The sequence below is a fragment of the Microcella sp. genome (assembly GCF_019739195.1).
Taxonomy (GTDB): domain Bacteria; phylum Actinomycetota; class Actinomycetes; order Actinomycetales; family Microbacteriaceae; genus Microcella.
On the sequence record NZ_JAHHDS010000001.1, the window covers coordinates 1 to 53497 of the forward strand.

A 53497-nucleotide genomic window follows, 5' to 3' on the forward strand; every position below is an offset into this window, starting at 1 on the left:
CCAACTTGCCACTCGCCACCCGGCGCCGAGCTTCGCTCGGCGCCGAGAGCAGTGCCCAAGAACCTCAGTCCTCGATTTGCTTCCGTCGAGCCTTGTCCGCCTTGCGTTGAGCTCTCATCGCTCGCTTCTGTTCCAAGAACGGCTTGATCCGATCTCTCCAAAGAGGCTTGGCAACGAAGAACGCGATCGCACCAACCACCAGCACTACCGCTACGACGATGAGGGCAATCACGGTTGACTTCTCAAGTCCCGAACCTTGCGATTCAGACGAGGCATCGCTCTCGTAGTAGTCGTCTCCACCGTCGTCAGACTTCACCGATCCGCCCTGCGGGGCCAGAACCGGCACCGACCCTGAGGGCCGCGTGGTGCGCTGAACGACCGATTCGTCGACATCGTCCTTGTTGAGCTTGTAGAGATTGTTCCGAAGGTATCGGTGAGTCTGTTCCTCGTCGGCGACGAATTCATTCTTGTATCGACTATCAGCCCAGGAGGTTTTGCCGCTGGCCTGAACATGCAGTGCGCCATCCTTGATCGTGTACGTGCGATCTTCGGAAGAGTTCTTGCCCTCATAGCTGGTCTTCGTCGAAAAGCCGTCGTTCTGCTCGAGCAGTTGCCTGCGTACATCCTTGGTCAGGCGCACTGGTACTCGACTCTCAATAGGGTGCATGTCTCACTTCTTCGTCATGCTACGGGAGAACGACGCTTGCGACTGGTGCGCACCCGCGCGGAGATCCGCGCGGCGACCGCCACGTGTTGCGTGCCGCTGCCGAAGGATCAAGCTCTTTTCGGCTGACTTCTCGCAATCCTGTCCTCCCGCTAGACCCATCTTCGTCGCCCTGGTGTAATCACCCTCAAGAGAAAGCAGGGCCACCGTGCGCTACATGATCACCATCTACTCGAACCCCACCGCCGACGCGGCCTGGGCGACCACCGAACGCGAAACCCTCGACGCCACCCACGGCGCGGTCATCGCAGAACTGGCGGCCAGCAAAGAGCTCGTCGACACCAACGAGCTCGACACCGAGAACGTCACGGTCATCGGCCACCACAACGGCACCCCCGTCACCACCCGCGGCCCGTTCACCGAGGGCACCGAGTACATCGGCGGCTATTACCTCGTCGACGTCGCCAGCCACGAGCGCGCGGTCGAGATCGCCGGCAAGTTCGCCGAGGTCAAGTACTCGCCCATCGAGGTCCGCCGCCTGCTCCACACGGAAGAAGCGAGCTGAGCCATGGAATACCTCCTGCTGATCATCTCCGACCCCGCCGCCCCCACCTACATCCCTGAAGAAGACAACATCGAAGAGTGGGTCGCCGACCTCGAGCGCCGCGGAGCCGCCCGCGCCGGCAACCGCCTGCGCCCACCCTCCGACGCCACGACGGTGACGGTGCGCGACGGCAAGACGATCCTCACCGACGGCCCGTTCACCGAGTCGAAAGAGTCCATCGCCGGCTTCGACCTCATCGACGTCGACAACCTAGACGAGGCCCTCGAGATCGCTGCCGCCCACCCGATGGCCCGCTTCGGCCGCGTCGAGGTGCGCCCGGTCTGGCCGTTCGAATAACAAGGCACCGGATGCCCGCACCCCGCAGCGCGGCGACCAAGGCGAGCACAACCCTCGCCGAGGTCGCCGCCTCCGAGCGCCTCCGCATCGTCGCAACCCTGATCCGCACCACCGGCGACTGGGATCTCGCCGAAGACTGCTTCCACGACGCCGTCACCCGTGCCCTGACGACGTGGCCCGAGCGCGGCATCCCCGACAACCCCGGCGCCTGGCTCACGACGGTCGCGAAAAACGCAGCCATCGACGCGATCCGCAAGGCGAAGGCCGAGCACCGCGCCACCGAGCGCGCCGCCCGCGAACCCACACCCGAGGCAGACGAGGAGGCGACCGTGCACGACAACATCGACGACGACCGCCTCCGCCTCATCTTCACCTGCTGCCACCCCGCACTGGCACTCGAAAATCGCGTCGCCTTCACCCTCCGCACCGTCCTCGGCCTGACCGTCGCCGAGACCGCGCACGTCTTCCTGGTGAGCGAGCAGACCATGCAGAAGCGCCTGGTGCGCACGCGCGCGAAGATCCGCGCGGCCGGCATCCCGTACCGCGTGCCCCCGCCGCACCTGCTGCCCGAGCGCACCGCGGGGGTTCTCGCCGTGCTCTACCTCCTCTTCACCGAAGGCTATTCATCCGGTAGCGGATCCGACCTCGTGCGCCCCGCCCTCGCCGACGAGGCGATCCGCCTCACGCGTCTGGTGGCCCAGCTCCTGCCGCAGCAGCCCGAGGTGCTGGCCCTGCTCGCCCTCGAGCTCTTCCAGCACTCGCGCGCCGCGTCGCGCCTCGACGCCGCCGGTGACCTCGTGCTGCTCGAAGACCAAGACCGCTCCCGCTGGAACACCGACGCGATCATCGAGGCCTCCCGGATGCTCGCCGAAGCCGAGCACACCCTCCACATCCTCGGCGCCACCCCAGGCCCCTACCTGCTGCAGGCCCAGATCGCCGCCGAGCACGCGACCGCCCCGACGGCCGCGTCGACGAACTTCGCCCGTATCGCCACCCTCTACGCCCACCTCAGCCAGGTGGCTCCGTCGCCCATCGTCGACCTCAACCGAGCGATCGCCGTGGCCTTTTCCGACGGCCCGGATGCTGGCCTCGCCCTCCTCGACACCCTCAACCTCGACGCGCACCTGGGGGAGTACCACCTCCTGCACGCGACCCGAGCCGACCTGCTCCGCCGCCTCGGCCGGCCGGCGGATGCTCTGCCGCACTACCGCCGAGCCCTCGAGCTCGCCCCCTCCGACCCCGAGCGCCGCTTCCTCCAGCGCCGCCTCGACAAGCTTCCTTAGAGGCTCCCGACTACCCGTGAACTGGATAGTTCCGCACAGCGACGATTCGCAATGCGATTGCGGGGGCGCTCACGAGGACCAGATCGGGAGATTCGAGGATCTGCTTGTAGACGTCATTCAATTCCCGCTTCGCATCGGGATCTTCGCCCGCCGCGATTCGTCCAAGAGCGACCCGCATCGCGAGAGACACGACCCGATCAGCAGTCGGATCGCCCGTTAGCGACGTGTCACCGAAACCGGACACGGACTTCCCTTGGTCCCTAAGGAAATTTAGCTCCGCGCTCGCACATCGAAATCCGAGGGCGATTGTCGTCTTTGCTGCTAGCACCGGCGCACGCGCGAGGATCGAGGTGAGCTCAGTCAGATATTCAGTAGCTTGCTTTCTTGATCTACGTCCGCGTGCCATCATCACTGCTTCCGCAGCCAAGAACAGATGCCCGCCCGCCTCTTCGTGATCCGCATCATCAAATTCGCTCGAAGTCTCGTCCACCATTATGTGCCTTCAGTTTTGGCAGAGTTGACTTCACGCGATTCTTCGCCGAGCGCACTCTCATCCTCGACTGCCTGAAGACGCGGCTTCGTCATCTCCAAGCTCGCGAGATGCTTCTGAAGTCGCTTCGACATTGGCAGGAACGTGGCAAGCGTCAGGCCTCCCGAGAGTACTGCGCCAAGAACAGGCACAATTTTCGCTACCGAGACCGCGAAGAGTTGCTTGGTCAGACGAATACCAAGGTAAGCAGCCACCTTCTTCACGACTGGGAAGATGGCTCCTTTCGTAAGAGCTTGCTGCGGCAGCTTCTTGAGCACCTGGCCAGCGATCATGGTCGATACCTTCGCGACCCCCGCTTGAGCGAGCTGGACTCCGAACATCACGCCGACGAAGAGGGTCAAAATCCCCTCAGTCGCGTCGTCGAGGCTATCTCCGTCTTCTGCGAACAGATCGGGCCAGCTGTAGATGTATGCGAGTTTCTGAGCGATCCGAAGTACGTGTCCGAAGTATTGAACTATGTCCGCGGGAATCGTGCCGATGATCGCGAAACCGCCTGGTATCCCGGCAGCTGTAGAAAGCGTTGTAACTTTGGCGGTTTCGTACTTTATCGAGTCGTTGGCAACTGCCCGAATGACAGCAACCGGGATGCCAGCCGCGGCGGGATTACTGGCTACAGCCGACTCGATCTGCTCCTCGGTGCAATGCCGCTTGAGAGCCGCCCGCAAATAATTGTCCCGATCGATTCGGACGCCTGGAAGCTTGGCTGCTGCGTTCAAGGTCTGAGTGAACCTGGACCCAGGGTCCTGCGTTTCGACGGTTTTCGACATGAAGGCAATCGTAAGCGCAGCCACCGACGCTCTGGTGACGATTACCCAGCAAAGTGCACTCACCGGCACCTCGCAACGTGTCCCGTCCTGCTGTAAGTCCAGATCGCCGCCGAGCACGCGACCGCGCCGACCCCCGAGTCGACCGACTTCGCCCGCATCGCCACCCTCTACGCACACCTCAGCCGAGTCGCCCCGTCGCCCATCGTCGACCTCAACCGAGCGATCGCCGTGGCCTTTTCCGAGAGCCCGGATGCTGGCCTCGCCCTCCTCGACACTCTCCAACTCGACGCGCAGCTGGGGGAGTACCACCTTCTGCACGCCACCCGCGCCGATCTGCTCCGCCGCCTCGGCCGCCCGACGGATGCTCTCCCGCACTATCGCCGAGCCCTCGAGCTCGCCCCCTCCGACCCCGAGCGCCGCTTCCTCCAGCGCCGCATCGACGATCGAAAGGCTTCTGAATCGGTGGTCCTCCACGCTGCTAGTTCGATGCACGGGCAGACCTGATGATCAGTGTGGTCGACGTGCATCGCTACTGCCGCCGGCTGATCAACCTCTTTTCTGCTTGCCAATGTTCTTAAGCTGAGCATCCAACCAGAATCATGACAGGATGTCGACGGGCGCGAATAGGTTTCGAACTTCGTGGTCTCGCTCCACCCGAACGGATTGGGGATCTCTTGTCGATCGAGCCCATCAAGACTGTTGCTGCCGCCATTCAGAGGCTTACGTCGTCTTTTTCGGATTTCGCGTCGGCTTTCAATGGTGGCGAGTACGTGTTTTGGCTCGGGTCGGGAATCTCGCGAGACAGGGTGCCTCCTTTGGCGGCGCTTGTCGAACGTGTTTTGGAGTACCTCCGTTCGAACGCCGCTGAAGAACCTGAGGTTGGCGAGCACAGAACCGCCTTGAAGGAGGTTCTCCAGCTAGCGGGCCTGACGGCGGAGGAGTTCGAGGGCATCGACTACTCAGTTCCCGTGAAGGACTGGCCGCACCGCGAACGAATCCTCATGGCCTTGTCATCCAAGTACTCTCAAGTCCTCGATGTGCCCGTCGGAGGTGCTCGACCTGAGGACTACCTGGTCTGGTCGGTCCTGGACGTCGCGACTACTTATGGGTCACCAGATCTTGAGCCAGATGTCGAGCATCATTGCATCGCGATCCTTATGCTCGAGGGGCTAGTGGAGTCGTCGGTGACCGCGAACTGGGACGGTCTTGTAGAGCGCGCGTTAGGTGAGCTTTCACCTGCTATCGATTCGCTTGCGAGAGTGATCGTCAAGCCTGACGACTTCCGAATCAGTGGTACTCGTATCGACTTAATCAAGTTCCACGGTTGCGCAGTGCGCGCCCGGAACTCCGAGGATGAGTATCGGAACTTGATCGTAGCGCGGGAATCTCAGATTTCACGTTGGACTCAGCAGCCTGAAAACCAATCAATACGCAAGCACCTAGAGTCGCTCTACACTGATCGCCCAGCCGTGATTCTCGGTTTATCCGCGCAGGATGCGAATCTGCACACGGTATTTGCTCAAGCTATTCAGGATCTTGCGCGGCCATGGCCCTCATCTCCTCCGGCGGTGGTCCTGGCGGAGGAGGAACTGCACCCCTATCACCGCAATCTTCTCAGGATCACTTACGGGCCCAATCACCAAGAGAACTTAGAAGGTATTCGGCAATCCGCGCTTCTTGGCGTGTATGCCAAACCGACTTTGCTGGCCTTGGTCCTTCTGGCACTCCGCCACAAGCTGAGCTTCCTAATGGAGCGTGAGATTGTGAGTGTCTGGGGAGCGCCCGATGCAGAGCACCTGCACGATGGATTGTTGGCGCTCCAGGACCGCGTCGCCAGCTACGCCGATCTTGAGAGCAGTGGAGAGTTTGATCCCTCTGCGACAACGGATCTTCAGAGAAAGTTCGTTGTCCGCCTTGAAGATGTCGCCAACTTGGCCCTAACAGTGTTCCGGACCGGCCGCGCGCCATCCAGCGGCGGGCCTCTCTACGAACCCCTTTCCGATCGCCCAATCAGTCGAGCAGTCTTGAACGCCGATTTTCCCGCTCGACAGTTTGCACGGCTTGGCGTAGCACTCGCCCTCATCGGTCGCGGACTCGAATTGGGGCATTGGTCCGCGGTGCCGGGGACCAGCGGTTTGCCCGCCGATGGCGTGCTTCGCCTGATCACATCAGACCGAAGTGTCCGCGTAAATATCGTGAAGGACGCCTCGACTCTTACAGAGTTGGAGTTGTCGGGGCTTTACGAAGATGGGGATCAAGACGACTTGCTGGTCGTGGCTGATGCGCTTCCCCAAGCGCAAACTCGGTCGCCGAAGTCGACCTATGGTCGCACGGGCAACGCGGGGGCCGGAAAGTTCAGCGTCGCCAGGGGCATCGAGGAGACCGATTCGATTGGAGAACTGTTTGAGGCCTTTATGCTCGCGGGAGGCTTTTGATGCGCGCCGTGCATGATGTTCTGGCTGTGCTGGAGGAAGCTGGCTTCGAGCGTCTCCCCAAGCCATTAGTGATCGCAGGAACAGAATTCGAGTTTGAGGCAGCAGCACGTGGCGGGATTGCTTCCCATGACTTGGTGCTGATTGCGACCGACAAGCTAACCGGGAGGCGTCTACAACGTCTTGTCTCTGGGTTAGCGCGTACGCTCGATATTGCAGCATCCCGACGCCCCGTTAGCGTCGTGCTAATTGGCGGCGTGGCTTCTTCAGACCGGATCGAGCTTGAGCGATTCGCTCGCGTTCTTCCGATCTCTTCACCCGACCCCGACTTGTCAGAGATCGTGTCCGCAATCGCAGTCCTTCTGCCGTTAGACCTGCCGAACGCAAGTTTGATACATGGGTCGTCGGATCCCTTGAACGAGGTGATGGCTGTGCTTGGCCCGTCCAAGGCAGATTCCGAGCACATCGGTCTCATTCGCGCGTCCAACGACGGAGAGCTTGCGGTTCGCGAAGCGTTGCGCGTTTTCGCCAATGAAGGTACGGGGTGGCAGGACCAGGATGAGCCGGACAATGAGTGACTTTCCACTTCTTCACCTGACGGTGACGGACTTTCGGAGGATAGAAGGTGCCCGCCAGTTTCCGCTCGATGCGCCAGTTGTGCTCATCCATGGACCCAATGGCACGGGAAAGACAAGTCTTCTTTCTGCGCTCGAACTCGCGCTAACCGGCGCTATTCGGAGCATGGAGCGACAGTCCGAGCAATACATGGACCATCTACCGTTCTTCGGCCAGCCGTTTGCAACTGTCCAGGCCTTAGTCACTGACTCGCTAATGTCGGGCTCTCGGAACGCAAAGATCAAGGTTGGCGGGTCGCACTCCGAGGGCCGTCCAGCGCTACAGGATGACGCGGCGAGTTTCTACGCTGAACGGTGCTACCTGGACCAGGCTTCTCTGAGCCGCCTGCTGGATTTGTATCAGGATCGGGAAGGCAGTGGTCAGAGCGCTCTCGAAAAGTTTGTGAACGAGCTGCTTGGCCTGGAGAAACTTGACGCGCTACGTGCCGGCTTGTCTGACGCCAATGACTTCAGACGTCTCAAGAGACTCGCTCTGGGTGTGGACGAAGCCGTCCGGCAGGTGAAGGCAACTGATGAGGAGTACGCCGACGAGGTCTCACTGAGGACAGATGCTCGCATCGCAATCACCGCGGCGCGCATGGCGGTGCTCGAAGCCATGGACAGCCTTGGACTAAAGGTCGACTCAGACACCACCAACAGAAACCTGATCCGCCAAGTCAGAGCGGCACTTCGCAATGGCGTTTCTTCCGAAGAATTGGCCACCGCGACGACAGTGCATCAAGAACTAGTCGCTCTTGGTGGCCGAATCTCGGCTCTAGTTGAGAGACCCACGCCGCCGCGAGTCGACAAGACGAGGACCGCTCTCGCGACCGCGAAATCCGCTAGTGAGAAGTGGAATTTGGAAGATGGCGAAAGAGTCCGGGCTTGGGAAGCCGTCGCCCGCGCCGAGGCCGAGGCCGCGGGCGTCGTAGTTCAAAGTGAAGTGCGGCTATCCATTGAGAATGCCCTACTTGTGCTGACGCAGAAGAAGGAATCGGATAGTGCAGTTCGGAAGCAACTGGAGTCATTGACAACCGACCTAGCTGCGGAACGCCTGAATCTAGAGAGCCTTCAGAATCAGCTTGCAGATGCCCATGAACACTCGAGTGCCCTAGTGGAGATTCTCAGCGCAGCCCGTCTTGCCGTCGAAGATACAGGCGACACCTGCCCGGTTTGCGAACGCGATTTCCGTGAGACCGGTCGAGGAGCATTGCCCTCGTTTATCGACTCGAAGCTGGAAGAGCTAACGACCCACGGGGAGCATCTGGTCAGACTGCGAGGTGATCGCGACCGGCGGTCGTCTCAGGTGGTGCAGATGGAAGCGGAACTCGCTCAGCTGCAGGCCCGTAGCCTTCCGGCCGATCAGCTTTCGATCATCAGCGAACGAATTCAACTGCTTTCCAACCTGGCCACACAGACCGACGAAATCGAGCAGGTGAAGGCCCGGGGTGCTGATCTCGCTCGAACTGTAAACGATCTCCAAAAAGCACTGGATGACGTTGAGGCCCAGACGGCCGAGGAAGTCTTCTTGGCAGGCGAGATCGTCAAGTACGCGAGTCGTCTGAAAGTTGAGGCGACTCCGACCACCAGTTCGTTCAAATCCGTTTGGAACCAACTACTCGTGCAGGCTCAGGAGAACCTGTCTCACCTATCGGAAACGGCCGAGAGGCATCGAGATGCAAAGGCAGAACTAGGGCAGCTTGAGGAGCAGATTGAGCATGAGGCTGCCATCGCCAAGCGCCTGGCTGAGATTGCAGACCGAAAGAAGCTATGGAGCGGTCGGCTGAGGGAGGCGAAACGTCGCCAAGGGATCGCCAGAGAAGTCCATGAAGCTGCGACCCGGGCCCGAACCAACATCGTTCAACGTGTTTTCACCCAGTCGCTGAACGACGTCTGGAAGTCGGTATTCACAAGGCTTGCGCCGAACGAAAACTTCGTTCCGGGGTTCGGCATCCCTAGCGCCAACAAGAAGGCGTTCGACATCAAGCTCAAGACGACTCACAAACTCGGCCAGACAAGTGGCCCGCCGCAGATGATGCTTTCCGCGGGAAACCTAAACACGGCAGCCCTTTCCTTGTTCCTTGCTCTTCACCTTGCAGTTGAACCAGTCGTTCCTTGTCTAGTGTTCGACGACCCTGTTCAGGCCATGGACGAGGTGCACGTCGCACAATTCGCAGCCCTTGTCCGGCTTCTCGCGAAAAGGAATGCGAGGCAAGTCATCATTGCCGTTCACGAACGTGAGTTGTTTGAGTATCTCTCGCTCGAGCTGAGCCCAGCCTTCGAAGGCGATGAGCTCATCACTATCGAGCTTGGTGGACGAGCCGAGGACGAAGACGGTGGAGTGACCCGCCACGTTTGGAGGCCCGATGTAGCGGTCCAGAGCTAGCCAGTGAGTTGGTTCAGTCGGCGTTTCGGCACCAATTGTTCCGGAATGCTTCGGACGAGGGTTGTATGTCAATACGCGCGGCAAGGTTAGGCGCTGAAATGTGGGCCCTCCTCAGTACGCTGACCTCATGCCCCCAACTACCCGAGAAGCCCAACGAGCCGAACTCCACAAGGCAATCTGGCGGGTAGCCAACGACCTCCGCGGCAGTGTCGACGGCTGGGATTTCAAGAGCTACGTGCTCGGCATGCTCTTCTACCGCTTCATCTCCGAGAACCTCACGGCATACCTCAACCGCCAAGAGCGTGCAGCGGGCCAAGCCGACTTCGACTACGCCCAACTCCAAGACAAAGACGCCGAACACGGCCGAGCCGAGACCGTCAAGGAGAAGGGCTTCTACATCCTCCCGAGCGAGCTCTTCACAAACGTCCGCGCCAAAGCGCCCGCAGACGAGAACCTGAACGAAACCCTCTCCCGCATCTTCCAAAACATCGAAGGCAGCGCGGTCGGCTCCGAATCAGAAGATGACCTCAAAGGCCTCTTCCAAGAACTAGACCCCAACTCGAACAAGCTCGGCAACACCGTCGCTCAGCGCAACCAGAAGCTCGTCAAGCTCCTCAACGCCATCGGTGACCTTAACCTCGGCGACTTCGAAAACCACGAGATCGACGCGTTCGGCGACGCCTACGAGTACCTGATGCAGATGTACGCGGCCGCCGCCGGCAAGTCGGGTGGCGAGTACTACACGCCGCAAGAGGTCTCCGAGTTGCTCGCCCAGATCGCGAGCATCGGCAAGACCGAGCTGAAGAAGGTCTACGACCCGGCGGTCGGTTCGGGCTCGCTGCTGCTGAAGTTCCAGAAGGTGCTCGGCCCCGGCAAGGTCGGCGGATACTTCGGCCAAGAGATCAACCTCAACACCTACAACCTGGCGCGCATCAACATGTTCTTGCACGACGTGCCTTACGAGCAGTTCCATCTGGCGCACGGCGACACCCTGCTGCACCCCGCGCACTGGGACGACGAGCCGTTCGAGGCGATCGTCTCCAACCCGCCCTACTCGATCAAGTGGGAGGGCGACGCGAATCCTCTCCTCATCAACGACCCTCGCTTCGCCCCCGCCGGCGTGCTCGCCCCCAAGTCGAAGGCCGACCTTGCCTTCACGATGCACATCCTCAGCTGGCTGGCGGTCAACGGAACGGCAGCGATCGTCGAGTTCCCCGGAGTCATGTACCGCAGTGGCGCCGAGGCGAAGATCCGCAAGTACCTGGTCGACAACAACTACGTGGATGCTGTCATCCAGCTACCCGCCGACCTCTTCTTCGGCACCACCATCGCCACGTGCATCCTCGTACTCAAGAAGTCGAAGACCACCAACGAGGTCGTCTTCATCGACGCGTCCGCCGAGTTCACCCGCTCCAATACCAAGAACAAGCTCACGGATGCTCACCGCGAGCGAATCGTGACCGCTCTCGTCGAGCGCGCTCCGGTGGACCACTTCGCCGCGCTCGTCCCGAACGCTGACATCGCCGCACGCGAATACTTGCTGTCGGTCTCCTCTTATGTGCAGGCAGAAGACACGCGCGAGGCCGTCGACATCACGGCACTCAACGCCGAGATCGGACATATCGTCGCTCGCCAGGCCGAGCTGCGAAAGGCGATCGACGCGATCGTTGCCGACCTTGAGGACGCTCGTTGAGCCGGGTTAACGTCCTGCTGGACGATCTCGCACCCGGTGGCGTCGAGTTCGCTCGACTGGGTGATGTCATTCGAATCAAGAACGGACGTGACTACAAGCACCTTGGTCCGGGGGAGGTACCGGTCTACGGAACCGGTGGTGTCATGACTCATGTCGACACCGCCGCGCACGCGGGCCCGTCTGTACTCATTCCGCGAAAGGGCTCGCTGAGCAAGCTCTACTACGTGGACCGCCCGTTCTGGACGGTTGACACGATCTTCTACTCGGAGGTGGGGGATCGAGTTGAGGCCAAGTTCATTTATTACTACCTGCTCACGCAGAGGCTCGAAGAGCTCAACAAGGCAGGCGGCGTGCCGAGCCTGACCCAGGGTGAACTCAACCAGCTGAGAGTGCCGGTACCACCTCTCGAGGTTCAGCGAGAGATCGTGGCAATCTTGGACAACTTCTCGGAGCTGGAAGCGGAGCTGGAAGCGGAGCTGGAAGCGGAGCTGGAAGCGCGACGTTTTCAGTACGACCACGTGCGTCGTAATCTGCTGGATCAGGCCAAAGCGTCGAGTTTTGTTCCTCTCGGTGACCTGGCCACGATCGGTACGGGTAGCCACGACACGAAGGACGCAGTCCCAGAAGGAGAGTTCGTCTTCTACGCGCGCGGTCGAGAACCGCTCCGTTTGGAGTCTTTCGACTTTGACGAGCAAGCGATCATCACCGCTGGAGATGGCGCCGGAGTTGGCAAGGTGTTCCACTTCGTAGACGGAAAGTACGCGCTTCACCAGCGCGCCTATCGCATCGTGCCGGAATCGAAGATGGACGGGCGCTTCCTGTACCACCACATGGTTGCCGAATTCGAGGGTTACCTTCAACAGATCTCGGTTCGTGGCTCAGTCAACTCCTTGCGAAGGCCGATGTTCTTGGCTTTTCCCGTGCCAGTGCCAGCCCTTGGGGAACAAGAACGTATCGCAGGTGTGCTCGACAAGCTCGACGCCTTCGTCAACGACCTCAGCATCGGCCTGCCGGCCGAGCTCGCAGCCCGCCGCAAGCAGTACGAGTACTACCGCGACAAGTTGCTGACGTTCGAGGAGGCTCCCGCGTGAGCAAAGCCCCAGCAACGAGGTTCGAGCCGATTGCGATCAGTGGCGATAGCACGGTCGTGGCAGAGTTCACGCCCGACCCTTCCACGGCGGAGGCGTATCAGTCTGAGGCGGCGCTCGAGCAGGAGTTCATCCGGTTGCTGCAGGGCCAGGCGTATGAGTACGTGACGATCCGGTCTGAGGCCGAGATGCTCGCCAACCTGCGCGTGCAGCTCGAGGCGCTCAACGCGGTGACGTTCACCGATGGCGAGTGGCAGCGGCTGCTGAACGAGTACGTGGTGGGCGCCAACGACGGCGCGGTGCAGAAGACGGTGCGTATTCAAGAAGACCACGTGCACGCCTTTCGGCGTGACGACGGCAGCACCAAGAACATCGCGCTGATCGACAAGAAGAGCATCCACAACAACCGCCTGCAGGTGATCAACCAGTACGAGGTTGCGCGTGGGGTAGAGGGCAGCGGCGATGGTGGCGGTGCGTACGCTTCCCGCTACGACGTGACGATTCTGGTCAACGGGCTGCCGCTCGTGCATGTCGAGCTGAAGCGGCGCGGCGTCGACATTCGCGAGGCGTTCAACCAGATCGACCGGTATCAGCGGCACAGCTTCTGGGCCGGCTCGGGCCTGTTCGACTACGTGCAGCTGTTCGTGATCAGCAATGGAACGCTGACGAAGTACTACTCGAACACCACGCGCCGCCAGCATCTGGAAGATGCCAAGGGCCAGCAGCGGGTGAAGAAGACGAGCAACTCGTTCGAGTTCACGTCGTGGTGGGCCGATGCCTCGAACGCGCCGATTCGCGACCTGGTCGGCTTCACGAAGACCTTCTTCGCCAAGCACGCGCTGCTCGCGATTCTGACCCGCTACTGCGTGCTGACGGCCGACCGCGAGCTGATGGTGATGCGGCCGTACCAGATTGTGGCGACGGAGCGCATTCTGCAGCGCATCGAGATCGCCACCAACTACAAGAAGCTGGGCACGACGGATGCCGGCGGTTACGTCTGGCACACCACCGGGTCGGGCAAGACGCTGACCTCGTTCAAGACCGCGCAGCTCGCCTCGCGCCTGCCGAGCGTCGACAAGGTGCTGTTCGTGGTCGACCGCAAAGACCTCGACTGGCAGACGCAGAAAGAGTACGACCGGTTCGAGAAGGGTGCGGCGAACGCGTCGACCTCGACCGCGGCGCTGTCGGCGAATCTCGCGGACCCCGAACGGCGTATCGTCATCACGACGATTCAGAAGCTCGCGCGGCTCGTGCAGTCGGAGAAGGGTCACTCGGTCTACGACGGCCACGTCGTGCTGATCTTCGACGAGTGCCACCGCTCGCAGTTCGGCGACATGCACGCCTCGATCACGAAGGCGTTCAAGCGCTACAACCTGTTCGGATTCACCGGCACGCCGATCTTCGCCGAGAACGCTGGCACGGGTGGCAACCCGGGTTTGAAGACCACCGAGCAGGCGTTCGGCGAGAAGCTGCACACGTACACGATCGTCGACGCGATCACCGACAAGAACGTGCTGCCGTTTCGCATTGACTACGTCAACACGATCTCTCTGCCGGAGGGGCTGACTGACAAGCAGGTGTCGGCGATCGACACCGAGAAGGCGCTGCTCGACCCGACCCGAATCGGCATGGTCGTGGAGTACATCCTCGAGCACTTCGACCAGAAGACCCGGCGCAGTGAGTCGTACGCGCTGCGCGAGCGTCGGGTGCGCGGCTTCAACTCGCTGTTCGCCACGGCCTCGATCGAGGCGGCGAAGCGCTACTACGCGGCGTTCCAGACGATGCAGTCGACGATGCCGTCAGACCGTCGGCTGAAGGTCGGCATCATCTACTCGTTCGCGGCCAACGAGGCCGAGGTCGATGGCTTTCTCGATGAAGAGGCGTTCGACCCCACGGGTCTCGACCTGCCCTCGCGCGAGTTTCTCGACGCCGCGATCGCCGACTACAACGCGATGTTCGGCACGACCTGGAGCACCTCGTCTGACGGCTTTGCCGGCTACTACACCGACCTCTCGAAGCGGCTCAAGAACCGCGAAATCGACATCGTCATCGTCGTCAACATGTTCCTCACCGGCTTCGACGCGACGACGCTCAACACGCTGTGGGTGGACAAGAACCTGCGGTCTCACGGACTGATCCAGGCCTACTCGCGCACCAACCGCATCCTGAACTCGGTGAAGACCTACGGCAACATCGTCACCTTCCGCGACCTCGAAGATCAGACCAACGACGCGATCGCCCTGTTCGGCAACAAGAACGCGCAGGGCGTCGTACTGCTGAAGCCGTATGGCGAGTACTACGACGAGTATGCGAAGTGCGTAACGAAGCTGCTTGCCTTCTGCGCGCCTGGCGAGATGCCGCCGGGCGAGGAAGCGAAACGGGAGCTCGTAGCCCTGTTCGGCGCCATCCTGCGGCTCGAGAACACTCTCACGTCGTTCGACGACTTCGAGGGTGAGCAGTTGCTGACGCCACGACAGCGAGACGACTACAAGTCGGTGTACCTGCGCATCTACGACGAGATCCGCCGCGCCCGGGAGGGCGACAAAGAACTCATCAACGACGACCTCACGTTCGAGATCGAGCTCATCAAGCAGGTCGAGATCACGGTCGACTACATCCTGCTGCTGGTGCAGAAGTACCGCGACGAGCGCGGAGACGGCGACGACAAAGAGATCCGCGCCGAGATCACCCGTGCGATCGATGCTTCGCCCAGCCTGCGCAACAAGAAGGATCTCATCGAGGCCTTCGTCGACCGCGTCTCCGTCGCGGGTCAGGTCGACGAGGAGTGGTCGGCCTACGTCGCCGCCCGACAGGATGCTGAGCTCACGCAACTCATCACCGACGAGAACCTGCAGCCCGACGCCACCCGCGAGTTCATCGACCGAGCCTTCCGCGATGGCGCCCTCCAGACCACCGGAGTCGCGATCACGGGCGTGCTCCCGCCCGCGTCACGTTTCGCCCCGGGCGGAGCCCACGGCGAAAAGAAGCAGCGCGTGCTCGACCGGCTCGGCGAGTTCTTCGAGCGCTACTTCGGGTTGGGTTGAGTGGATTGGATGGGGTCCCACTTTCCGCACGCCAACCCATTGTCGCTTCTGTGAGGCAGAGTCGATCCCATGATTGAAACGTGGGGCGTGTTGGTCGCGGCTGCGACATTGTTCGCATCGGTCATTGGGTTCACGATCCTTCGCGTCCTCGACTTTCGGCGTGATCGACAACTCGCTCGGAGAGCGACGGTATCGCGTGTGCTCGACACCGTCGAACGGGCTTCCAGAGTCTTGGCAACCTCGTCGGTAAGCGGCATTTGGACGAATCATGTCTTCGAGCTAACGCAGGTGTTGCCGCGTCTGCTGCTGGAACTCAATCGGCGAGATCAGGCGATTGCTGTTTGGGTTTATCGCGAAATTCAGCAGGTGGTTTTGGCCAAGGACCGCCGTCAGTCGGCCCGCATCATCCAAGGAATCGGATACACGCTCGCGGAGTGGAAGAACGGGCGAAAGTCCCGCGCCTGGTTCGCGAAAGACCTAGTCAGTAATCCACCGGTCGATCCATTTGTCGTTCCGAAGTCCACTCATGTAAAGCTCAACACTCGCCCGCTCCTCACCCTCCTGACCCTGCCAGTCTTCGCTGGCTTCGCCTTTGGGATCGGACATCGTGCATCCGCATTCGTGGCCAATGAACGCTCGTCAACGTGGGGGAGCCTCACTAAGGTGAAGGCATGACGGCAGCCGACACCTCTGAACCCAAAGCCTGGCTCGTTCGGGGGTCCAAGAATTCAGGCTTCGACCAATGGATGCTGGAGCAGGGCCTCACGGGAATCGACTTCCGTGAAATCCCAGACCTTTCGACAGTGGGCGATCTGGCTTCAATGCGCGACTTGGTTCGCGAAGTCATGCCGCACCTCACGCCTGGTGCAGTCGGAAACTACGCCGCGCAACTCTTCGCATTCGCAAGCCGAATCGCGATAGGGGACTTGGTGATTTTGCCCGTACGCCACTCAGGGAAGTTGGCGTTCGGAGTGGTCACCGGCAACTACTCGTATCGCGTCGGAGACGGAACGCTGAATCACGTACGGAGCGTAGATTGGCGGCTCACCGACATTTCCCGCACCGCGATCAACCAAGATCTCCTGTACTCGCTCGGCGCATTCAGCACTGTGGTTCAGATCTCTCGGAACGATGCTGCCTGGCGCTTCTGGCAGATCGCGAAGGGAGCCGAAACCGACCCCGGCGCTCGTGGCGGCAAGACGCCAACCTCAGTTAGCTCTGAAGCCGAAGCAGTCGATTCAGACGATGCGATTGCCGAAGAAGGTTTCGATATTCTGCGCTACTCGAAAGACCGAGTGCTGGGTCGTATTCGCGAACTCTTCGCCGGGCACAGACTCTCGGAACTTGTCGCAGCGATCCTTGAGGCGGAGGGGATGACCTGCAAAGTGTCGCCGCCCGGCGCTGACGGGGGAATCGACATCATCGCAGGATCAGGTGTGTTGGGCATCTCCGCGCCGACGATCATCGTGCAGGTCGAGTCACAGCCGTCGCACGTCGGTTCGGAGGTTCTTGATCAACTCGGCGGTGTTGTCGGGCAGCACCAGGCGGACCACGGTCTTCTCGTCGCCATGGGTGGTCTCACCAAGCCGGCGAAAGAAAAGGTGGCGATGCAGCGTCTCAAAGTCGCTGTGTGGGATGAAGAAGAAGTTCTGAGCCGCATCTACAAGCACTACTCCGTATTGCCCGAAGAGATCAAGAAGGACATTCCGTTGACGCTCGCGTGGGTGATCGACGAGACGGGGGCGCCCTGAGCGCGAACATTGATGAACCGATGAGGGAGCTGCTGGCGCCCCGGATTTTTGTGGTCCGCCCCGAAGCCATCAGCCGACGTTCACGGGTGCCAAACGTCGCCGGTGTTTATGCGTGGTACTTCAACCAGGCGCCTTCAGGCGTGCCGCTTGAAGGCACACATGTGCAAAGCGAGTGGCACCTCCTTTACGTCGGAATCTCACCTCGTCGGCCACGTCTCGTGGACGGCAAGCCAAGTTCCGGCAAGATCCGACGCAGGATCCGAACTCACTACGGAAGTGACGCGTCGCGATCAACACTGCGATTCTCTCTCGGGGCATTGCTCTGCCGTGATCTAGATCTTCAATTGCAGCTGAGCGATCAATCAGGCCGTTGGACCTTTGGACCAGGCGAGACTCGCTTGAGCGCCTGGATGGCAACTCACACCAAGGTTTGTTGGCTTGAGCACGCTGAGCCATGGCTTGTCGAAGATGCGCTCATCGCCACGGTGCCGCTCGCGCTCAATCTGGATTCGAACTCCAGCGGTTATTTCTACAGCGAGCTGAGGTCAGCTCGTGCCGCGCTCAGGGATGCCCGCCAGGTGACTCTGTAGCGAAGGAGTGCCCAGCGAGGCGGCCGTGGGGGCTCGGCTTGACGGGCTGGCGTCGGAGAGCATCCGGGTCATGCATGATCGGCGCATTCCGCGCTCGAAGGCCAACATCGACCACATCGTGGTGACGCCCGGCGGGGTGTGGGTGATCGACACCAAGTGATACGCGGGCAAGGCGCCCGAGAAGCGGGTCGAGGGTGGCATCATTCGGCCGCGGGTCGAGCTGCTGATCTATCGGGGCGGCGACGAGGTGAAGCTCGAGGGAATCAGGCCTGGTTGCCGACTTGGCTTTGTAGCGCCGCGGCGAGGGGCGGCAGGTAGGTCTCGACCACTTCGCGAACGGTCGCGACGTCGACTCCGAAGTACTAGTGAACCAGGATGTTGCGGAAGCCGCGGATCTGCGGCCACGCGATCTCAGGGTGGGCGTCGGTCAACTCTGCGGGAAGGTGCTTCGCAGCTTCGCCAATGATCTGCAGGTAGCGTTCGACGGCGTCTTCGGCCATGTCTGCAATGTCTCGGTCTTCACTCGAGAGGGCATCGACGTATCGCGCGCACCGATCGATCGCCTCGAGGATGTCGGCGACGCGTTGATCGGTGCTGCGACTCACAATGCGACCGCGTCAGCCAGTGCCGCTGCTGAGATGGATGGCTTGAGGAGTTGCTCGGGGAAAACGTCGATGTCATCGCGCCCGAACAGTGAACGCGTCTCCTCCATGAGACCAGAGGCCCGCATGAGCAGGTTGCCGTCGGCAGCGTTCATCGTCACGACGATGTCGATGTCGCTGTCAGGGCCAGCGTCACCCCGAGCGACTGACCCGAAGAGGCGGGGCTGGGTGGCGTTGTACTTCTTGAGAAGTGCGTCGAACTCGGGTCGGCGCGCCTCAAGGAGCTCGCGCAGGGCGAGCGACGCAGGAGTGGCGACGGTCATCGACATGCGTCGAGGATACCGGGGGATGCTCGCGAAGGCCCGAAGCGGCGGACCTGCAGTGGCGACTTGCGCGGGGCGCCATGTCGGCCCTGCGGTCTATCGTGACTACATGAACTCTCTTTCGAGCCCACCCCGCCCACCGGGCGGGTGTTGTCTCGGAAGGAATCACAATGCAGCACGATCTGACGTGGCCTCTCTACCGCCCTTTGCCGAAGGAGTTCGTCTTCTTCGACGTGTCGGAGGTCATCGAGTTCTTGCAGGGTTGCCCGCCTGACGCCCCGATCTGGCTCGTCAACTACCGGCAGCTGCGCAACATCACGCAGCGGCCGATGGATGGCATGGGCGGAGCGCTCGCGCCCGACGGCGTGCACTTCTGGTAGGCAATCCGGTGGTGTGGGGCGACGGAGTGTCGTCGCCCCGCACCACCGGTCTCCACGCGTTGAAGCGCTTCCATCGGCGACCGCGCTGAACGGTACGAAGTACCTCGGAAGGGGACTGTAGAGGGACCCTCATATCTGCTCAGATGGGTGCATGACTGCCGACGACGTCAACGCCCCCGGAACCTCAGCCCAGCGCGAGTACGAGCGCCGCAAAGCCAACGACGAGGCTCGCACTCGTGCGAAGTGGGGCAAGCTTGGCGGCCTGGCCGTCGCGCTTTCTGACGAAAAGCAGAGCACGAAAGCCTGGAGCACGGGAGCTGCCGGCGAGGCGGCCGTGGGGGCTCGGCTTGACGGGGTGGCGACGGAGAGCATCCGGGTCATGCATGATCGGCGCATTCCGCGGTCGAAGGCCAACATCGATCACATCGTCGTGACGCCCGGCGGGGTGTGGGTGATCGACACGAAGCGGTATGCGGGCAAGGCGCCCGAGAAACGGGTGGAGGGCGGCATCATTCGACCGCGAGTCGAGCTGCTGATCTATCGGGGCGGCGACAAGACGAAGCTCGTCGACGGGGTGCTCAAGCAGGTGGCGCACGTGCAGGATGCGGTGGGCGAGGTGCCGGTGTTCGGCGTGCTGTGCTTCGTCGACTCTGACTGGGGGTTCTTTGCTGACGCGTTCACGGTCAACGGGGTGCACGTGGTGTGGCCGCGCAAGCTGGCGTCGATGATCGAGAAGAGTGTGGAGCCGGTGATTGACGTGGCCGTGGTCGCGGAGCAGATCGCGCAGCGGTTCGTGCGAGCGTGAGCTAAGTGCACTCAGTGCGCGCGCTTACTTACACTTAGCGCGCTAAACGTAACTAAGGCCACGATGCTTCAGACGCGCACCCCCGAAACGGTCGGCTGAAGCGTCAGGGTCAACTGGAGAGCCGAAGCGAGGCGCACGAGCGTGTCTGCAGTCGGGTTGGCGACCCCGGTCTCGATGCGGCTGATTTCGGCCTGTTGCAGGCCGCTCAGCTCGGCTAGAGCCGGTTGGCTGAGTCCATGTGCGGTGCGGGCTGCCTTGAGCTGCGCACCCAATGCGGCGCGAGCGTTTAGCTCGGCGCGGAACGTGTCAGCCGCGGCCTCGTAGACACGAGCGGCATCGTCGGACCACGAGCGGCGCGCGCGCTGTGCGAGATCGTCGAACGACTGAGTCATCGGGTTTTCCTTTCCCGTTCAGTATGTGGCATAACACATAAGGCGTCTAGTGCTATCACCGCGAGCCTCTCCATTTCTTGAGCACCGCCCGAGCGCGGGCGATCTCCTTCTGCTGGCGGCGTGACGATGGGTCGCGCCCCTTGTCGTACCCGTGCAGGAGCAACACGATCCTGTCGCCGTGGAAAGTGCAGAAGATGCGGATGCTGATGCGCCGCCCAGATGCAGTGGTACCGGTCGCTTCGCTCCCCGCCAAGGTCAGGATCGCGTCGAGCGAGCGTTGAATTCGGAACTCGAAAAGTCCGTCGCCGAGTGGCTTGCCCCAACCACCATCGAAGCTGGCGATGCCGTGCACCTTCAAGACCGTCGTCAAGGCCGCCTCAACCACCGCTTGCTCGTAGGGCTTGAGACTGAGATAGAAGCGCTCGAAGCTTGCGTCGGCGTACTCAAGCGTCCAGTCGGGCACCGCGGCACAATAGCCGGGCGACTAGATGTCGGCGCGCGAGCACCACAACTGCAGCTCGGCGGGCGCGGGCCACGGCAGGCTGCGCTCGAGCATCCCGGCCCCGACGGCCGCGGCGGCACCCCAGTCGTCCTCGACGACGGTGATGCCTGCCGGGCTCAGCTGGCTGATGCGCACGCGCTGCACGCGGCCGTCGTCGAGGCGCAGCCCCCAGGGCTCGGCGAGCCAGGCGAGGCCGTGCTGCTCGAGGGCGGCTTCGGCGTCGAGCCATTCGACGTCGGCGGCGACGGTGCGGCCGAGCACGTCAACGGCGGTGTAGAGGGCGCCGGCCGGGTGGATCCAGCCGAGGCGCTCGCCGTCGTCGCGGCGGTGCTCGACCCAGTCGGGTGCGATGAGAGCGCTCATTCCATGAGGGTATCGGGCCGCTATCGTCAACCCATGCTGGCCGACTCTGTGTCTCGCGACCCGACCGCCGACTGGGTTCCGGTCGGCATCGTGTTCGACGGCGATGCGATCGACCTCGACGGGGTGAACCCCTGGGAGCAGTCCTGGCAGGCGACGGGCGAGATCGCGCTCGTGCGGCATCCGGCCTACCCGACCCAGGTGCACGATGTGTCGGTGTACGTCATGCAGGCGGCGGGCCGCAGCATCCGGTTCGCAGCGGGGGAGCTCTCGAACAACGTGTGGGGCTTCTACCGGTCACGAGACTAAAAGGCCGTCGAACCTCGCCCCGGGCGGTGTCAACGCCGAGTCGTGAGTACAGCGGTGGCGGCGATGCGCAGGGTGCTGTCGTGGTGGGCAGCCCGAGCGAGGCTTCCGGGTAGTGCCTGCTCGGTGACGAGCCCGGTGAGCACGGTGCCGAGAAACCGCGCGCCTGTTTCTGCGTCGAAGAGCAGGGCGCCCGCGTCGGATTCGTCGGCGGCTTCGGCGTGCAGTGTTGTCACCCATCCCGCGATGCGTCGCAGCGCGAGGCGTTCGAGGGCGAGAGTGGGCGCTGCTTGATCGTCGGTGCGCGTGGGTTCAGAAGCCGCCAGCGCGGAACGCCATCGCTCGCGTGCAGAATCGTCGCCGATCGTGTCGCGGAGTGCGCCGCGCAGCAGGTCGACGAGTCGGTCGACGGCGGGGCGTGTGGTGTCGTGGAGCGCACTCTCGAGTTCCTCGGTGGGCTGGATGGCCGTGATGGCCGCGACGACCGCATCGATGAGGTCTCGTTGCGTCGGAAAGAAGTGGCGCAGTGAGCCGGTGCTCACGCCGGCCCGCTCAGCGACGGCGCGAACGCTGAGGGTTGCGGCGGGGTTGTCGGCGAGCATCGCGGCGGCGGCCGACAGGATGCGGCTGCGCGTGGGGCTCGGGGTCTGGCGGTCGGCCATGGCGCACCCCTCCCTTCTCACTATCACAGTGTGCTAGTCTCGGTGACTACTAGCACACTGTACTACTACGGAAGAGGGTCTGAGCACTCATGGCGGCATCGATGTGGCGACGCGGGGTTCTCGCGCCGCGGGTGAGACCGGGCGACGGCAGTGTGCTGCCGCCGTACCGGTGGTGGCACGCGCCCGTGCGCACGCTGATGATGCTGACGGTGGGCGACGGCGCGGGTGGCTCCGCCTCGTACGCCGTCGATATTCGCACTCTCGGCGACCGCTCTGACGGCGATGTGCGCGCGCGGCTGTACACGAACGGTCGGCAGACCGCGTGGTCGAAGGTGCCCGCGATGTTCAGTGTGCCGGGAGGGGCCATCGACGTGCGAGCAGGCACGTTCGGCGTGAAGCGCTGCCATTTCGTGCCCGACCAGGGCGCCGAGCGGCGGCTAGACCCGCACCCGCGATCAGCACACGGTCGTCGAGCCCGGTTCGATCAACGCCACCCCATCGCGAGTCGAGTGATCGGCGCGGTGAGCGCCGTCATCGTTCTCGGCGCGCTCGCCGTCACCGTGCCGCAGCTTCTCGAGGTCATCAGCGCGGCCCCGTCAATCGCCGACAGTCTCGGAGTGTTCACCTCGCCCATCCGTCTCACGCCCCTGCAGAACGTCGTCGTGACACTGGCGGCTATCGTCGCGAGCTCAGAGCGGGCGCTGCGGTTGCGGGCGTCGTGGGTCGACGAACTGGCGACGTAGCGCGTCGGAGCAACGCCTCTGAGAGCGCCCCGACGCGCTACCGCGAGCTGTTCGCCGTGCGCCCCCGCACGATGCCGATGAATTCATCGACCAGCGGATGTCCTCCGACCGTCGGCCAAACGAGCGAGATGCCCGTCTCGGCCCCGTCGGTCAGCGGGCGCGCGACGACGTCTTTGCGCGAGGTCGCTCGGGCCACTGACTGGGGCATGACGGCGACGCCGACGTTCGCGCCGACGAGTTCCACGGCGTCGGCGGCGTCGCCGCCGATCAGGTCGACGGGCAGCACGACGACATCGTCGAGCGACGCCAAATCGGCGAGGCTCACGCTGTCGAGTCCGGCGACGAGCGAGCCTTTCGGCGCGACGACGACGGGCGCCTCGCGGTAGAGCGCGATCGCGTGCCAGGTCTCGTCCGCGGCGGCATCGCGTAGCAGCGCCATGTGGGCGGTGCCCTCCGTGAGGGCGGCGAGCGCAGCATCCTGATGCATCGGAATCAGGTCGAGACGGCCGCGGGGCCGACGCTCGCGCCAGATGCGCTCCCACTTGCCCGGGGTGACGCCGGGCACGAAGGCGACGCGCAGCAGCTCGGGGTACGGGGCGGGCATGGCCCCAGGCTATCGGCGAGGCTGACGGGTGCCGCCCTGCCGTACGCTCGACACCATGACCGACCCCGAGCGCGAAGACCGCCGCCAGCAGCCGAAACCGAAGAAAGAGCAGCTGCTCAGCCCCGCGACCGCCGCAAAGAAGCTCGGCCTGTTCTTGCCGGCGACGCCCGATGAGTTTCAGGCGACCCCGATCACGCGCACGCAGCTGAACGCCCTCAACGACAGCCCGCCCGAATGGTTGACGACTCTGCGCCGCGAGGGCCCGCACCCGCGCGACGAGGTCTCGCGCCGCCTGGGCGTCTCGAACTCGGCGCTCGCTCGTGCCGGAGTCAGCGACCACATGACGACGGAAGAGATTCGTGCCCTGCTCGCCGACCGGCCCGAGTGGCTTGTCGCCGAGCGCGAGAAGCACGTTCCGGGCTCGGGGCGCATTCCGGGCACGGCTGTCGGCGAGCGGCCCGCGCGGGCCGAGGTCGCCGACGACGACGACGACTGAGCCGCAGGCATGAACCGGCTCTCGACGCGCGGCGTGCCCCGGGTGTTGACTGGCGGGCATGCCCACCGAGTCTGAGGTCGACGCCCTCGCCGCCGCGCGCTCACCCTTCACCGGAGTCGTCAGCATCGACGTCGACGGTGAGCCCGAACTGGTCAAGGCCTACGGCTTCGCGCATCGGGCGCATCAGGTGCCCAACACGCCTGACACGCGCATCGCGATCGCGAGCGGTAGCAAGGTGTTCACGGCGCTCGCGGTTCTGAGCCTCGTGGAGGAGGGGGTGCTCGCCCTCGACACACCCGTGCGCAGCATCCTGAACAGCGACCTGCCTCTCATTGACGACCGCGTGACGATCGAGCACCTGCTCACGCACCACAGCGGCATCGGCGACTACATCGACGAAGACGGCGACTTCGAGGTCGACGACTACGTGCTGTCGGTTCCCGTGCACACGCTCGATCAGACCGAGGCGTTTCTGCCCGTGCTCGACGGCTTCGAGCAGGCGTTCACGCCGGGGGAGGGCTTCGCCTACTGCAACGGCGGCTACATGGTGCTCGCGCTCGTGGCCGAGCGGGCGAGCGGCACCCCGTTCCATGACCTCGTGCAGACCCGAGTGTTCGACAAGGCGGGAATGTCGCGATCGGGCTACCTTCGCTCCGACGACCTGCCGGCGGATGCTGCGCTCGGCTACCTCGACGACGAGGGCAACCGCACCAACGTGCTGCACTTGCCCGTGCGGGGCAACGGCGACGGTGGCGCGTACGCCACCGCGGGCGACCTGACGATCTTCTGGCGGGCGCTGCTCGACGGCCGCATCGTCTCGCACCAGACGGTCGCCGAGATGACTCGGCCGCGCGCCGAGGTGCCCGACGAAGACAAGCGCAGCGGTATGGGCCTGTTTCTGCTGCTCGACCGCGATGCTCTGGTGATCGAGGGCTACGACGCCGGCGCGTCGTTTCGCAGCACCCACGACCCTGAGACGCAGCGCACGGTCTCGATTCTCGGCAACAGTTCTGAGGGTGCGTGGAGCCTCATCTACGGGCTCGGTGTCTAGAGCAGCGCGACCCCGAACAGATCGGCGAAGTAGACGACGGCGAACGCCCCAAAGAACAGGGCGGCGACGACCATGAGCGCGCGCATCACCCACCCGGGCTGAAGCGATCGCGGCAGATGCGTGACGTTGATCGTCAGAGTGAGCACCACGAGCAGCGGGGTGAGCGCTGCCGTGACAATGCCGCCGACCGAGAGAATGGCGACAGGGTCTTCGACGACCAGCAGCACGATGAGAGGGGCGATCGTCACCAAGACCACGACCGAGGCGCGATGCAGAACTGCGCGATGCATCAGAGGGCGCAGGCGGGCTCTCAGGCTCCCGCGGTCAGCGTCGTCTTCGGTGTCACCGGCCGTGAGCACGAGCACCGAGTCGGCGAACGTGCGTGGCCAACCGTCTTGATTCGACAGCACTGTGCCCCACAGCGCGATGATGACAGACACGATGAGTACCCAGAAGCCGATATCGCCCCACACCTGGCCGAGTAGCCGCGCGAGATCTTCGGCGACCGTGATGCCTTCGGGAACGATGCCTTCGGGTTTGAGCAGCTCGGCACCCAGAATCAAGAAGGCGATGATGACGACCCCGCCCGTGGCGACGCCGGCGAGCGCGGTGGCGCTCATCACTCTCACCCAGTGCCGCAGCCGCTCGACGCGTTCGTCACCCTGCAAGCGCTCGTCTGAGCTCGACGCGGTGAGAGTGTTCTGATCGGTGTTCTCGTCGAACACCGTGCCCCCGAATCCGCGCGCAGCGACCCAGTAGGAGTACCAGAGAATGCCGCCAGCGCCGGCCAAGATGAAGCCCACCCACGGCATGATGAAGTACCAGTCAGGGTCAGAGGGCAGCCCGGGTATGAGTCCCGCGCCAAAGGCACTGAGGTCGGGCCCCACAACGAGTGCGGTGATGACCACCGACAGAATGAGCACGATCGACATGGCCGCAGCGATCGACTCGACGGTTCGGTAGCGTCCGAAGAGCACGATCGCGCTCGACACGATGAGAATGATCGAGCCGTACAGTGTGATCGAGCCCGGAAGAGCGATGATGAGCGCGCTGGCGGCGAGAGCGGCGACGCCAGCGATGACGGCCACCCCGGCCACAATTCCCGGAAGAAAGACCGCCCAGATAGCCCATCCGCGCGGGCCCGGTAGTTCGCTGAAGCCCTCGAGAATCGACCGGCCCGTGACGACGGTGTATCGGCCGACCTCACGAATCATGACCCACATCAGGGCGACCACGATGACCGCAACCCACAGAAGTTCGTAGCCGTACTGCGCGCCGATGCGGGGCGTGAACAGTACAGAGCCCGACCCGACCGACGAGATCATCCACAGCAGCCCGGGTGCGAACCACCCCCAGCGTTGACGGCCACGCGGCGCCTCAGGCGTCTCGCCTCGAATCAGTCGGGTCACGGTGCCTCCTCGCCGTGTTCCCCACCACCCTAGAGCGGGCGCCGGCGACCAGCGGTCGATGCCACAGGGCATTCTCAGGTGTCACGATCGAGTCGCTTCATCGGGCGAGTCCGTCGCACAGCACGAGTACTCTCGGTCGCATGCGACACGTCGCCCTGCTGCGCAATGTCAACGTGGGCCAGAAGGGCAACCCCACCACGGCCCAGATTCTCGCGGCCTTCGTCGACGCCGGGCTGACCGACGCGCAGACCTATCAGAGCAACGGCACGGTCGTGTTCTCGGCGGCCGCCGATGCGGCAGAGCCGCTGGCTCAGGATGCCGTCGTCGCGCTCGCGCGCGCCACCGGTCTCGAGCGCGAGGTCTTCACGCGGTCGCTCGAGTCTCTGCAGCCCGTCGTCGAACAGCACGGATACGCCCCCGACGCGCGCCTGCGCGAGCTCACCCTGCACGACGGGCCGGCCTTGCGCTCCGATGACCTCGCAGTGCTCGACGTCGAGCGCCGAGCCCGGTGCACCCTGCTCGACTCGGGCCCTGGCTGGGCCGTGGTTCTCAACCATGTGCCCGACCAGGGCAACGCGACTCCGCTCGTCGAGCGCCTCATCGGCAGCCCAGCGAGCTCTCGGGGCATGCCGACGATCGCGCGCCTGCTCGAGAAGTTCGGCGAATCGACCTAGCCGTTCGGTACGCGAGCGGGCTCGCGTCGAGACCGCGCGCTCATCCACACGAACGCAGCGCCGGGCAGCACAGCGACGAGCCCCAGCAGCCCGAACAGCACGCTCGCCGCGAGACTCTCGCTCGCCGTCGCGCCCGCGAGCGGAAGCAGCGCAGCCGCGGCGCCCTCGCGCAGCCCCCAGCCGCTGATCGTGATGGGTATGAGCATCGTCAGCAAGACGAGGGGCACGAGCGCGACGATCGCCCCGAACGGCAGGCTGAGCCCGATCGCGAGCGCGCTGAAGGCGAAGGCGGTGAGGATGCTCGCGGTGGTTCCGGCGCTGAGCGCCAATTGGGGCAGCCAGAGCCGACGGCCGACGAGGGCGATAGCCGCCGTGCGCGAGAGCTCGGCCACGCGTACCCCGAAGCGCCCCGGCACGAACCGGGCGGCGAGCAGCAGGCCAAGCCCGGCGAGCGAGGCGAGGGTGATCGCGGCGGCGAGGCCGAGCATCCAGCCCGGCCAGTCCAGGCCGCCCGGAATCAGGGCGGTGACGGTGACCGCGATGATCATGGTGGCGAGAACGGCGACCTGCCCGGCGAAGCGCTCGACGATCACGGCCTGCGCCGCGACGGTGAGCCCGGCTTGCTCGCGGCTGCGCACCGCCCGCCCAGCATCGCCGACGACTCCGCCCGGCACGGTCTGGTTGACGAGCTGGGCCAAGTAGTACTCGCGCAGAGCGTGGCCTCGGCCGAGGGTGAGCCCGAGGGCGCCGGCGGTGAGGCGCCAGCGCTCGGCGGCGAGCACGGTGTGCAGGGTCAACGCAGCGAGGGCGGCGAGCATGAACCACGGGTTGGCGCTGAGCAGTACCTGCAGCGCGTCGGCGCCGTCGGCGACCTGCCAGAGCAGCACGAGCAGCACGATCGTGACGAGCGCCTGCAGAAGCCGCACGATGACGGCGCGGCGGCCTACGCCTTGCGACGCCACAGCCACACGATGTCGCGGCCGAACGACCAGCCGAGTGCGCCGAGCACGCCGACCGTGAGAGCGATAGCGAGTGCATGCGGCAGCCCGGGCAGTTGCAGCACGATGAGCGTGATCATCTGGATCACCGCGACCACTTTGCCGCTGTAGCGCGGCGGCAGGGGGTCATAGAGCCACGGCCAGATCGCGCCGGCGATGAAGAACAGGTAGCGCGGCAGGCCGAGCAGCAGCACGATCCACGGTGCGCCGCCAACCACGACAGCGAGGGCGGCGAGCACGAGGGCGAAGACCGAGTCGACCTCCATGTCGAAGCTGCCGCCGAACCGCGACGACAGCCCCTGACGCCGGGCGAGCCACCCGTCGACGCCGTCGAGGCTCAGCGAGATCGTGGCGACCACGATGATCGCGATCGGCGCCGGTGCCAGCCCGACCAGGGGGATGACGAGCGACGACACGAGGGCGAGCCGCAGCAGGGTGACGGCGTTCGCGAGCCCCAGTCGAGCGTGGTCGTGGTGCCGCCGAAGTTTCGCCCCGAAGACGATCGCCCCGACCGTGTAGGCCGCAATGCCCGCGCCGACTGCGAGGGACCCCGCCGTGCTGAACGCCGTGAGACCCAGCACAGCGACAATGGCGAGGCCCACGGGGGCCAGCACCGCGAACCGGTGCACGGGCGCGTCGGTGGCACGCATCGGGTAGATGCGCCGAGCCAGGGGCGCGGGGCTCGCCGAGGTCGCGCTCATGCCCGAACGCTAACACCCGTCACTGCGACGAGACCTGACTCACGAGGCAGTCTGCTCGTCGCGGGCGGGCAGCACCCACCCCGCTCGCGGAAAGTGGCAGGTGTAGCCACCGGGGTTCTTCATGAGGTAGTCCTGGTGCACCTCTTCGGCGTGCCAGAACGCCCCGGCGGGCTCGACGGTCGTCACCGCGTGGCCGGGCCACAGGCCCGAGGCGTCGACATCGGCGATCGTCTCGCGGGCAACGGCCTCCTGCTCGGGCGTGACCGTGAAGATCGCCGAGCGGTAGCTGCTGCCCACGTCGTTGCCCTGCCGGTCGACCGTGGTCGGGTCGTGAATCTGAAAGAAGAACGCCAGCACGTCGCGGTAGGTCGTCACCGCGGGGTCGAAGACGATCTCGACCGCCTCGGCGTGCCCGGGATGGTGGCGGTAGGTGGCGTGCTCGTTGCGTCCGCCCGTGTAGCCCACGCGCGTGCTCAGCACGCCCGGCTGGCGCCGGATCAGGTCTTGCATGCCCCAGAAGCATCCGCCGGCCAGCACCGCGGTCTCAGCGCCGGGCTGCTGCGTGATCGCACCGCTGTCGGTGCTGCGCTTTCCGATCATGATGCGCTGCCCCCGAACAGGCTGCGGAACTCGCCGTAGCCCTCGGCCTCGAGCTCGTCGACGGGGATGAAGCGCAGAGCGGCGGAGTTCATGCAGTAGCGAAGCCCGCCCGCCTCCCGAGGTCCGTCGTCGAAGACGTGGCCCAGATGGCTATCGGCTCCGGATGACCGCACCTCGGTGCGCGACATGAAGAACCCGCGATCGGTCTTGGTCGTGACGGCGCCAGCATCGATGGGCTTCGTGAAGCTCGGCCACCCCGTTCCGCTGTCGTACTTGTCGAGCGACGAGAACAGCGGTTCGCCCGAGACGATGTCGACGTAGATGCCGGCGGCCTTGTGGTCGTGATATTCGTTGCGAAAGGGCGGCTCGGTGCCGTCGTTTTGCGTCACCTTGCGCTGCATCGGGGTGAGGCGGGCGATCGCTTCGGGCGTGGCACGGTACTCGGTGGTCATCTGATCCTCCTCGGGCGACGGCGCTGGTTGCGGCGTCACCGTACAAGAACAGTCTTCCGTGCGAATCGGTTCCCGTGGGGCTGGGAGCCTGCTGAGAGTTCAGTCTGGCGCCCACCCCTCAGGAACCTCGCGCAGGGACCTTCGACTCTGTCAGGCCGCGATGCCGCAGGTCTAGCCTCGCCGCATGACAGTCCGCATGGCAGGTGCAGCGATCGCCCTGGTTGGAGTTCTCGCCCTCGGGGCGTGCGCACCGTCGATCATCGATCCGGTGCCGGCCCCCATCACTGTCGAGTTGTCTGAGCTCGACGGGCAGGCGGTGGAGGTTCCTCTCGACAGCGTGCTCAACATCAACGTCGGCGAGTTCGAGGTCACGAGCGTGATCGCGACGATCGACGACCCGGGCATCGCGGTCTTCGTGCCGGGCGGCGACGACGGCAGCGCGCAGTTCAACCCCGGAGTGCGCCCCGTCTCGGTCGGCCAGACGTCGGTGACATTGACGCACGAGCAGGGCGAGTTCGACCCGGTGGAGTTCGTGCTGAACGTCACCGAGTGACGGTCTAGGGCATCCCGCTCATGGGTGCGCGTCGTCGTCGGCGGGCCTCGCACCGATCGCGCGGCCGAGTTCTACGCTGACGTCGTGGTGCACCCCAACAGTCGCCAGGCTCGAGCGGCCCGCCGCCGTCGCAAGCGCGTGGCCGCGGTCGACAACGACCTGACCTCGGCGGAGTGGGCGCTGCTGCAGCAACTCTGGGGCGGCTGCGCCTACTGCGGCGCAACCGATCGGCCGCTGCAGCGCGATTGCGTGCAGCCGATAGCGCGCGGCGGGCGGTACACGATCGACAACATCGTTCCGGCGTGCGGCTCGTGCAATGCGAGCAAGTCGAACAATGAGGTGACGAGCTGGATGCGCCGCACGCGCCGCGACGAGCGCGCGTTTCTCGAGAGGCTGGTCGTGGTGCGCGCCGCGCTCGAGTCAGCGGTGTCGGAAGGCTGACGGCTCGCGCAGAGTCGGCCCTGTCATGATCGGGGCATGCAACGACAGATCTCGGCCGACCTCGACCTCAGCGCGACCGGCGACGCCCGGGTGGTGCTGTCGATCGCGGCGCACTCGTCGGTCGAGACCCACGATGAGACCCTGAGCGTGACGCTCGATGGCGACGAGTTGCCCGTCACCGAGATCGTGGATGGGCACGGCGCTCGGCTGCATCTCGTCGACGTGACCGAGGGCGACGTGCAGGTGAGCTATCGCGCGAACGTCGAGGGCACCGCTGCGCCGCTGACCGCGACCCCGCTCGAGCAGATCGTCTTCTTGCGCCCCAGCCGCTACGCCGAGTCAGACTCACTCGCCCCCACCGCCGCGCGCGAATTCGCCGGGCTCGAGGCCACCGAACTGCTCTTCGGAGTGAGTTCATGGGTGGGGCAGCACCTGCAGTACGTGCCGGGGTCGAGTCTGCCTACCGACGGCGCCGTGCGCACGCTGCTCGCGCGCCAGGGCGTGTGCCGCGATTACGCGCACCTCGTCGTCGGCCTGCTGCGCTCGATGAACGTGCCAGCCCGCCTCGTCTCGGTCTACGCGCCGGGCCTCGACCCGATGGACTTTCACGCCGTGGCCGAAGCCGCGATCGAGGGGGAGTGGCGAGTCGTTGATGCGACGGCGCTCGCGCCGCGCTCGTCGCTCGTGCGCATCGCCTCGGGTCGCGACGCCTCAGACACCGCATTTCTCACCGTGCACGGCGCGGGCGTGACGCTGCGCGACCTCGAGGTGTCGGCCGTCGTCGACGAGCTGCCGGCCGACGACCTGACGCAGCTCGTCTCGCTCGGCTGAGTCAACCGGCGCCTAGCGCACAGGAATGACCTCGGGCCGGTCGAACCACGCGCGGTCGGCGCTCAGAACAGGCAGTTCGAGGCGGGCGGCCAGGGCAAGGCAGAATCGGTCGGCGATCGAGAGCGGTGACCCGGGCATCCACAGGGCGGCCGCGGCCTCAGCATCGTCGACCGCGACGGGCGCGATCTGAAGCGGGTAGCTGAGCAGCAGCGCCCTCGCCGCTTGCCAGGCGTCGGCGCGTCGAACCTTCTGAGCCACCTCTGACCAGTTCACTGCCGACATCACTGCGCCCTCGGTCAATGCGGTGCGAACTTTCTCGGCGCCCGGCTCATCGAGCAGGTAGGCCAGTACCGCAGACGAGTCGACGACGATCACGCGGTGACCGACGGCGGCGTGTCGTCGCGCGCGGCTTCTCGACGTCGATCGCTGAGCAGGTCGCCGAGCAGATCGTGGCCGGCCAGGCGGGCGCGCACCAGTCGCTCAACGGTCGCCTGATCGGCGAACAGCACACCGAGTTCGGTGTCGAGAGCGACGAGAGCGGAGCCCTCGACCCACTGATGGCGCGCGCGGATGCTCGCGGGAACGACGATGCGACCCTTGTTTCCCACCTGCACCATCGTTGTGTCACTCACTGATGCAGAGTACCACCCGGTCAGTGCTGGCGCAGAAGGTCGATAAGTTCTGACTTGCGCAGTCGGCTGTAGCCCTCAAGGCCGAGCTCTTTCGCTCGATCGCGCAGCTCTGCCACGGTGCGCTCGTCATAGTCTTCGGCGGAGCCGCCGCGCTGGCCGACGGACGAACGGCCGTCTCGAGCGGCGGCGTTCGAGATGCGCGCGGCCTTCTCTTCCGATGCTCCTTCGCTGCGTAGTTTCTCGTACAGCTCGGGGTCTTTCAGGCTGGGGTTGTCTCGGTCTTCAGGCATGAGACCTTCTCCTTCTCGTGTGACGCAATCGCGGCGAAACTCGACGGTAGGCGCGACCGCACCACGATCGCCAGGGGTTGATCGAGCACGAAAGGGCCGCTACGTGGTCACCCTGTATTTCGCGTGCTCCCCGCAGCCATAGGCTCACCGCATGGCCCGCATCATCGCCCCGCTGATCGCCCTCGTGCTGGGGCTGTGCGTGCTCGCCGGAGCGGCGGGCGCAGCAGTCGCACCGTTCGCGATTCAGTTGGCGCAGTTCGTCACTGACAGCACAGAGCCCCTCATCGACATCCCCGTCGAGCGGGCAGATGGCCCCCAGGGGCCGACCGAGTTCGACGAAGACTTCGGCGAGGTGCAGGTCTTCGACGTGCTCGCCGACGGCACGCTCGAGCCGGCCGCGACCGGGGTGGCCGCTGAGGTCTGGCACCAGTTTGTGCGCATGGTGGGGGCCGACGTGGCGGGCGAGGTGATCATCCAGTACCGGGCAGGCGACGCACCCCGCAGCGACACGCTCGCCTACGTCTACCAAGACCTCAACCCGCAGTACTGGACTCTCGCCGTCAACCTCGCGACCGCCGACGACCCGCAACTGATGGTCGCCACCCTCATTCACGAGTACGCCCACGTGTTCAGCTTCGACGACGACGATTTCGACCGGAAGGCCACCTCGTGCGCCACCCTCGATCTGTTCGAGGGATGCGCGGCGCCCGACAGCTACCTGTACGCGTTCTACGACACGTTCTGGAGCGGCTACACCGATGCCGTCGACGTCGAGAACCTCGACGCCGATGCCGCGTGGAAGTTCTACCTCGCCCACGAAGACGACTTCGTGAGCGACTACGCGGCGACGAACCTGGGCGAAGACTTCGCCGAATCGTTCATGACGTTCGTGATCGAAGACTCGTTCGACGGCCCCGGGGTCGCGGCCCAGAAGCTGAGGTTCTTCACGCAGTACCCAGAGCTCGTCGAGCTGCGCGAGCACATTCGCGACGAGTTCGGCGTCGAGCTCGGGTTGCGGTGAGCGAGAACTATGCGCACGCTGATGATGGGCTGAGTGCGGGTGCGACGGCTCCCGAATACATGTAACGTGTTGCACGTATCGCACCCTGGGAGGCGTCGAACCCGCTGTGGACCATAGTTCCGCACCACCGAGCACCACCACCATCGTCACCTCGAGCGTGACCCGATGACCGAGACCGTGCTGAGCCTTCTACTCGGCGTCGTCGTGATTCTGGCGATCATCGCCGCCAACGGGTACTTCGTCGCGCAAGAGTTCGCCTACATGTCGGTCGACCGCACGCGGTTGGCCGCGCGTGCCGCCGAAGGTGACGCCGCCGCGAGGCGCGCCCTGAAGGTCACGAAGCGCACGACCTTCATGCTCTCGGGTGCCCAGCTCGGCATCACCATCACGGGCCTGCTGGTCGGTTTCGTCGCAGAACCGCTCATCGGCGAGTCGGTCGGCGCGCTCTTGGGCGGCGTCGGCGTGCCAGCGGGGGTGGCGATCACCATCGGCACGGTCGGCACGCTCGCGATCGCGACGGTCGTGCAGATGATCTTCGGCGAGCTGTTTCCGAAGAACCTCGCCATCGCGAGCCCCGAGCCGCTCTCGCGAGCGCTCGCGCGGTCGACGCTCGTCTACATGACCGTCTTCGGGTGGCTCATCAACTTCTTCGACAGATCGGCGAATCTGCTATTGCGCGCGCTGCGTATCGAGCCCGTGCACGACCTCGACGTCAGCGCCTCGGCCGACGATCTGCCGCACATCATCGCTGACTCGCGCGACAGCGGCGACCTGCCGGTCGAGCTCTCGCTCATGATCGACCGCATTCTCGACTTTCCGCAGCGCGACGTCGAGCACGCCATGATTCCTCGCTCGCAGGTCGACTGGGTGCGGCCCGACACGACGGTCGTCGAGCTGCGTGAGCTCATGGCCCGCGCGCACACGCGCTACCCGGTGATCGACGACGACGACGCACCCGTGGGTGTCGTGCACCTCGCCGATGTGCTCACCCGGCTGGGCGACGAGCATGCCGACACCTCGGTGTCGTCGCTCATGCGCCCGGCGACGGTGCTGCCGACCCTCATGCTTCTGCCGGATGCTCTCAGACAGTTGACGCGCACGAAGAACGAGATCGCCTGCGTGATCGACGAGTACGGCGGATTCGCCGGGGTGCTGACGCTCGAAGATCTCGCCGAAGAGGTCGTGGGCGAGATCACCGACGAGCACGACGCCGAGTTCGGCGAGCTCGTGGTGCCCGACGGCGATGGCGTGTGGATCATGGATGGCGACGTACACCTCGACGAGGTGGAGCGCGCGCTCGGCCGCGAACTGCCTCGCGGCGATGTGGAGACGATCGCCGGCTTGCTCATCGCCGAGCTCGGGGCGCTGCCGGTGGAGGGCACTACCGTGCGCATCGGCCTGCCGGTCGATCCCGCTGACCTAGTGGCCGACGCTCCCGTCGTCTACCGCCTCGATGTCGATGTGCTGCGCGTCGAGCGTCACGTGCCCACCGAGGTGCGCGTGCGGCTCGTCGAGATCGTCGACACGGAGGCCGACCGATGACCGACTCGCTCTTCGTCACCGTGGCGACGGCCGCGCTCATCGTGCTGAGCGCCATCTTCGTCATCATCGAGTTCGCACTGCTCGGCGCGCGACGGCACCGTCTCGAAGAGCGCGCGGCCGAGAGCCGTTCGGCTCGCGCCGCGCTCAAGGGCATGAATGAGTTGACCGTCATGCTCGCCGGTGCGCAGCTCGGCATCACAGCGTGCACCTTCGCGCTCGGAGCGATCACGAAGCCGGCGGTCGACGCCTGGCTCGGCCCGCTCTTCACCTCGTGGGGTCTCGTCGAGTGGGCGTCAGATGCGACCGCCTTCGCTCTGTCGCTCTTCTTCGTCACCTTCCTGCATCTCGTCGTCGGCGAGATGGCGCCGAAGTCGTGGGCGATCGCGCATCCCGAGACGTCGGCCATGGCCGTCGGCGTCGTGTCTCGCATCTACGTGTGGCCGCTGCGCCCTCTGCTGAACTGGGTGAACAGCATCGCGAACCGTCTCGTACGCGCCGCGGGCGTTGAGCCCGTCGAGAGCGCGGCGGTCGGCGGCCAAGATATCGCAACCATCCGGCAGCTCGTCGAGCACTCGGCGAAGGTCGGCACGCTCGAGCCCGAGATGCAGCAGCAGATCTCCGGACTCATCGACCTCGGAACCCTGCCGGTCGAGGCGCTGCTCGTGACCGGCGCGGTTCCGACCCACGTGTCGCCCGAGGCGACCGTTGCCGAGGTGCGGGCCGCCGCCCTCGAGTCGGGCCACTTGCGCATTCTGGTCGTCGGCGATGACGGTGCGACGCCCTCTGTCGTGCACGTGCGCGACACCCTGCTCGAGTCGGCATCGCGCCCGGCGACCGAGCTCGCTCGCGCGGTCTTCGTGCTCGATGCTCAGACTCCCGTCTACGAGGCGCTCGCCCGCATGCGCGAGTCAAGCGTGCAGCTCGGCATCGTCATGGGCGCCGACGGAGTTCGGGGCGTCGTGACGCTCGCCGACATCTTGCGCCGAGTGCTGCCCGTGGGCTCAGAGGTCTGACGCGCGAATCTCGCGCCGCATGACCAGACGGCGCTTCGTGGGGTGCGCGACCTCGCTGAACCCCGCCGCGAGAAAGGCGCCGACAGGGCCGACGCTCAGCTCGTCCCACGTGATCTCGGCGCCGCCGGTCAGCATCGGGTAGCCCTCGATCGCTCGAGCCCCGCGCTCGCGGGCGTGGTCGACGGATGCCCGCACGAGGTCGTACGTGAGGTGCTGGCCGCGGAACCCGCGGCGCACGACCAGGCACGCGATGGCCCACACGCTGGCGTCGTCCTTGTCTTCGCGACGGTCAGCCCAGGGCACGGGCGAACCGCGCAGGCGGCGGAACGCCGTGCGGGCATCCACCGCCGCCCAGCCGGCCGGTTCGCCGTCGACGTAGGCCACGACGCCCGCCGTCGCAGCAGGCGTGCGGTCGGTCGCTGCGTCGACGGGGGAGTCGCAGCCGACCGCGTCGCGCAGCACGGCGGCGCGCTGCTCGACCGGCAGCGCGTACCACTCGCGGTCACCGAGCCGCTGCCGCGTGCACTGACAGCGGCCGGCCGTGCCCGTAAGAATCGCCTGCAGGTCGTCCCAGCTTGCCTCGTTGGCGGGGCGGATGACGACCTCGGGCGCGACCATGACTGCGAGAGTACCGTCCGGCTTGTCAACCCCTTGAGGGCTCTCTGCGACCCGAGCACCCTGGAACGGTCGACATCAGGTCGACGAGACGCCTGAGGGGGAAGCATGACCGAACAGCCCAGTGACCCGACCACGCTTCATCGCTCGGAGGAGTTTCCGGCTCAAGAGTTCGACGCCCCTGGTTCGACCGAGCAGATGTCGCCGGCTCCCGACCACGGCGAGCAGCGCTATCGGGGCCACGATCGGCTGCTCGGCCGACGGGCGCTCATCACCGGCGCTGACTCGGGCATCGGGCGCGCCGTCGCGATCGCCTTCGCGCGCGAGGGCGCTGATGTGGCCTTCACCCACCTGCCCGTCGAGCACGCCGATGCCGCGATCACAGAGCGCGCCGTGCGCGAAGCCGGGCGCACCGCTGTGGCGATGGAGGGCGACCTGCGTGATGAGCAGTTTGCCGAGCGTATCGTCGATCACGCGGTCGGCGAGCTCGGCGGCCTCGATATCTTGGTGCTCAATGCCGCCCGCCAGGGTGATCGTCGCACCCTGCACGACGTGACTGCTGACGAACTGCGGCACACCTTCGAGACCAATTTGTTCTCGCAGATCGCGACGGCTCGCGCAGCTCTGCCGCACTTGAATCCGGGGGCCAGTGTGATTCTGACGACCTCCATCCAGGCGTTCGACCCTTCGCCGGGGCTCGTCGACTACGCGATGACGAAAGCTGCGCAGGTCGCCTTCGTGCGTGCCATGGCCCAAGATTGGGGCGGCCTCGGCATCAGGGTCAACGGAGTCGCGCCCGGGCCGATCTGGACCCCGCTGATTCCGTCGACGGGCTGGGACGACGAGAAGGTCGTCTCGTTCGGGCAAGACACACCGCTCGGGCGAGCGGGGCAGCCCGCAGAGCTTGCCGGAGCCTACGTGTTTCTCGCCTCGGAAGAGGCGACCTACGTGTCGGGCACGATCGTCGGGGTCACCGGAGGGCGCCACCTGTAGCAGTTCGGCCCCGCCGCGGGCACGGGAGTCGCGCCGATAGGCTGGAGGGGTGTCTAAAGTCTTGACCTCACTGCCCGTCGGCGAACGCGTCGGCATCGCCTTCTCCGGAGGCCTCGACACCTCTGTTGCCGTTGCGTGGATGCGTGACAAGGGCGCGATTCCGTGCACGTACACCGGCGACCTCGGCCAGCCCGACGAGCCCGATGTCGAGGCCGTGCCGGGGCGTGCGACCGAGTACGGTGCCGAGATCAGTCGGCTCGTCGACGCGAAGGCGGCGCTCGTCGAAGAGGGGCTCGTCGCGCTCGCGTGCGGTGCCTTCCACATTCGCAACGCCGGCAAGACCTACTTCAACACCACGCCGCTCGGTCGCGCCGTGACGGGCACGATGCTCGTGCGGGCGATGAAAGACGATGGCGTCGAGATCTGGGGCGACGGCAGCACCTACAAGGGCAACGACATCGAGCGGTTCTACCGTTACGGCCTACTGGCCAACCCGCGCCTGCGCATCTACAAGCCGTGGCTCGATGCCGACTTCGTCACCGAGCTGGGCGGGCGAAAGGAGATGAGCGAGTGGCTCATCGCCCACGGTTTTCCGTACCGCGACTCGGCCGAGAAGGCCTATTCGACCGACGCCAACATCTGGGGCGCAACGCACGAGGCGAAGACCCTCGAGCACCTCGATGTGTCGCTCGAGACGGTCGAGCCGATCATGGGCGTCAAGTTCTGGGACGAGTCGGTGTCAATCGTCGCGGAAGACGTGACCGTCACCTTCGTCGAGGGTCGCCCCGTCGCGCTCAATGGCGTCGAATTCACGGATGCTGTGCAGCTGGTGCTCGAAGCGAACCGCATCGGCGGCCGCCACGGGCTGGGCATGAGTGACCAGATCGAGAACCGCATCATCGAGGCGAAGAGCCGCGGCATCTATGAGGCGCCGGGCATGGCCCTGCTGCACATCGCCTACGAGCGGCTGCTCAACGGCATTCACAACGAAGACACCCTCGCGAACTACCACGCCGAAGGTCGTCGCCTCGGGCGGCTCATGTACGAAGGCCGGTGGCTTGACCCGCAGTCGCTCATGCTGCGCGAGAGCATTCAGAAGTGGGTCGGCTCGGCCGTCACCGGCGAGGTGACCCTGCGACTGCGCCGCGGAGACGACTACACGATTCTCGACACGACCGGCGCGGGGCTGTCGTATTCGCCCGAGAAGCTCTCGATGGAGCGAGTTGGCGACGCGGCCTTCGGCCCGACCGACCGCATCGGGCAGCTCACGATGCGCAACCTCGACATTGCCGACTCGCGCGCGCGGCTTGAGCAGTATGCCGCTCAAGGCATCATCGGCGGCGCGACCGCGCAGCTCGTCGGCACGATCACGGCCGGCGAGTTCGATGAGGTCACCGAGCACGCCACGCCCATGACGGCTGACCGTGAGGCGCTGGCCGAGGCCGTGGATGCGGCGAGCGAGGCCGCGGCCTTCGATTCGGGCACCGACTGACCTCGAGTGCGCCTGTCAGTCGACCGGGAGGCTCACCGTGGCGAGGATTCGTCGGCGCGCCTCGGGTGGTGCAGACGAGCGCGTGACGAGCGGCACGAATGCGGCATTGATGGCGTCGAGCGCGGTCTTCCATTCGTCGTCGGTGGCGACGACCGCCGTCTGGCGAAACCCCACGAGGTCGGTCTCGAGGCTTGCACGCGGGGCGGCGAGATAGTCGTCAAAGGCCGAGGCGAGGCTCGCGAGATAGGCGAGAAACCCCGCCCTCAACGTCACGCCATCGAGGTGCGGGTCGTCGGGGTCGACGGAGGTCGCCTCGGTGCGCACGCGCAGCGAGCGCTCGATCGATCCGCGCACGCGACGCTCTGAGACGACCTCGAGCACCCCGCCGTCGACGAGTGCGCCCACCTGCCGGTAGAGGGTCGCCGGGGCGACATCGGGCAATTTCTCGGCCAGGGCCTTCGTGGTGAGCTCGCCCCGCCCGAGCATCGCCTGCACGATGCGCAGGCGCACGGGGTGCAACAGCAGTTCGGCGCTCGTCATGGCATCACCCTATCAATCTCACTTGCGCGAATGTTATCAAGAATGATATCAATGCAGTGACCCATCCACGAAAGGACCCACGATGGCCACTGTCTCTCTTGACGCCACCGCGATCACCGTTCGCCTCACCCTGCTCGAGCGGGTTCTCGCCGTGCACGGCTCTGTCACTCTGCCGCTGCACATGATGCGGTCGGCGAGCTCGGTGCCCGACGGCATCGCCGCCGTGCGCGGCATACGCGCACCCGGTCTCGGCGTGCCCTGGTGGGCCAAGATCGGCACCTGGCGCCGTCGCGGAAGCAGAACTCTCGCCGTGGTCCGCGGTCGCGGACCCGCTCTGCACCTTCAGACCTCGGCGGGCCCCATCAGCCAAGTGCTCGTCTCGACCCCCGAAGCAGATGCGCTCGCACAGCGCGTGCAGGCCGCGATCGCCGGTGCCGGCCGATGAGCGCCGTCACCATCTCGGCCGGAGTGCCGCTCGCCGCCGAGCGGGTGGTCGCGCACGACGCCCGCGCGATGGCGGTGCTCATTCCCGGAAGCGGACCGATCGATCGTGACGGCGATGCCGCGAAGCTCCCACTCGGTATTCAGCGTCAGCTCGCCGACGGTCTGTGCGAACGAGGGGTCTCGAGCATCCGCTGGGACAAGCGGGGCGTGGGGGAGTCGGGTGGTGACTTTCTGTCGACCGGCCTGCACGATCTCGTCGACGACGCCCTCGCCGTCGTCGATGAGGCGATGAGCACGGGGCTTCCCGTCGTGGTCATCGGCCACAGCGAAGGCACGGCGATCGCCGCCCGACTGCTCGTCGAGCGCCCGGCGATCGCCGGGGCGGTGCTGCTCTCGCCCTACGCCCGCACCGGCCTCGAGGTGCTGCGCTGGCAGGCCCGCTCGCTCGTCGCCGACGTGCCTGCCTTTGTGCGCGGCCTGCTGCGGCTGATGCGCACCGACCTCGAGTCGCAGACCGAGAAGAACCGACAGAGGCTGCTCGCGACCACGCGCGACGTCGAGCGCATCGGCGGGGTGCGGGTCAACGCCCGGTGGTTTCGCGAATTCATGGCCTACGACCCTCGTGCCGACCTCGGCGCAGCGACTCAGCCGGTGCTCGCTCTCGCAGCGGGCCACGACCTGCAGTCACCGCCCGACGACGCCGAAGCGATCGCCGCGCACCGAACTGCCCCGACTCGGGTCGTTCGGCTCGACGGCCTGAGCCACATCATGCGCTCTCAAGAGGCGCCGACCCTCCGCACCTATCGACAGGATGCTCGCCGGCCGATCGACGAGCGCATCGTGCCGCTCATCTCGGCGTGGATCGAGCAGCTCGTCTCGCGCTGACCCTCACGCTCTCGCGAACGCCCGAACGGGCGAGTCGGCGAGCACGAACCGCGTGGGGGCGACACTCGAAAGCACGGTGAGCACGAGTGCGGTGACGAGCACGACACCGATGAGCGGCAGCGGAATCATCGGCACGACGATGCGGCTCGACAGCGCGACGCCCATGATGCTCTGGGCTCCCACCCAGCCGAGCAGCGCACCGAGTGCGAGCCCCGCGAGCGATGCGGCCACGCTCAACACGGCGGCCTCGATCACGACAACCGTCGCCGCATCGCGACGCGACTGCCCGAGAATGCGGGTGACGGCGATCTCGCGCGCACGCAGTCGCGTGGTGAGCGCGACCGTGGTGGCGAGGCCGACGGCGGCGATGAGCACGACGAAGCCGATGAGCGCGCTGACGACGCCGAGCACCGCGAGCAGCACCTCGTCGGCTTGATCGGCGAGAGCGGTGTCTTGGTACTCAATCGCGAGCGAGAGGTTCGCGCTCGCGGTGGCGACAACGAACATCGAGACGACGGCGACGCCGATGAGCACGCCGAGGGCAGCGCGCGCGGTACGGGCAGGATGCTCGGCGAGCGTGCGTCGCGCGAGTGCAGCGGGCCCGGTGCGCGGCATCGCGGCAGCGAGCACCCGCACGATGCGCGGCACGAGGCCGCGAGCACCGGCGAGCACGCCGATCGCCATGAACGTGCCGGCGACGATGCCGAGGAACGCCGCGATCGGCGTGAAGGCTCCCGCGAGAGCTGTCAGTGCGAGCAGCGCAAGACCCGTCGTCAGTGCAGCAGTCGCGCCGCGACCGAGCCGCACGTCGTCGGAGCCGCCGACCTGCTGCGTGCCCGCGAGGCCGAGCGCCTGCACTGGCTCAGCAGCGAGCACCGCTGCCGACCCGCGCCACGCGGCGATGACCGTGCACACCTGCAGAACGAGCAGCGGCACGACGACGAGCGGATTCACGAGATCGGCGGCGGTGGCTCCTGCGAACATCCCGTCGCGCTGCGCGCCGGCCAGGAAGATTCCGTAAGCCGCGGCGGCCCCGAGACCGATGCCGAGGGCGCTCGCTCCGAGCGACAGCCGCAGGCCCTCGCGGGCGATGCGGGCGCGCTCCGCCTGGGCCGAGGCTCCGAGCAGCCGACGCAGAGCGATCTCGGTGACCCGCGTGGCCGTGACGAGCACGAAAGCGTTCGTCACGACGACCGTGGCGACGATGAGGGCGACGATGAGGAAGGCCGCACCGAGAATGCCGAGCACGAGCTCGGCCATGGCGCCTTGGCCGAACGGCGTCGAGGCGAGCCCCGACTGCAGCAGCGCCATCACCGAGGTGAGCAGCACGATGTACATCGCGCTGAGAGTGACGACTGTGATGGCGGCGAGGGTGCCGCCCCGCCCGCTCATCGCTGGGCCTCGGCGCGCACATCGAGAGCGTCGGCGAGCATGAGCGCCGAGATCTCTGCCGCGGTCGCTCGACCGAGCTCGGCGACGAGGTGCCCGTCGCGGATCGAGAGCACGCGGTCGGCCGAGCTCGCCGCGATCGGGTCGTGAGTCACCATGATGATGCCGCAGCCGCTGTCGTGCACGAGCTCGGTGAGCAGGGCCAGCACGTCGCCTCCGGTCGCGAGGTCGAGATTGCCCGTGGGCTCGTCGGCAAAGACGACGGCGGGCCGATGGGCGAGGGCCCGCGCAATCGCCACACGCTGCTGCTGACCGCCCGAGAGCTCATGGGGCCGACGCTCCAGCAGCCCGCGCAGCCCGAGCCGGTCGATGAGCTCGGCCTGCCAGACTGCGTCGTTATCGCGACGTCGGCGCCCGAGAGTCTCGGGCAGCCGAATGTTGTCGAGGGCGGTGAGCCCGGGCAGCAGGTTGAACGACTGAAAGATGAAGCCCATGCGCTCGTGCCGCAGGGCGGCAAGTTCGCTCTCGTCGAAGTCGGTGAGCGCGTGCCCATCGAGCATGATCTCGCCCCAGGTGGGGGTATCGAGCCCGGCGAGCAGGTACATGAGCGTCGACTTGCCCGAACCGCTCGGGCCGACGACGGCCGTCAACTCGCCGCGGCGGAACTCTGCGGTGATGCGGTCGACAGCGGCGACGGTCGCGCCGTCGGCGCCGAACAGGCGGGTGAGGTCGGTGCAGCGGGCGACGATGTCGACGGCGGCTGTGGTGTGAGGTGTGGTCATGGCGTCGACGCTACGGAGGCCTCGGTGGCGACCGCGTCGCCCTGCAGTCGCAATCTGCGGCGAGGGAGTACCGCTCGGGTCGGTACCGCAGTACCGCACGCCGCCCCCTGAGGGAGGATGCCCCACACTGCTCGAGCGACCAGGATGGACTCATGACGATGCATCCTGCCCTCGTGCGCTCGCGCACCGGAGTGCTCGTCGCCGACGGTATCACCGGGTTTCTGCTGTGGATTCTCAGCGGCGCCTTCGCGACGCTCTCGGGGGCGGATGCCGATGCCGGCCTCGCCGGACGCCTCGTGCTGCTCGTCGCGGGAGCCGTCATGGCCGCTGCCGTCACGGTGCGCCGCCTGCACCCGGGCTGGGCTCTCGGTCTCGCGTGGGCGAGCACGCTCGTGCACACGCTCGCCGGTCTGGACGCGAGTCTCACCCAGATCGGCGTGCTGGTCGTTCTCGCGAGCGCGGCGCACTACGGCTCGACCAGGGTGCTCACCCTGAGCGGAGTGTCGGTCGCCGTGGGCGCGATCATCGCCGTCGCCTATCTCGTGCTCATCGACTCGTGGCTCGTGCAGCTGCTTTCGGCCAACCCGGCTTTTCCGGCGTGGCTACCGCTCGCGCTGCTGGTCGCGCTCGTCGGGCTGACGCTCTCGGTGCCGTGGCTCGTCGGCCTCGTCGCGCGCACGCTGCGGTTGGGTCGAGAAGGTCGCGAGCGAGCCCGCATCGCGCAGGACGAAGCTCGTCGGGCGAGCGAGATCGCCGAGCTGCAAGCGGCGCGCACGGTACTGGCCCGAGACGTGCACGACATCGTCGGCCACTCTCTCGCCGTCATCATCGCCCAAGCAGAATCGGTGCGCTTTCGAGATGTCGACGACCCTGAGGGTCTCGAGGCGGTACGCGGCACGGTCGGCACGATCGCCGACACCGCCCGACGTGCCCTCGGAGAGGTGCGTCACGTGCTCGAGACGACCGCCGTCACGGGCGAGGGGGGTGCAGGGCTGTCGTCAGGCGAGGCGCACACCGGCCTCGATCTCACGCAGCTGCTCGACGACGTCGAGCGCTCGCGCCCCGGCATGACCGTCGAGTGGGCGGAGGGTGTGCGGCTGCCGCGCGGCGAGAGCGCGGTGGCGCTCTACCGCGCCGTGCAAGAGCTGCTCACGAACGCGCTACGTCACGGCGAGCCGACTGCGCCCGTGCTGGTGCGCGTCGACGCAGACCCGGCGTCGGGAGACATCGAGGTCGAGATCGAGAACACTGTGGCGATGGCGAGCTCGAGCGAGCATCCGTGGCCGCGTGACGGCACGGGTCTCGACGGCGCGCGTTCGCGGCTGCAGAGCGCCGGAGGGTCGCTCGAGGCGAGAGCTCTCGACGGGGTGTTCACGGCGAAGGTTCGACTTCCTGCGGTGGGGGAGCCCTCGTGAGCGCGCCGATCAGAGTCGTGCTCGTCGACGACCAACCGCTCTTCCGCCACGGGGTCGCCGCGGTCGTCGCCGCGCAGACCGACATGGTGCTCGTCGGCGAAGCCGGCTCGGGTGCCGAGGCCGTCGCTCTGCTGGATGAGCTCGATGCCGATGTCGTGCTCATGGATATCCGCATGCCTGACGTCGACGGTGCGGAGGCGACGCGTCGCCTGCTGAGCCCGGAGCGGGCCGCACGGCGAGCTTCTGCGCTGCGCATCATCGTGCTCACTACGTTCGGTCTCGACGAGCGTGCGCGCGCGGCGGTCGACGTAGGCGCGGCGGGCTTCTTGCTGAAAGATGCGAGCCCCGAGTTCTTGGTCTCGGCGATCAGGGCGGTGCACGCGGGCACAGCGGTCGCCGCGGCCGGCGATCTGGCGGTGCTGCTCGCAGCACCATCGCCCGCGGTGCCGCCGCCGCCCGCCGCGCTCGCAAGCCTCACCGAGCGCGAGCGCCTCGTCTTCGACTGCGCCGCCGAAGGCCTCAGCAATGGCGAGATCGCGGCGCGCCTCTACCTCAGCGAGTCGACGGTCAAGACCCACGTCAGCAACGTGCTCGCCAAGCTCGGCGTGCGCGATCGCGTGCAGCTCGTCGTGCTCGCGCACCGCCACGGGCTCGGCGGGGGTGCGAGCAGCTAACCCCGCGGCGCAGCGGTTTTCTGCACGGCGTGCAGCTTGCGCTCGAGCACGGAACGCTGGGCGTCGTTCGTCACCCGACTCGCTGCCAGTTCGAACTCTCGGCGTGCTTCTGCCCCGCGGCCGAGCCGGGCGAGCAGCTCGCCGCGCACACTCGGCAGCAGATGCGAGCTCGCGAGGGCCCCCGACTCGGCGATCGTGTCGACGATGCGCAGCGCCGTTGCCGGACCCTCGGCCATCGAGACCGCGACGGCGCGATTGAGTTCTACGATCGGGCTGGGCGAGACCCGCCCCAGCACCTCGTAGAGCACGACGATGCTCGCCCAATCGGTCGTCGTGACGCTCGTCGCGATCGCGTGCTGCTCGGCGATGGCCGCCTGCAGGGCATACGAGCCGCGCCCCCTGCCCAGCGCGTCCACGCGGCGCAGAGCCGCCCGACCTCGCGCGATGGCCGCGTGATCCCACCGCCGTCGATCCTGCTCGTCGAGCAGCACCGGCTCGCCGCCTGCTCCCGTGCGCGCCGCGAAGCGCGAAGACTGCAGCTCGAGGAGGGCGAGCAGACCGTGCACCTCTGGCTCGCGCGGCACCATGACGGCGAGGCGTCGGCCCAGCCTCACAGCCTCGCCAGCCAGCTCGCGCTGCAGCCATGAGTCTCCGATCGTGGAGGCATAGCCCTCGGTGAAGATCAGGTAGATCACTCTGAGCACGCCGGCCAGCCGCGGACCCCACTCGTGCGGGTCGGGCACCTCGAAGGGCACGGCCGCGGCCGACAGCGAGCGTTTCGCCCGCACGATGCGCTGCTGCATCGTGGCCACCGGCACCAAGAAGAGCCGGGCGAGCTGCTCGGTCGAGAGGCCGCCCACGAACTTCAGCGCGAGTGCGCATTGCGCCTCGAGCGAGAGCACGGGGTGGCATGCGACGAACAGCAGGCGCAGCACCTCGTCGCCGATCGGCTCGACCTCGTCGAATCCGCTCTCGCTCAGCGTCGAGGCGAGGGCCTCATAGCGTGAGTCGAGTGCGTCGCGACGTCGCCAGGCATCGATCGCGCGCCGTTTCGCGACGGCGGTGAGCCAGGCGCCGGGCGAGTCGGGTACTCCGTCCCTGGCCCAGGTGCGCAGGGCCTCGAGGCACGCCTCCTGCGCGAGGTCTTCGGCGAGCGGCACATCACGGGTGATCGCGGCCAGGCTCGCGACGACCCGTGCGCCTTCGATGCGCCAGAGGGTTGCGAGCCGCCGTGCGACCTCGTCGTGCTCGGCCGCGCTGCGGGTCATCAGCCCTGCTCGGCCTTGCGGGCGAGCTCGTCGCGCCAGCCCTCTTCTTTCTGAATGAACTCGTTGTCGGCGAAGTCGGCGAAGTCGCTCTCGTCGGTGATGCGGCGCACCTCGAGCTTCGTGCCCGGGCCGAGGGGGCAGCGACGGGCCCACTCGATCGCCTCGTCCTTGCCGGCGACCTCGATCATCCAGAACCCATTGAAGAGCTCGTGCACCTCGCCGTACGGGCCATCGGTGACAACCTTGTCGTCGCTCGAGAAGTCGACGACGAACCCCTCGGAGGGGTCGCTGAGCCCTTCGCCGCCGATCATGACGCCGGCCTGCATGAGTGACTCGTTGTAGGCGCCCATCGCATTGATGATCGCCTCGAAGTCGAGGTCTTCGCTGGCCGTCGTCGCCTCGGCGGTCGAGCGCATGATGAGCATGTACTTCGGCATGATGGTTTCCTCTCGCACGGGTCGCCCACTGCGACCCTTCACTATGACGACGAGCGGCGCTACCCGAAATCGACAGCGGCGTCGAAGAATCTCAACCGGCTAGTGCCGAGGCTTGCGCGCAGGTCGGTCGTCGCGGTCGCCGGCGTTGCCACCGCCGTAGCCTCGCTCGGCACGTTTGCGCGGCCCGCGGTCGAGCTGAAGCTCGATGAGCTTGCCGCTGATGCGGGTGGCCGCAAGCTTGTCGAGGGTCTCGCGCGGCATGTCGACGGGCAGCTCGACGATCGAGAAGTCGAGCTTGATGTCGATCGCACCGAAGTCTTCTCGACTCAATCCGCCCTCGTTCGCGAGCGCGCCGACGATCTGGCGCGGTTCGACGCGGTGCCGGCGGCCGACCTCGATGCGGTAGGGGGCGAGGCGGCCGTTGCCTGTGCGGCTGCGGCGCTCCGGCCGCTCGGCTCGGTCGCCGTCGCGGGCCGGGCGGGCATCCCGTTCCTCGCGCGGTGGACGCACGGGGCGCAGATCGGCCTCGGTCAACAGCAGCGAGGTTCCGCCCTGGGCGACGACGGCGAGTGCGGCCGCGACCTCGGCTTCGGGCACGTCGTGGTGCTCGACGTAGTGGCCGATGATGTCGCGAAAGGCGCTCATCAGCTCGGTCTGCCCGAGCGCCTCGGTGATCGAGTCGTCGAAGCGTGCCAGGCGCGTCGCGTTGACGTCGTCGACCGTCGGCAGCTGCATCTGCGTGAGCGGTTGCCGCGTGGCCTTCTCGATGGCGTCGAGCAAACGGCGCTCGCGCGGCGTTACGAAGCTGATGGCCGCGCCGCTGCGTCCGGCGCGGCCCGTGCGGCCGATGCGGTGCACGTACGACTCGGTGTCGACCGGAATGTCGAAGTTGATGACGTGGCTGATGCGCTCGACGTCGAGGCCGCGGGCGGCGACGTCGGTCGCGACGAGAATGTCGAGCGTGCCCGACTTCAGCTGCTCGACGGTGCGCTCTCGCTGTGGCTGCGCCACGTCGCCGCTGATGGCCTGCGCAGAATAGCCGCGCGCGCGCAGCTTCTCGGCGAGCGTCTCGGTCTCGTTCTTCGTGCGCACGAAGATGATCATTCCGTCGAAGTTCTCGACCTCGAGAATGCGCGTCAGGGCGTCGACCTTCTGCGGGTACGACACCATGAGGTAGCGCTGCGTGGTGTTGGCCGAGGTCGTGGTCTTCGTCTTGACCGTGATCTCTTCGGGGTCGTTCAGGTGCTGCTTCGAGATGCGGCGAATGGCCGCGGGCATCGTCGCCGAGAACAGGGCGACCTGCTTCTCGGACGGGGTCTCGGCGAGAATCGTCTCGACGTCTTCGGCGAAACCCATTTTGAGCATCTCGTCGGCCTCGTCGAGCACGAGGTACTTGAGCTCGCTCAGGTCGAGGGTGCCCTTCTCGAGGTGGTCCATGATGCGGCCGGGCGTGCCGACGACGACGTGCACGCCGCGGCGCAGGGCCGACAGTTGCACGCCGTAGCCCTGGCCGCCGTAGACGGGCAGCACGTGTACTCCGGGCAGGTGCGCCGCGTACTTCTCGAAGGCCTCGCATACCTGCAGGGCGAGCTCGCGGGTCGGGGCGAGCACGAGCGCCTGCGGGCTCTTCTGCTTCACGTCGAGGCGCGAGATGATCGGCAGCGCGAACGCCGCGGTCTTACCCGTGCCGGTCTGGGCGAGGCCGACGACGTCGCGTCCGGCGAGAAGGGCGGGAATCGTGGCTGCCTGAATCGCACTGGGCGTCTCGTATCCGACGTCGGCGAGGGCGGCGAGCACTGCGTTGCTGAGCCCCAGTTCGCTGAAGTGAGGTGTCGTGGGCGCGCTATCGGCCTCGGTCGTGGCGGTGTCGTCGTGAGGCGTCATAGTACTAACGGTACGCGGGTTGAGTGGGCTCTTGACGCGCGGACCCGATGATCACTAACCTACAACCAAATGGTTGTAGAAATTGCGAGACTCAGCGACGCAGAGGTCGATGCCATCTTCGGCGCCCTCGCCGACGCCACGCGGCGCGACATCGTCGAGCGCGTCATCGAGCGTGAGCAGTCGGTGTCGTCGCTGGCGGCGAGCTACGCGATGAGTTTCGCTGCCGTGCAGAAGCACGTGGCGGTGCTCGAGCGGGCATCCCTCGTGGTGAAATCGCGCAGCGGGCGCGAACAGATCGTGCGCGCGAATCCCGACTCCCTGCAACGAGCGCGATCGTTGCTCGAGTCGTACGAGAGCCTATGGCGGCACCGGGCCACCACGATCGACGCGATCCTCGCCGAGGGTCCTGAGCAGTAGGGAGACCACCATGCCCGTCACCGACGCCATCACCGACCTCGAGGCATTGAGCCTCACCTTCGTGACCGAGCACGACGCTCCTGTCGATCGAGTCTGGCAATTGTGGGCAGACCCACGGCAGCTCGAGCGCTGGTGGGGCCCGCCGGAGTGGCCGGCGACGTTCACGCGCCACGACTTCGTGCCCGGTGGCTGGTCGAACTACTACATGACCGGACCGAACGGCGAGAAGGCACCCGGCTGGTGGATCGCGAAGTCTGTCGAGGCTCCCACACGGTTCGAGTTTCGTGACGGGTTCGAGGGGCCCGACGGCCGACCCGACCCGACAATGCCTACCATCGAGGCGACCGTCACCCTCGACGATCTCGGCGACGGGCGCACGCGCATGGTCATCACATCGGTCTTTCCGAACGCTGATGCTTTCGTGCAGATGCGCGAGATGGGAATGGAAGAGGGGATGCAGTCGGCGCTCGGCCAGATCGAAGCGCTTCTCGCGGGGTAATCACCAATCGCTGTGTCAAGGGGTGTCTCGACGGCATGGTCGATAGGTACGGTCGGCGCATGCCTCGAGATATCACAGAGCGCTCGATCGACCCCACGAAGCTCAGAAACCAGCCTCAACTGACGAGCGCTTCTGGCACAACCTGGGTCGTCGTCGCCGCGGTGTCGACTGTGCTTCTCGCGCCCATGCTGCTGATCATTGACGGCCTGGCACCTGTGGGTTTTGCCGCCGTCGTCATCATGGTGGTGCTGCTGATCTCGACGATCCTCGTGCGCGTGCTCGTGAGGGCGGGGCGCGAAAGACTGATCGCGCTCGCCAGCCTCTACGCGACTCTGCTTGCCTGTGCACTGATCGCCACGCTCGTCATCGCTGCCCGTGGGTCATGACAGCCATGCTCGAGCCGAACATCGACACCGAGATCTCACGCATCGCGACCGTCGTCGCTGACGCTGCCCAGCAACGCGGCATGCGGTTGGCGTGCGCCGAATCGCTCACGAGCGGTGCGATCGCCTCGGCACTGGGGCGAGCGCCGGAGTCGGCGCACTGGTTCTGCGGGGGAGTCATCGCCTACACCGCAGACGTGAAGGTCGGTGTGCTCGGTGTAGTTCCTGGGCCAGTTGTCACGACCACGTGCGCGATGCAAATGGCCGTGGGGGTTCGCGACTTGATGACGGCCGATGCTGCAGTCGCGGTGACGGGGGTCGGCGGACCGGGCGAGAGCGAAGGCAGACCGGCGGGCACGGTCATCATCGCGGTGAGCACGGCAAAGGGAATCGACGTCGCCACTCATTGTTTCGAGGGCGACCCCGGCGCGGTGGTCGCACAGACAACACTGTGCGCCCTCGTCAGCTTGCGTGACGTGATCGAGCGCTAGCCACGGCGCGTACCCTGGAGGTATGGCATCCGATCGCGGCATTCGCAACAACGGCGCGGCCGCGAACCCACGATCGACGACAGATGCCCGCCCTCAGGTGCGCCCGACGACCGAGGGCTGGCAGCAGAAGATGGGCCCCGATGGCCGCCCGGTGCTACAGTTCGCCGAGCCGAAGCGCGGCAAACCGCCCGTTCATCTCGCCGACCTGACCCCCGAGCAGCGCGTCGAGCGCGTGAAAGAGCTCGGGCTACCCGGCTTTAGAGCGAAGCAGTTGAGCACTCACTACTTCACGCACTACTCGACCGACCCTGCGGCGATGACTGACCTTCCCGCCGCCCAGCGCGACGAGCTCGTCGCCGGCATGCTGCCCCCACTGCTGACCGAGGTGCGCCGTTTGCGCACCGACAACGGCGACACGATCAAGTTTCTCTGGAAGCTTCACGATGGCGCCCTCGTCGAGAGCGTGCTCATGCGCTACCCGGGCCGCATCACGCTGTGCGTCTCGAGCCAGGCCGGCTGCGGCATGAACTGCCCGTTCTGCGCGACGGGGCAGGCGGGGCTGACGCGCAACATGTCGAGCGCCGAGATCGTCGACCAGATCGTGCAGGCCAACGCGGCCATCGCCGCGGGAGAGCTCGGCGGTAAGAAGCGCGGCGAGACCACGCCCGAGCGCGTCAGCAACATCGTCTTCATGGGCATGGGCGAGCCGCTCGCCAACTACAACCGGGTGATGGATGCTCTGCGCACGATGGTCGAGCCCCAGCCGCACGGGCTCGGCATGAGCGCGCGCCACATCACGGTGTCGACGGTCGGACTCGTGCCGGCCATCCTGAAGCTCGCGGAGGAGAAGATCCCCGTGACGTTCGCGCTCAGCCTGCACGCGCCCGACGATCAGTTGCGCGACGAGCTGATTCCCGTCAACTCGCGCTGGAAGGTCGACGAGGCCCTCGACGCGGCGCGCGCCTACTTCGACGCCACGGGGCGCCGGGTGTCGATCGAGTACGCACTCATCAAAGACATGAACGATCACGCCTGGCGCGCCGACCTGCTCGCCCAGAAGCTGCTCGAGCGCGGCCGGGGCTGGGTACACGTCAACCCGATTCCGCTGAATCCGACCCCCGGGTCGATCTGGACCAGCTCAGAGCCCGCCGTCATGCGCGAGTTCGTGCGCCGCCTCGACGACGCGGGCATTCCGACCACTTTGCGCGACACCCGCGGCAAAGAGATCGACGGGGCGTGCGGGCAGCTCGCCGCTGCCGAATAGCCGCTCCCGAACATCCCTCGGGTCGGCCATACTGAACGCATGTTCCTCGACTCGATCAATCAGTTCTTCACGCAGATCGTCGGCATCAGCGTCGCCGTCGTCGTCTCGCTCATCGTCATCATCGTGCTGCTGCGCAGCATCAAGGTGGCGAAGCCCGATGAGGCGATCATCGTCACCTCGCGCCAGCGCACGCCGAAAGAACGACTGCAGAACGCCGAGATGGAGAACGTCGGCCAGCGGGTCGTGTTCGGCTCGCGCGTCTTCGTCAAGCCCATTGTCGAGGCCTACTTCAAGCTCAGCCTGCGGTCGCGGCAGCTCAACGTGCAGGCCACCGCGCAGACGCGCGATGCGATCACGATCAAAGTCAACGCGGTCGCCGTCGTCAAGGTCGGCGGCTCAGAGGCCATGGTGCGCGCAGCCGCCCAGCGCTTCTTGAACCAGCAAGACCAGATCGAGTCGTCGACCGAAGAAGTCTTGAGCGGTTCTGTGCGCTCGATCGTCGGTCAGCTCACCGTCACCGAGATCATCACCAACCGCTCGGCCCTGCAAGAGCAGGTGCTCGAAGCGGTGCGCGAGGCGCTCGACATTCAGGGCCTGCAGATCGACACCCTGCAGATCAAAGAGATCGACGACGACAACAACTACATCCGCGACCTGGGTCGTGCGGAGGCCGCTCGCGTGAAGCAGGTCGCCGAGATCGCCGAAGCGCAGGCCCAGCAGGCGTCTGAAGAGGCGCGCATCAACGCTGCGCAGCAGATCGCCGAGAGCCAGCGCGCCCTCGACCTGCGCAACGCCGAGATTCAGAAAGAGACCGACAAGGCACGGGCCGAGGCCGCCGCGGCCGCCCCGCTCGCCGAAGCCATCGCGCAGCAAGAGGTCGTCTCGCAGCAAGAGCTCACGGCCCAGAAGCGCGTCGGCCTGCGCAAGCAAGAGCTTGACGCCGAGGTGCGTGCGGTCGCCGATGCGCAGGCCTACGCGATCGAGAAAGAGGCCGATGCGGCCGCACTCGCTGCCGTCGCCAACGCCAACGCCGAGCGCGACGCGCGCAAGGCCGCGGCCGAAGCCATAGAGGCGGAGGGTATCGCCGAGCGCAACCGACGCCGCAGTGCTGCCGAGGCTGTCGAGGCCGAGGGTATCGCCGAGCGCGCTCGACGCATCGCGGCCGCCGAGGCACTCGCGGCCGAAGGTGAGGCCGAAGCCGGCGCGATTCGCGTGAAGGGCACGGCCGAGGCCGACTCGACTCGCGCGCAGGCCGAGGCGCTGGCCGAGCGCGCCGAAGCCTTGCTCAAGCAGCGCATCATCGACCAGTTGCCCGAGATCGTGCGGGCCGCCGCCGAACCGCTCGGCGCGATTCAGAACATGACGGTCATCTCGTCAGACGGCACGGGCACCAACCAGCTCGGCGAGAACGTGGCCGGCCAGCTGGCGACGTCGACCAAGATCATCAAAGACCTCGTGGGCATCGACATCGCCGAGCTC

64 protein-coding genes (1 of these 64 cut by a window edge) are annotated in these 53497 nt (G+C 65.9%); 39 read left to right on the forward strand and 25 right to left on the reverse strand.

All coding sequences use genetic code 11. The features are described from left to right. Positions 1 to 64: 64 nt before the first annotated feature. Positions 65 to 640 (reverse strand): hypothetical protein, encoded by a 576-nt coding sequence (locus KL788_RS00005; RefSeq protein WP_293167331.1) that lies wholly within the window; start codon positions 638 to 640, stop codon positions 65 to 67. Positions 641 to 881: 241 nt separating this feature from the next. Between KL788_RS00005 and KL788_RS00010 the strand changes: the two genes are divergently transcribed. The 3 genes from KL788_RS00010 to KL788_RS00020 are packed head-to-tail and all read left to right on the forward strand — an operon-like array spanning position 882 to position 2848. Continuing rightward, entirely contained in the window at positions 882 to 1229 is a 348-nt protein-coding gene (locus KL788_RS00010; RefSeq protein ID WP_293167333.1) for a YciI family protein, read from the forward strand. 3 nt (positions 1230 to 1232) lie between these two features. Beyond that, on the forward strand, positions 1233 to 1565 hold the full coding sequence (locus KL788_RS00015) for a YciI family protein (RefSeq protein WP_293167335.1): 333 nt from the start codon (positions 1233 to 1235) through the stop codon (positions 1563 to 1565). An 11-nt stretch (positions 1566 to 1576) separates the two neighbouring features. Continuing rightward, positions 1577 to 2848, forward strand: coding sequence for an RNA polymerase sigma factor (locus KL788_RS00020; RefSeq protein WP_293167337.1), 1272 nt, complete (start codon positions 1577 to 1579; stop codon positions 2846 to 2848). A gap of 10 nt (positions 2849 to 2858) precedes the next feature. On the opposite strand, the gene KL788_RS00025 is transcribed toward KL788_RS00020, so the two are convergent. Together KL788_RS00025 and KL788_RS14075 are read right to left on the reverse strand one after the other, a co-directional pair. After that, complete coding sequence (locus KL788_RS00025) at positions 2859 to 3338, reverse strand: hypothetical protein (RefSeq protein WP_293167339.1); 480 nt, start codon at positions 3336 to 3338, stop codon at positions 2859 to 2861. Positions 3339 to 3340: 2 nt separating this feature from the next. After that, complete coding sequence (locus tag KL788_RS14075; RefSeq protein ID WP_367120395.1) at positions 3341 to 4165, reverse strand: hypothetical protein; 825 nt, start codon at positions 4163 to 4165, stop codon at positions 3341 to 3343. 228 nt (positions 4166 to 4393) lie between these two features. On the opposite strand from KL788_RS14075, the gene KL788_RS14080 reads away from it, so the two are divergent. The 11 genes from KL788_RS14080 to KL788_RS00080 all read left to right on the forward strand — a co-directional run bounded on the left by KL788_RS14080 (position 4394) and on the right by KL788_RS00080 (position 17923). Next, positions 4394 to 4669, forward strand: coding sequence for a tetratricopeptide repeat protein (locus KL788_RS14080; protein WP_367120396.1), 276 nt, complete (start codon positions 4394 to 4396; stop codon positions 4667 to 4669). A 170-nt stretch (positions 4670 to 4839) separates the two neighbouring features. Beyond that, positions 4840 to 6600 (forward strand): SIR2 family protein, encoded by a 1761-nt coding sequence (locus KL788_RS00035; protein ID WP_293167343.1) that lies wholly within the window; start codon positions 4840 to 4842, stop codon positions 6598 to 6600. Beyond that, the gene (locus KL788_RS00040; RefSeq protein WP_293167345.1) at positions 6600 to 7175 is read left to right on the forward strand and encodes a hypothetical protein; all 576 of its coding nucleotides are present in this window, start codon (positions 6600 to 6602) and stop codon (positions 7173 to 7175) included. The genes KL788_RS00035 and KL788_RS00040 overlap by 1 nt, the downstream gene beginning before the upstream one ends. After that, a complete protein-coding gene (locus KL788_RS00045; RefSeq protein ID WP_293167347.1) occupies positions 7168 to 9597 on the forward strand; it encodes an AAA family ATPase in 2430 nt (809 codons plus the stop codon). The genes KL788_RS00040 and KL788_RS00045 overlap by 8 nt, the downstream gene beginning before the upstream one ends. A 127-nt stretch (positions 9598 to 9724) precedes the next feature. Then, the gene (locus tag KL788_RS00050) at positions 9725 to 11290 is read left to right on the forward strand and encodes a type I restriction-modification system subunit M (protein WP_293167349.1); all 1566 of its coding nucleotides are present in this window, start codon (positions 9725 to 9727) and stop codon (positions 11288 to 11290) included. Beyond that, the gene (locus KL788_RS00055; protein WP_293167351.1) at positions 11287 to 12381 is read left to right on the forward strand and encodes a restriction endonuclease subunit S; all 1095 of its coding nucleotides are present in this window, start codon (positions 11287 to 11289) and stop codon (positions 12379 to 12381) included. Before KL788_RS00050 ends, KL788_RS00055 begins: the two co-directional genes overlap by 4 nt. Continuing rightward, positions 12378 to 15422, forward strand: coding sequence for a type I restriction endonuclease subunit R (locus KL788_RS00060; RefSeq protein ID WP_293167352.1), 3045 nt, complete (start codon positions 12378 to 12380; stop codon positions 15420 to 15422). The genes KL788_RS00055 and KL788_RS00060 overlap by 4 nt, the downstream gene beginning before the upstream one ends. Positions 15423 to 15620: 198 nt before the next feature. Beyond that, on the forward strand, positions 15621 to 16097 hold the full coding sequence (locus KL788_RS00065; RefSeq protein ID WP_293167354.1) for a hypothetical protein: 477 nt from the start codon (positions 15621 to 15623) through the stop codon (positions 16095 to 16097). Then, the gene (locus KL788_RS00070; RefSeq protein WP_293167356.1) at positions 16094 to 17173 is read left to right on the forward strand and encodes a restriction endonuclease; all 1080 of its coding nucleotides are present in this window, start codon (positions 16094 to 16096) and stop codon (positions 17171 to 17173) included. The genes KL788_RS00065 and KL788_RS00070 overlap by 4 nt, the downstream gene beginning before the upstream one ends. A 20-nt stretch (positions 17174 to 17193) precedes the next feature. After that, positions 17194 to 17763: a GIY-YIG nuclease family protein gene (locus KL788_RS00075; protein WP_293167358.1), complete on the forward strand. Its 570-nt coding sequence runs from the start codon at positions 17194 to 17196 to the stop codon at positions 17761 to 17763. A 7-nt stretch (positions 17764 to 17770) separates the two neighbouring features. Next, a complete protein-coding gene (locus KL788_RS00080; RefSeq protein ID WP_293167360.1) occupies positions 17771 to 17923 on the forward strand; it encodes a nuclease-related domain-containing protein in 153 nt (50 codons plus the stop codon). Between the two features lie 202 nt (positions 17924 to 18125). Here KL788_RS00080 and KL788_RS00085 read toward each other — a convergent pair whose 3' ends face one another. Together KL788_RS00085 and KL788_RS00090 are read right to left on the reverse strand one after the other, a co-directional pair. Beyond that, a complete protein-coding gene (locus KL788_RS00085; RefSeq protein ID WP_293167362.1) occupies positions 18126 to 18368 on the reverse strand; it encodes a HepT-like ribonuclease domain-containing protein in 243 nt (80 codons plus the stop codon). After that, complete coding sequence (locus tag KL788_RS00090; RefSeq protein WP_293167364.1) at positions 18365 to 18694, reverse strand: nucleotidyltransferase family protein; 330 nt, start codon at positions 18692 to 18694, stop codon at positions 18365 to 18367. Before KL788_RS00090 ends, KL788_RS00085 begins: the two co-directional genes overlap by 4 nt. A gap of 164 nt (positions 18695 to 18858) precedes the next feature. On the opposite strand from KL788_RS00090, the gene KL788_RS00095 reads away from it, so the two are divergent. Together KL788_RS00095 and KL788_RS00100 are read left to right on the forward strand one after the other, a co-directional pair. After that, positions 18859 to 19068, forward strand: a complete 210-nt coding sequence (locus tag KL788_RS00095; protein ID WP_293167366.1) for a hypothetical protein — start codon at positions 18859 to 18861, stop codon at positions 19066 to 19068. 151 nt (positions 19069 to 19219) lie between these two features. Continuing rightward, on the forward strand, positions 19220 to 19873 hold the full coding sequence (locus tag KL788_RS00100) for a nuclease-related domain-containing protein (protein ID WP_293167368.1): 654 nt from the start codon (positions 19220 to 19222) through the stop codon (positions 19871 to 19873). Between the two features lie 68 nt (positions 19874 to 19941). Here KL788_RS00100 and KL788_RS00105 read toward each other — a convergent pair whose 3' ends face one another. Genes KL788_RS00105 through KL788_RS00115 form a run of 3 tightly spaced genes read right to left on the reverse strand, consistent with a single transcriptional unit; the run spans position 19942 to position 21130 of the window. Further along, positions 19942 to 20265 (reverse strand): helix-turn-helix domain-containing protein, encoded by a 324-nt coding sequence (locus tag KL788_RS00105; RefSeq protein WP_293167370.1) that lies wholly within the window; start codon positions 20263 to 20265, stop codon positions 19942 to 19944. A gap of 55 nt (positions 20266 to 20320) precedes the next feature. Beyond that, positions 20321 to 20728, reverse strand: coding sequence for a hypothetical protein (locus KL788_RS00110; protein WP_293167372.1), 408 nt, complete (start codon positions 20726 to 20728; stop codon positions 20321 to 20323). 21 nt (positions 20729 to 20749) lie between these two features. Beyond that, a complete protein-coding gene (locus tag KL788_RS00115; RefSeq protein WP_293167374.1) occupies positions 20750 to 21130 on the reverse strand; it encodes a hypothetical protein in 381 nt (126 codons plus the stop codon). A gap of 33 nt (positions 21131 to 21163) precedes the next feature. On the opposite strand from KL788_RS00115, the gene KL788_RS00120 reads away from it, so the two are divergent. Then, the gene (locus KL788_RS00120; RefSeq protein ID WP_293167376.1) at positions 21164 to 21436 is read left to right on the forward strand and encodes a hypothetical protein; all 273 of its coding nucleotides are present in this window, start codon (positions 21164 to 21166) and stop codon (positions 21434 to 21436) included. A 29-nt stretch (positions 21437 to 21465) separates the two neighbouring features. Here the strand turns inward: KL788_RS00120 and KL788_RS00125 are convergent, their stop codons facing one another. Next, positions 21466 to 22095, reverse strand: coding sequence for a TetR/AcrR family transcriptional regulator (locus KL788_RS00125; RefSeq protein WP_293167378.1), 630 nt, complete (start codon positions 22093 to 22095; stop codon positions 21466 to 21468). An 89-nt stretch (positions 22096 to 22184) separates the two neighbouring features. Here KL788_RS00125 and KL788_RS00130 point away from each other — a divergent pair, with 89 nt between their 5' ends. Further along, a complete protein-coding gene (locus tag KL788_RS00130; protein WP_293167380.1) occupies positions 22185 to 22838 on the forward strand; it encodes a hypothetical protein in 654 nt (217 codons plus the stop codon). Between the two features lie 37 nt (positions 22839 to 22875). Here KL788_RS00130 and KL788_RS00135 read toward each other — a convergent pair whose 3' ends face one another. Continuing rightward, a complete protein-coding gene (locus KL788_RS00135) occupies positions 22876 to 23442 on the reverse strand; it encodes a LysR substrate-binding domain-containing protein (protein ID WP_293167382.1) in 567 nt (188 codons plus the stop codon). A 55-nt stretch (positions 23443 to 23497) separates the two neighbouring features. On the opposite strand from KL788_RS00135, the gene KL788_RS00140 reads away from it, so the two are divergent. Beyond that, the gene (locus KL788_RS00140; RefSeq protein WP_293167384.1) at positions 23498 to 23938 is read left to right on the forward strand and encodes a DUF5997 family protein; all 441 of its coding nucleotides are present in this window, start codon (positions 23498 to 23500) and stop codon (positions 23936 to 23938) included. Between the two features lie 58 nt (positions 23939 to 23996). Continuing rightward, positions 23997 to 24989 carry a serine hydrolase domain-containing protein gene (locus KL788_RS00145; protein ID WP_293167386.1) on the forward strand — a complete coding sequence of 331 codons (993 nt, stop codon included), beginning with the start codon at positions 23997 to 23999 and terminating at the stop codon, positions 24987 to 24989. Here the strand turns inward: KL788_RS00145 and KL788_RS00150 are convergent. Continuing rightward, the gene (locus KL788_RS00150) at positions 24986 to 26398 is read right to left on the reverse strand and encodes an Nramp family divalent metal transporter (RefSeq protein ID WP_293167388.1); all 1413 of its coding nucleotides are present in this window, start codon (positions 26396 to 26398) and stop codon (positions 24986 to 24988) included. The two genes, KL788_RS00145 and KL788_RS00150, sit on opposite strands and share 4 nt — an antisense overlap. Positions 26399 to 26538: 140 nt before the next feature. Between KL788_RS00150 and KL788_RS00155 the strand changes: the two genes are divergently transcribed. After that, positions 26539 to 27072: a DUF1697 domain-containing protein gene (locus KL788_RS00155; protein ID WP_293167390.1), complete on the forward strand. Its 534-nt coding sequence runs from the start codon at positions 26539 to 26541 to the stop codon at positions 27070 to 27072. Here KL788_RS00155 and KL788_RS00160 read toward each other — a convergent pair. The 4 genes from KL788_RS00160 to msrB are packed head-to-tail and all read right to left on the reverse strand — an operon-like array spanning position 27069 to position 29823. After that, entirely contained in the window at positions 27069 to 28034 is a 966-nt protein-coding gene (locus KL788_RS00160; RefSeq protein ID WP_293167392.1) for a lysylphosphatidylglycerol synthase transmembrane domain-containing protein, read from the reverse strand. The two genes, KL788_RS00155 and KL788_RS00160, sit on opposite strands and share 4 nt — an antisense overlap. Continuing rightward, positions 28016 to 28771 (reverse strand): CDP-alcohol phosphatidyltransferase family protein, encoded by a 756-nt coding sequence (locus KL788_RS00165; protein WP_293167394.1) that lies wholly within the window; start codon positions 28769 to 28771, stop codon positions 28016 to 28018. Before KL788_RS00165 ends, KL788_RS00160 begins: the two co-directional genes overlap by 19 nt. Before the next feature lie 39 nt (positions 28772 to 28810). Next, complete coding sequence (msrA, locus tag KL788_RS00170) at positions 28811 to 29371, reverse strand: peptide-methionine (S)-S-oxide reductase MsrA (protein ID WP_293167396.1); 561 nt, start codon at positions 29369 to 29371, stop codon at positions 28811 to 28813. Then, positions 29368 to 29823: a peptide-methionine (R)-S-oxide reductase MsrB gene (gene msrB / locus KL788_RS00175; protein ID WP_293167398.1), complete on the reverse strand. Its 456-nt coding sequence runs from the start codon at positions 29821 to 29823 to the stop codon at positions 29368 to 29370. Before msrB ends, msrA begins: the two co-directional genes overlap by 4 nt. A 184-nt stretch (positions 29824 to 30007) precedes the next feature. On the opposite strand from msrB, the gene KL788_RS00180 reads away from it, so the two are divergent. The 3 genes from KL788_RS00180 (at position 30008) to KL788_RS00190 (ending at position 31648) form a co-directional block, all read left to right on the forward strand. After that, positions 30008 to 30376: a hypothetical protein gene (locus KL788_RS00180; RefSeq protein ID WP_293167400.1), complete on the forward strand. Its 369-nt coding sequence runs from the start codon at positions 30008 to 30010 to the stop codon at positions 30374 to 30376. Positions 30377 to 30460: 84 nt separating this feature from the next. Further along, positions 30461 to 30817: an HNH endonuclease gene (locus KL788_RS00185; protein WP_293167402.1), complete on the forward strand. Its 357-nt coding sequence runs from the start codon at positions 30461 to 30463 to the stop codon at positions 30815 to 30817. A 36-nt stretch (positions 30818 to 30853) separates the two neighbouring features. Continuing rightward, a complete protein-coding gene (locus KL788_RS00190) occupies positions 30854 to 31648 on the forward strand; it encodes a transglutaminase-like domain-containing protein (RefSeq protein WP_293167404.1) in 795 nt (264 codons plus the stop codon). A gap of 12 nt (positions 31649 to 31660) precedes the next feature. Here the strand turns inward: KL788_RS00190 and KL788_RS00195 are convergent, their stop codons facing one another. From KL788_RS00195 to KL788_RS00205, 3 genes are read right to left on the reverse strand one after another with little or no spacing between them, the layout of a single operon-like run. After that, positions 31661 to 32023: a PIN domain-containing protein gene (locus KL788_RS00195; RefSeq protein WP_293167406.1), complete on the reverse strand. Its 363-nt coding sequence runs from the start codon at positions 32021 to 32023 to the stop codon at positions 31661 to 31663. After that, positions 32020 to 32280: an AbrB/MazE/SpoVT family DNA-binding domain-containing protein gene (locus KL788_RS00200; protein WP_293167408.1), complete on the reverse strand. Its 261-nt coding sequence runs from the start codon at positions 32278 to 32280 to the stop codon at positions 32020 to 32022. Before KL788_RS00200 ends, KL788_RS00195 begins: the two co-directional genes overlap by 4 nt. Before the next feature lie 20 nt (positions 32281 to 32300). Then, on the reverse strand, positions 32301 to 32570 hold the full coding sequence (locus tag KL788_RS00205) for a Rho termination factor N-terminal domain-containing protein (RefSeq protein ID WP_293167410.1): 270 nt from the start codon (positions 32568 to 32570) through the stop codon (positions 32301 to 32303). A 151-nt stretch (positions 32571 to 32721) separates the two neighbouring features. Between KL788_RS00205 and KL788_RS00210 the strand changes: the two genes are divergently transcribed. The 3 genes from KL788_RS00210 to KL788_RS00220 all read left to right on the forward strand — a co-directional run bounded on the left by KL788_RS00210 (position 32722) and on the right by KL788_RS00220 (position 36146). Beyond that, positions 32722 to 33591, forward strand: coding sequence for an NADH:ubiquinone oxidoreductase subunit 4 (chain M) (locus KL788_RS00210; protein ID WP_293167412.1), 870 nt, complete (start codon positions 32722 to 32724; stop codon positions 33589 to 33591). A 165-nt stretch (positions 33592 to 33756) separates the two neighbouring features. Continuing rightward, the gene (locus KL788_RS00215; RefSeq protein WP_293167414.1) at positions 33757 to 35133 is read left to right on the forward strand and encodes a hemolysin family protein; all 1377 of its coding nucleotides are present in this window, start codon (positions 33757 to 33759) and stop codon (positions 35131 to 35133) included. Beyond that, on the forward strand, positions 35130 to 36146 hold the full coding sequence (locus tag KL788_RS00220; RefSeq protein WP_293167416.1) for a CNNM domain-containing protein: 1017 nt from the start codon (positions 35130 to 35132) through the stop codon (positions 36144 to 36146). The genes KL788_RS00215 and KL788_RS00220 overlap by 4 nt, the downstream gene beginning before the upstream one ends. Here KL788_RS00220 and KL788_RS00225 read toward each other — a convergent pair. After that, positions 36135 to 36764, reverse strand: coding sequence for a GNAT family N-acetyltransferase (locus KL788_RS00225; RefSeq protein ID WP_293167418.1), 630 nt, complete (start codon positions 36762 to 36764; stop codon positions 36135 to 36137). The two genes, KL788_RS00220 and KL788_RS00225, sit on opposite strands and share 12 nt — an antisense overlap. A gap of 105 nt (positions 36765 to 36869) precedes the next feature. Here KL788_RS00225 and KL788_RS00230 point away from each other — a divergent pair, with 105 nt between their 5' ends. Both KL788_RS00230 and argG read left to right on the forward strand, forming a co-directional pair. Then, positions 36870 to 37754: an SDR family oxidoreductase gene (locus KL788_RS00230; RefSeq protein WP_293167420.1), complete on the forward strand. Its 885-nt coding sequence runs from the start codon at positions 36870 to 36872 to the stop codon at positions 37752 to 37754. 49 nt (positions 37755 to 37803) lie between these two features. After that, the gene (argG, locus tag KL788_RS00235) at positions 37804 to 39246 is read left to right on the forward strand and encodes an argininosuccinate synthase (RefSeq protein WP_293167422.1); all 1443 of its coding nucleotides are present in this window, start codon (positions 37804 to 37806) and stop codon (positions 39244 to 39246) included. Positions 39247 to 39261: 15 nt separating this feature from the next. Here argG and KL788_RS00240 read toward each other — a convergent pair whose 3' ends face one another. Continuing rightward, positions 39262 to 39786, reverse strand: a complete 525-nt coding sequence (locus KL788_RS00240) for a helix-turn-helix domain-containing protein (protein WP_293167424.1) — start codon at positions 39784 to 39786, stop codon at positions 39262 to 39264. 82 nt (positions 39787 to 39868) lie between these two features. Here KL788_RS00240 and KL788_RS00245 point away from each other — a divergent pair, with 82 nt between their 5' ends. Together KL788_RS00245 and KL788_RS00250 are read left to right on the forward strand one after the other, a co-directional pair. Then, the gene (locus KL788_RS00245; protein WP_293167426.1) at positions 39869 to 40231 is read left to right on the forward strand and encodes a hypothetical protein; all 363 of its coding nucleotides are present in this window, start codon (positions 39869 to 39871) and stop codon (positions 40229 to 40231) included. After that, positions 40228 to 41115: an alpha/beta fold hydrolase gene (locus KL788_RS00250; RefSeq protein WP_293167428.1), complete on the forward strand. Its 888-nt coding sequence runs from the start codon at positions 40228 to 40230 to the stop codon at positions 41113 to 41115. The genes KL788_RS00245 and KL788_RS00250 overlap by 4 nt, the downstream gene beginning before the upstream one ends. A 3-nt stretch (positions 41116 to 41118) precedes the next feature. Here the strand turns inward: KL788_RS00250 and KL788_RS00255 are convergent, their stop codons facing one another. Together KL788_RS00255 and KL788_RS00260 are read right to left on the reverse strand one after the other, a co-directional pair. Beyond that, positions 41119 to 42507 (reverse strand): ABC transporter permease, encoded by a 1389-nt coding sequence (locus tag KL788_RS00255; RefSeq protein WP_293167430.1) that lies wholly within the window; start codon positions 42505 to 42507, stop codon positions 41119 to 41121. Further along, a complete protein-coding gene (locus KL788_RS00260; protein ID WP_293167432.1) occupies positions 42504 to 43286 on the reverse strand; it encodes an ABC transporter ATP-binding protein in 783 nt (260 codons plus the stop codon). The genes KL788_RS00255 and KL788_RS00260 overlap by 4 nt, the downstream gene beginning before the upstream one ends. A 152-nt stretch (positions 43287 to 43438) precedes the next feature. On the opposite strand from KL788_RS00260, the gene KL788_RS00265 reads away from it, so the two are divergent. After that, positions 43439 to 44701: a sensor histidine kinase gene (locus KL788_RS00265; protein ID WP_293167434.1), complete on the forward strand. Its 1263-nt coding sequence runs from the start codon at positions 43439 to 43441 to the stop codon at positions 44699 to 44701. Further along, positions 44698 to 45375 carry a response regulator gene (locus KL788_RS00270; protein ID WP_293167436.1) on the forward strand — a complete coding sequence of 226 codons (678 nt, stop codon included), beginning with the start codon at positions 44698 to 44700 and terminating at the stop codon, positions 45373 to 45375. Before KL788_RS00265 ends, KL788_RS00270 begins: the two co-directional genes overlap by 4 nt. On the opposite strand, the gene KL788_RS00275 is transcribed toward KL788_RS00270, so the two are convergent. From KL788_RS00275 to KL788_RS00285, 3 genes are all read right to left on the reverse strand, one after another. Then, positions 45372 to 46643 carry an RNA polymerase sigma factor gene (locus tag KL788_RS00275; protein WP_293167438.1) on the reverse strand — a complete coding sequence of 424 codons (1272 nt, stop codon included), beginning with the start codon at positions 46641 to 46643 and terminating at the stop codon, positions 45372 to 45374. The two genes, KL788_RS00270 and KL788_RS00275, sit on opposite strands and share 4 nt — an antisense overlap. After that, the gene (locus KL788_RS00280) at positions 46643 to 47080 is read right to left on the reverse strand and encodes a YciI family protein (RefSeq protein ID WP_293167440.1); all 438 of its coding nucleotides are present in this window, start codon (positions 47078 to 47080) and stop codon (positions 46643 to 46645) included. The genes KL788_RS00275 and KL788_RS00280 overlap by 1 nt, the downstream gene beginning before the upstream one ends. Positions 47081 to 47179: 99 nt before the next feature. Then, positions 47180 to 48964 carry a DEAD/DEAH box helicase gene (locus tag KL788_RS00285; RefSeq protein WP_293167442.1) on the reverse strand — a complete coding sequence of 595 codons (1785 nt, stop codon included), beginning with the start codon at positions 48962 to 48964 and terminating at the stop codon, positions 47180 to 47182. A 69-nt stretch (positions 48965 to 49033) separates the two neighbouring features. On the opposite strand from KL788_RS00285, the gene KL788_RS00290 reads away from it, so the two are divergent. The 6 genes in view from KL788_RS00290 to KL788_RS00315 are tightly spaced (at most 59 nt apart) and all read left to right on the forward strand, a layout consistent with a single transcriptional unit that may run on beyond the window. Next, entirely contained in the window at positions 49034 to 49381 is a 348-nt protein-coding gene (locus tag KL788_RS00290) for an ArsR/SmtB family transcription factor (protein WP_293167444.1), read from the forward strand. Positions 49382 to 49391: 10 nt separating this feature from the next. Then, a complete protein-coding gene (locus KL788_RS00295) occupies positions 49392 to 49880 on the forward strand; it encodes an SRPBCC family protein (RefSeq protein WP_293167446.1) in 489 nt (162 codons plus the stop codon). Between the two features lie 59 nt (positions 49881 to 49939). Next, positions 49940 to 50266 (forward strand): hypothetical protein, encoded by a 327-nt coding sequence (locus tag KL788_RS00300; protein ID WP_293167448.1) that lies wholly within the window; start codon positions 49940 to 49942, stop codon positions 50264 to 50266. After that, positions 50263 to 50754: a CinA family protein gene (locus KL788_RS00305; protein ID WP_293167450.1), complete on the forward strand. Its 492-nt coding sequence runs from the start codon at positions 50263 to 50265 to the stop codon at positions 50752 to 50754. Before KL788_RS00300 ends, KL788_RS00305 begins: the two co-directional genes overlap by 4 nt. A gap of 22 nt (positions 50755 to 50776) precedes the next feature. Then, complete coding sequence (gene rlmN, locus KL788_RS00310) at positions 50777 to 52018, forward strand: 23S rRNA (adenine(2503)-C(2))-methyltransferase RlmN (RefSeq protein ID WP_293167452.1); 1242 nt, start codon at positions 50777 to 50779, stop codon at positions 52016 to 52018. A gap of 39 nt (positions 52019 to 52057) precedes the next feature. Next, positions 52058 to 53497: the 5' portion of an SPFH domain-containing protein gene (locus KL788_RS00315; protein ID WP_293167454.1), read on the forward strand. It continues 96 nt past the right edge of the window; the window shows 1440 of its 1536 coding nt (coding positions 1–1440); it begins with the start codon at positions 52058 to 52060; its stop codon lies off the right edge, out of view.

What these genes read in the sequence shown, in the direction of transcription:
- KL788_RS00210 (WP_293167412.1), top strand. Translation starts at nt 32,722, where the DNA reads ATGGCCCGCATCATCGCCCCGCTGATCGCCCTCGTGCTGGGGCTGTGC.
- KL788_RS00225 (WP_293167418.1), bottom strand. Translation starts at nt 36,764, where the DNA reads ATGGTCGCGCCCGAGGTCGTCATCCGCCCCGCCAACGAGGCAAGCTGG.
- KL788_RS00125 (WP_293167378.1), bottom strand. Translation starts at nt 22,095, where the DNA reads ATGGCCGACCGCCAGACCCCGAGCCCCACGCGCAGCCGCATCCTGTCG.
- KL788_RS00165 (WP_293167394.1), bottom strand. Translation starts at nt 28,771, where the DNA reads ATGAGCGCGACCTCGGCGAGCCCCGCGCCCCTGGCTCGGCGCATCTAC.
- KL788_RS00275 (WP_293167438.1), bottom strand. Translation starts at nt 46,643, where the DNA reads ATGACCCGCAGCGCGGCCGAGCACGACGAGGTCGCACGGCGGCTCGCA.
- KL788_RS00190 (WP_293167404.1), top strand. Translation starts at nt 30,854, where the DNA reads ATGCAACGACAGATCTCGGCCGACCTCGACCTCAGCGCGACCGGCGAC.
- KL788_RS00050 (WP_293167349.1), top strand. Translation starts at nt 9,725, where the DNA reads ATGCCCCCAACTACCCGAGAAGCCCAACGAGCCGAACTCCACAAGGCA.
- KL788_RS00095 (WP_293167366.1), top strand. Translation starts at nt 18,859, where the DNA reads ATGCAGCACGATCTGACGTGGCCTCTCTACCGCCCTTTGCCGAAGGAG.
- KL788_RS00155 (WP_293167390.1), top strand. Translation starts at nt 26,539, where the DNA reads ATGCGACACGTCGCCCTGCTGCGCAATGTCAACGTGGGCCAGAAGGGC.
- KL788_RS00045 (WP_293167347.1), top strand. Translation starts at nt 7,168, where the DNA reads ATGAGTGACTTTCCACTTCTTCACCTGACGGTGACGGACTTTCGGAGG.
- KL788_RS14075 (WP_367120395.1), bottom strand. Translation starts at nt 4,165, where the DNA reads ATGTCGAAAACCGTCGAAACGCAGGACCCTGGGTCCAGGTTCACTCAG.
- KL788_RS00015 (WP_293167335.1), top strand. Translation starts at nt 1,233, where the DNA reads ATGGAATACCTCCTGCTGATCATCTCCGACCCCGCCGCCCCCACCTAC.
- msrA (WP_293167396.1), bottom strand. Translation starts at nt 29,371, where the DNA reads ATGATCGGAAAGCGCAGCACCGACAGCGGTGCGATCACGCAGCAGCCC.
- KL788_RS00145 (WP_293167386.1), top strand. Translation starts at nt 23,997, where the DNA reads ATGCCCACCGAGTCTGAGGTCGACGCCCTCGCCGCCGCGCGCTCACCC.
- KL788_RS00075 (WP_293167358.1), top strand. Translation starts at nt 17,194, where the DNA reads ATGAGGGAGCTGCTGGCGCCCCGGATTTTTGTGGTCCGCCCCGAAGCC.
- KL788_RS00280 (WP_293167440.1), bottom strand. Translation starts at nt 47,080, where the DNA reads ATGCCGAAGTACATGCTCATCATGCGCTCGACCGCCGAGGCGACGACG.
- KL788_RS00040 (WP_293167345.1), top strand. Translation starts at nt 6,600, where the DNA reads ATGCGCGCCGTGCATGATGTTCTGGCTGTGCTGGAGGAAGCTGGCTTC.
- KL788_RS00140 (WP_293167384.1), top strand. Translation starts at nt 23,498, where the DNA reads ATGACCGACCCCGAGCGCGAAGACCGCCGCCAGCAGCCGAAACCGAAG.
- KL788_RS00135 (WP_293167382.1), bottom strand. Translation starts at nt 23,442, where the DNA reads ATGCCCGCCCCGTACCCCGAGCTGCTGCGCGTCGCCTTCGTGCCCGGC.
- KL788_RS00240 (WP_293167424.1), bottom strand. Translation starts at nt 39,786, where the DNA reads ATGACGAGCGCCGAACTGCTGTTGCACCCCGTGCGCCTGCGCATCGTG.
- KL788_RS00215 (WP_293167414.1), top strand. Translation starts at nt 33,757, where the DNA reads ATGACCGAGACCGTGCTGAGCCTTCTACTCGGCGTCGTCGTGATTCTG.
- KL788_RS00290 (WP_293167444.1), top strand. Translation starts at nt 49,034, where the DNA reads ATGGTTGTAGAAATTGCGAGACTCAGCGACGCAGAGGTCGATGCCATC.
- msrB (WP_293167398.1), bottom strand. Translation starts at nt 29,823, where the DNA reads ATGACCACCGAGTACCGTGCCACGCCCGAAGCGATCGCCCGCCTCACC.
- KL788_RS00300 (WP_293167448.1), top strand. Translation starts at nt 49,940, where the DNA reads ATGCCTCGAGATATCACAGAGCGCTCGATCGACCCCACGAAGCTCAGA.
- KL788_RS00100 (WP_293167368.1), top strand. Translation starts at nt 19,220, where the DNA reads ATGACTGCCGACGACGTCAACGCCCCCGGAACCTCAGCCCAGCGCGAG.
- KL788_RS00305 (WP_293167450.1), top strand. Translation starts at nt 50,263, where the DNA reads ATGACAGCCATGCTCGAGCCGAACATCGACACCGAGATCTCACGCATC.
- KL788_RS00295 (WP_293167446.1), top strand. Translation starts at nt 49,392, where the DNA reads ATGCCCGTCACCGACGCCATCACCGACCTCGAGGCATTGAGCCTCACC.
- KL788_RS00220 (WP_293167416.1), top strand. Translation starts at nt 35,130, where the DNA reads ATGACCGACTCGCTCTTCGTCACCGTGGCGACGGCCGCGCTCATCGTG.
- KL788_RS00115 (WP_293167374.1), bottom strand. Translation starts at nt 21,130, where the DNA reads ATGAGCGCTCTCATCGCACCCGACTGGGTCGAGCACCGCCGCGACGAC.
- KL788_RS00245 (WP_293167426.1), top strand. Translation starts at nt 39,869, where the DNA reads ATGGCCACTGTCTCTCTTGACGCCACCGCGATCACCGTTCGCCTCACC.
- KL788_RS00120 (WP_293167376.1), top strand. Translation starts at nt 21,164, where the DNA reads ATGCTGGCCGACTCTGTGTCTCGCGACCCGACCGCCGACTGGGTTCCG.
- KL788_RS00230 (WP_293167420.1), top strand. Translation starts at nt 36,870, where the DNA reads ATGACCGAACAGCCCAGTGACCCGACCACGCTTCATCGCTCGGAGGAG.
- KL788_RS00205 (WP_293167410.1), bottom strand. Translation starts at nt 32,570, where the DNA reads ATGCCTGAAGACCGAGACAACCCCAGCCTGAAAGACCCCGAGCTGTAC.
- KL788_RS00105 (WP_293167370.1), bottom strand. Translation starts at nt 20,265, where the DNA reads ATGACTCAGTCGTTCGACGATCTCGCACAGCGCGCGCGCCGCTCGTGG.
- KL788_RS00090 (WP_293167364.1), bottom strand. Translation starts at nt 18,694, where the DNA reads ATGTCGATGACCGTCGCCACTCCTGCGTCGCTCGCCCTGCGCGAGCTC.
- KL788_RS00010 (WP_293167333.1), top strand. Translation starts at nt 882, where the DNA reads ATGATCACCATCTACTCGAACCCCACCGCCGACGCGGCCTGGGCGACC.
- KL788_RS00255 (WP_293167430.1), bottom strand. Translation starts at nt 42,507, where the DNA reads ATGAGCGGGCGGGGCGGCACCCTCGCCGCCATCACAGTCGTCACTCTC.
- KL788_RS00260 (WP_293167432.1), bottom strand. Translation starts at nt 43,286, where the DNA reads ATGACCACACCTCACACCACAGCCGCCGTCGACATCGTCGCCCGCTGC.
- KL788_RS00285 (WP_293167442.1), bottom strand. Translation starts at nt 48,964, where the DNA reads ATGACGCCTCACGACGACACCGCCACGACCGAGGCCGATAGCGCGCCC.
- KL788_RS00250 (WP_293167428.1), top strand. Translation starts at nt 40,228, where the DNA reads ATGAGCGCCGTCACCATCTCGGCCGGAGTGCCGCTCGCCGCCGAGCGG.
- KL788_RS00265 (WP_293167434.1), top strand. Translation starts at nt 43,439, where the DNA reads ATGACGATGCATCCTGCCCTCGTGCGCTCGCGCACCGGAGTGCTCGTC.
- rlmN (WP_293167452.1), top strand. Translation starts at nt 50,777, where the DNA reads ATGGCATCCGATCGCGGCATTCGCAACAACGGCGCGGCCGCGAACCCA.
- KL788_RS00020 (WP_293167337.1), top strand. Translation starts at nt 1,577, where the DNA reads ATGCCCGCACCCCGCAGCGCGGCGACCAAGGCGAGCACAACCCTCGCC.
- KL788_RS00180 (WP_293167400.1), top strand. Translation starts at nt 30,008, where the DNA reads ATGACAGTCCGCATGGCAGGTGCAGCGATCGCCCTGGTTGGAGTTCTC.
- KL788_RS00130 (WP_293167380.1), top strand. Translation starts at nt 22,185, where the DNA reads ATGGCGGCATCGATGTGGCGACGCGGGGTTCTCGCGCCGCGGGTGAGA.
- KL788_RS00070 (WP_293167356.1), top strand. Translation starts at nt 16,094, where the DNA reads ATGACGGCAGCCGACACCTCTGAACCCAAAGCCTGGCTCGTTCGGGGG.